Source organism: Sphingomonas folli (assembly GCF_019429525.1).
Classification (GTDB): domain Bacteria; phylum Pseudomonadota; class Alphaproteobacteria; order Sphingomonadales; family Sphingomonadaceae; genus Sphingomonas; species Sphingomonas folii.
Genome location: NZ_JAHXZL010000004.1, coordinates 229137 through 285864 on the forward strand (window position 1 = coordinate 229137; position 56728 = coordinate 285864).

The 56728-nt window shown below is 70.9% G+C and carries 50 protein-coding genes, 1 tRNA gene, 1 pseudogene and 1 other annotated feature (2 of these 53 only partly in view); of the genes and pseudogenes, 29 read left to right on the forward strand and 23 right to left on the reverse strand.

Annotation, left to right across the window (positions count from 1 at the left end; all coding sequences use genetic code 11):
• Nucleotides 1-692: the 3' portion of a capsule polysaccharide biogenesis protein gene (locus KZ813_RS08035; RefSeq protein ID WP_219754450.1), read on the forward strand. Its footprint begins 661 nt before the window's first position; only the last 692 of its 1353 coding nucleotides appear in the window; the start codon falls outside the window, past its left edge; the stop codon is at nucleotides 690-692.
• Nucleotides 693-914: 222 nt separating this feature from the next.
• Here the strand turns inward: KZ813_RS08035 and KZ813_RS08040 are convergent.
• A tRNA-Thr gene (locus KZ813_RS08040) sits at nucleotides 915-990 on the reverse strand.
• Nucleotides 991-1146: 156 nt separating this feature from the next.
• On the opposite strand from KZ813_RS08040, the gene KZ813_RS08045 reads away from it, so the two are divergent.
• Together KZ813_RS08045 and KZ813_RS08050 are read left to right on the forward strand one after the other, a co-directional pair.
• Entirely contained in the window at nucleotides 1147-2394 is a 1248-nt protein-coding gene (locus KZ813_RS08045) for a PAS domain-containing protein (protein ID WP_219754451.1), read from the forward strand.
• Nucleotides 2395-2673: 279 nt separating this feature from the next.
• Entirely contained in the window at nucleotides 2674-7302 is a 4629-nt protein-coding gene (locus tag KZ813_RS08050) for an NAD-glutamate dehydrogenase (protein ID WP_219754452.1), read from the forward strand.
• Between the two features lie 216 nt (nucleotides 7303-7518).
• Here KZ813_RS08050 and KZ813_RS08055 read toward each other — a convergent pair whose 3' ends face one another.
• Nucleotides 7519-9009, reverse strand: coding sequence for a SulP family inorganic anion transporter (locus KZ813_RS08055; protein WP_219754453.1), 1491 nt, complete (start codon nucleotides 9007-9009; stop codon nucleotides 7519-7521).
• Between the two features lie 59 nt (nucleotides 9010-9068).
• Nucleotides 9069-9124: a sequence feature (sul1 is cis-regulatory element that is thought to sense ions involved in sulfur or methionine metabolism; They are found in Alphaproteobacteria), on the reverse strand.
• 101 nt (nucleotides 9125-9225) lie between these two features.
• Between KZ813_RS08055 and KZ813_RS08060 the strand changes: the two genes are divergently transcribed.
• Complete coding sequence (locus KZ813_RS08060; protein ID WP_219754454.1) at nucleotides 9226-9645, forward strand: GNAT family acetyltransferase; 420 nt, start codon at nucleotides 9226-9228, stop codon at nucleotides 9643-9645.
• Between the two features lie 20 nt (nucleotides 9646-9665).
• Here the strand turns inward: KZ813_RS08060 and KZ813_RS08065 are convergent, their stop codons facing one another.
• From KZ813_RS08065 to KZ813_RS08090, 6 genes are read right to left on the reverse strand one after another with little or no spacing between them, the layout of a single operon-like run.
• Nucleotides 9666-9926 (reverse strand): ribbon-helix-helix domain-containing protein, encoded by a 261-nt coding sequence (locus KZ813_RS08065; protein WP_219754455.1) that lies wholly within the window; start codon nucleotides 9924-9926, stop codon nucleotides 9666-9668.
• Nucleotides 9923-11749 carry a cobaltochelatase subunit CobT gene (gene cobT / locus KZ813_RS08070; protein ID WP_219754456.1) on the reverse strand — a complete coding sequence of 609 codons (1827 nt, stop codon included), beginning with the start codon at nucleotides 11747-11749 and terminating at the stop codon, nucleotides 9923-9925. The genes KZ813_RS08065 and cobT overlap by 4 nt, the downstream gene beginning before the upstream one ends.
• On the reverse strand, nucleotides 11749-12090 hold the full coding sequence (locus KZ813_RS08075) for a HepT-like ribonuclease domain-containing protein (RefSeq protein WP_219754457.1): 342 nt from the start codon (nucleotides 12088-12090) through the stop codon (nucleotides 11749-11751). Before KZ813_RS08075 ends, cobT begins: the two co-directional genes overlap by 1 nt.
• On the reverse strand, nucleotides 12080-12382 hold the full coding sequence (locus KZ813_RS08080; RefSeq protein WP_219754458.1) for a nucleotidyltransferase family protein: 303 nt from the start codon (nucleotides 12380-12382) through the stop codon (nucleotides 12080-12082). The genes KZ813_RS08075 and KZ813_RS08080 overlap by 11 nt, the downstream gene beginning before the upstream one ends.
• A gap of 1 nt (nucleotide 12383) precedes the next feature.
• Nucleotides 12384-13388: a cobaltochelatase subunit CobS gene (gene cobS, locus KZ813_RS08085; RefSeq protein WP_219754459.1), complete on the reverse strand. Its 1005-nt coding sequence runs from the start codon at nucleotides 13386-13388 to the stop codon at nucleotides 12384-12386.
• A 58-nt stretch (nucleotides 13389-13446) separates the two neighbouring features.
• Nucleotides 13447-14142 carry a winged helix-turn-helix transcriptional regulator gene (locus tag KZ813_RS08090; protein ID WP_258046540.1) on the reverse strand — a complete coding sequence of 232 codons (696 nt, stop codon included), beginning with the start codon at nucleotides 14140-14142 and terminating at the stop codon, nucleotides 13447-13449.
• A 60-nt stretch (nucleotides 14143-14202) separates the two neighbouring features.
• Between KZ813_RS08090 and KZ813_RS08095 the strand changes: the two genes are divergently transcribed.
• The 17 genes and pseudogenes from KZ813_RS08095 to KZ813_RS08170 all read left to right on the forward strand — a co-directional run bounded on the left by KZ813_RS08095 (nucleotide 14203) and on the right by KZ813_RS08170 (nucleotide 29052).
• Nucleotides 14203-14634 (forward strand): VOC family protein, encoded by a 432-nt coding sequence (locus tag KZ813_RS08095; protein ID WP_219754460.1) that lies wholly within the window; start codon nucleotides 14203-14205, stop codon nucleotides 14632-14634.
• The gene (locus KZ813_RS20085) at nucleotides 14612-14740 is read left to right on the forward strand and encodes a hypothetical protein (RefSeq protein WP_258046541.1); all 129 of its coding nucleotides are present in this window, start codon (nucleotides 14612-14614) and stop codon (nucleotides 14738-14740) included. The genes KZ813_RS08095 and KZ813_RS20085 overlap by 23 nt, the downstream gene beginning before the upstream one ends.
• A 117-nt stretch (nucleotides 14741-14857) precedes the next feature.
• Nucleotides 14858-15559 carry a glutathione S-transferase family protein gene (locus KZ813_RS08100; protein ID WP_219754461.1) on the forward strand — a complete coding sequence of 234 codons (702 nt, stop codon included), beginning with the start codon at nucleotides 14858-14860 and terminating at the stop codon, nucleotides 15557-15559.
• Nucleotides 15556-16272, forward strand: coding sequence for a DUF1428 domain-containing protein (locus tag KZ813_RS08105; protein WP_219754462.1), 717 nt, complete (start codon nucleotides 15556-15558; stop codon nucleotides 16270-16272). Before KZ813_RS08100 ends, KZ813_RS08105 begins: the two co-directional genes overlap by 4 nt.
• Nucleotides 16273-16283: 11 nt before the next feature.
• Nucleotides 16284-17060 (forward strand): VOC family protein, encoded by a 777-nt coding sequence (locus tag KZ813_RS08110; protein ID WP_219754463.1) that lies wholly within the window; start codon nucleotides 16284-16286, stop codon nucleotides 17058-17060.
• Nucleotides 17060-17530, forward strand: a complete 471-nt coding sequence (locus tag KZ813_RS08115; RefSeq protein ID WP_219754464.1) for a VOC family protein — start codon at nucleotides 17060-17062, stop codon at nucleotides 17528-17530. Before KZ813_RS08110 ends, KZ813_RS08115 begins: the two co-directional genes overlap by 1 nt.
• Before the next feature lie 131 nt (nucleotides 17531-17661).
• The gene (locus KZ813_RS08120; RefSeq protein ID WP_308461823.1) at nucleotides 17662-18444 is read left to right on the forward strand and encodes a succinate dehydrogenase iron-sulfur subunit; all 783 of its coding nucleotides are present in this window, start codon (nucleotides 17662-17664) and stop codon (nucleotides 18442-18444) included.
• 327 nt (nucleotides 18445-18771) lie between these two features.
• Nucleotides 18772-19866 carry a cell division protein ZapE gene (zapE, locus tag KZ813_RS08125; RefSeq protein WP_219754465.1) on the forward strand — a complete coding sequence of 365 codons (1095 nt, stop codon included), beginning with the start codon at nucleotides 18772-18774 and terminating at the stop codon, nucleotides 19864-19866.
• A 126-nt stretch (nucleotides 19867-19992) separates the two neighbouring features.
• A complete protein-coding gene (mdh, locus tag KZ813_RS08130) occupies nucleotides 19993-20958 on the forward strand; it encodes a malate dehydrogenase (protein ID WP_219754466.1) in 966 nt (321 codons plus the stop codon).
• A gap of 63 nt (nucleotides 20959-21021) precedes the next feature.
• A complete protein-coding gene (locus tag KZ813_RS08135; protein WP_219754467.1) occupies nucleotides 21022-21315 on the forward strand; it encodes a GIY-YIG nuclease family protein in 294 nt (97 codons plus the stop codon).
• Between the two features lie 54 nt (nucleotides 21316-21369).
• A complete protein-coding gene (gene sucD, locus KZ813_RS08140) occupies nucleotides 21370-22260 on the forward strand; it encodes a succinate--CoA ligase subunit alpha (RefSeq protein WP_219754468.1) in 891 nt (296 codons plus the stop codon).
• Nucleotides 22261-22345: 85 nt separating this feature from the next.
• Nucleotides 22346-25318, forward strand: coding sequence for a 2-oxoglutarate dehydrogenase E1 component (locus KZ813_RS08145; protein WP_219754469.1), 2973 nt, complete (start codon nucleotides 22346-22348; stop codon nucleotides 25316-25318).
• Nucleotides 25319-25395: 77 nt separating this feature from the next.
• Complete coding sequence (gene odhB, locus KZ813_RS08150) at nucleotides 25396-26652, forward strand: 2-oxoglutarate dehydrogenase complex dihydrolipoyllysine-residue succinyltransferase (protein ID WP_219754470.1); 1257 nt, start codon at nucleotides 25396-25398, stop codon at nucleotides 26650-26652.
• Between the two features lie 124 nt (nucleotides 26653-26776).
• A pseudogene (locus tag KZ813_RS08155) lies at nucleotides 26777-27032 on the forward strand (GIY-YIG nuclease family protein).
• Nucleotides 27033-27128: 96 nt separating this feature from the next.
• Nucleotides 27129-28529 (forward strand): dihydrolipoyl dehydrogenase, encoded by a 1401-nt coding sequence (lpdA, locus tag KZ813_RS08160; RefSeq protein ID WP_219754471.1) that lies wholly within the window; start codon nucleotides 27129-27131, stop codon nucleotides 28527-28529.
• A gap of 12 nt (nucleotides 28530-28541) precedes the next feature.
• A complete protein-coding gene (locus tag KZ813_RS08165) occupies nucleotides 28542-28748 on the forward strand; it encodes a TOBE domain-containing protein (RefSeq protein WP_219754472.1) in 207 nt (68 codons plus the stop codon).
• Nucleotides 28749-28758: 10 nt separating this feature from the next.
• Entirely contained in the window at nucleotides 28759-29052 is a 294-nt protein-coding gene (locus tag KZ813_RS08170) for a GCN5-related N-acetyltransferase (RefSeq protein ID WP_308461824.1), read from the forward strand.
• Between the two features lie 333 nt (nucleotides 29053-29385).
• On the opposite strand, the gene KZ813_RS08175 is transcribed toward KZ813_RS08170, so the two are convergent.
• Both KZ813_RS08175 and KZ813_RS08180 read right to left on the reverse strand, forming a co-directional pair.
• Nucleotides 29386-29664 carry a hypothetical protein gene (locus KZ813_RS08175; RefSeq protein ID WP_219754473.1) on the reverse strand — a complete coding sequence of 93 codons (279 nt, stop codon included), beginning with the start codon at nucleotides 29662-29664 and terminating at the stop codon, nucleotides 29386-29388.
• Entirely contained in the window at nucleotides 29664-30629 is a 966-nt protein-coding gene (locus tag KZ813_RS08180) for a glycerophosphodiester phosphodiesterase (RefSeq protein ID WP_258046582.1), read from the reverse strand. The genes KZ813_RS08175 and KZ813_RS08180 overlap by 1 nt, the downstream gene beginning before the upstream one ends.
• A gap of 121 nt (nucleotides 30630-30750) precedes the next feature.
• On the opposite strand from KZ813_RS08180, the gene KZ813_RS08185 reads away from it, so the two are divergent.
• From KZ813_RS08185 to KZ813_RS08210, 6 genes are all read left to right on the forward strand, one after another.
• Complete coding sequence (locus KZ813_RS08185; RefSeq protein ID WP_219754474.1) at nucleotides 30751-31260, forward strand: 2Fe-2S iron-sulfur cluster-binding protein; 510 nt, start codon at nucleotides 30751-30753, stop codon at nucleotides 31258-31260.
• The gene (locus tag KZ813_RS08190; RefSeq protein WP_219754475.1) at nucleotides 31257-32222 is read left to right on the forward strand and encodes an FAD binding domain-containing protein; all 966 of its coding nucleotides are present in this window, start codon (nucleotides 31257-31259) and stop codon (nucleotides 32220-32222) included. The genes KZ813_RS08185 and KZ813_RS08190 overlap by 4 nt, the downstream gene beginning before the upstream one ends.
• A complete protein-coding gene (locus KZ813_RS08195) occupies nucleotides 32219-34462 on the forward strand; it encodes a xanthine dehydrogenase family protein molybdopterin-binding subunit (RefSeq protein WP_219754476.1) in 2244 nt (747 codons plus the stop codon). Before KZ813_RS08190 ends, KZ813_RS08195 begins: the two co-directional genes overlap by 4 nt.
• Before the next feature lie 30 nt (nucleotides 34463-34492).
• On the forward strand, nucleotides 34493-36697 hold the full coding sequence (locus KZ813_RS08200; protein WP_219754477.1) for a xanthine dehydrogenase family protein molybdopterin-binding subunit: 2205 nt from the start codon (nucleotides 34493-34495) through the stop codon (nucleotides 36695-36697).
• A gap of 105 nt (nucleotides 36698-36802) precedes the next feature.
• Entirely contained in the window at nucleotides 36803-37726 is a 924-nt protein-coding gene (locus KZ813_RS08205) for an XdhC family protein (protein ID WP_219754478.1), read from the forward strand.
• Complete coding sequence (locus KZ813_RS08210) at nucleotides 37713-38387, forward strand: nucleotidyltransferase family protein (RefSeq protein ID WP_219754479.1); 675 nt, start codon at nucleotides 37713-37715, stop codon at nucleotides 38385-38387. The genes KZ813_RS08205 and KZ813_RS08210 overlap by 14 nt, the downstream gene beginning before the upstream one ends.
• Before the next feature lie 61 nt (nucleotides 38388-38448).
• Here the strand turns inward: KZ813_RS08210 and KZ813_RS08215 are convergent, their stop codons facing one another.
• The 12 genes from KZ813_RS08215 to KZ813_RS08270 all read right to left on the reverse strand — a co-directional run bounded on the left by KZ813_RS08215 (nucleotide 38449) and on the right by KZ813_RS08270 (nucleotide 52305).
• Nucleotides 38449-39657, reverse strand: a complete 1209-nt coding sequence (locus KZ813_RS08215; protein WP_219754480.1) for an ABC transporter permease — start codon at nucleotides 39655-39657, stop codon at nucleotides 38449-38451.
• The gene (locus KZ813_RS08220) at nucleotides 39657-40391 is read right to left on the reverse strand and encodes an ABC transporter ATP-binding protein (RefSeq protein WP_219754481.1); all 735 of its coding nucleotides are present in this window, start codon (nucleotides 40389-40391) and stop codon (nucleotides 39657-39659) included. The genes KZ813_RS08215 and KZ813_RS08220 overlap by 1 nt, the downstream gene beginning before the upstream one ends.
• Nucleotides 40381-41775 (reverse strand): efflux RND transporter periplasmic adaptor subunit, encoded by a 1395-nt coding sequence (locus KZ813_RS08225; protein ID WP_219754482.1) that lies wholly within the window; start codon nucleotides 41773-41775, stop codon nucleotides 40381-40383. The genes KZ813_RS08220 and KZ813_RS08225 overlap by 11 nt, the downstream gene beginning before the upstream one ends.
• The gene (locus tag KZ813_RS08230) at nucleotides 41775-43292 is read right to left on the reverse strand and encodes an efflux transporter outer membrane subunit (RefSeq protein WP_219754483.1); all 1518 of its coding nucleotides are present in this window, start codon (nucleotides 43290-43292) and stop codon (nucleotides 41775-41777) included. Before KZ813_RS08230 ends, KZ813_RS08225 begins: the two co-directional genes overlap by 1 nt.
• 151 nt (nucleotides 43293-43443) lie before the next feature.
• On the reverse strand, nucleotides 43444-45564 hold the full coding sequence (locus KZ813_RS08235) for an acetyl-CoA carboxylase biotin carboxylase subunit (protein WP_219754484.1): 2121 nt from the start codon (nucleotides 45562-45564) through the stop codon (nucleotides 43444-43446).
• A 55-nt stretch (nucleotides 45565-45619) separates the two neighbouring features.
• Nucleotides 45620-46627 (reverse strand): biotin synthase BioB, encoded by a 1008-nt coding sequence (bioB, locus tag KZ813_RS08240; protein WP_219754485.1) that lies wholly within the window; start codon nucleotides 46625-46627, stop codon nucleotides 45620-45622.
• Nucleotides 46615-47031, reverse strand: a complete 417-nt coding sequence (locus KZ813_RS08245) for a lysozyme inhibitor LprI family protein (RefSeq protein ID WP_219754486.1) — start codon at nucleotides 47029-47031, stop codon at nucleotides 46615-46617. The genes bioB and KZ813_RS08245 overlap by 13 nt, the downstream gene beginning before the upstream one ends.
• Nucleotides 47031-49268 carry a methylmalonyl-CoA mutase gene (gene scpA / locus KZ813_RS08250; protein WP_258046542.1) on the reverse strand — a complete coding sequence of 746 codons (2238 nt, stop codon included), beginning with the start codon at nucleotides 49266-49268 and terminating at the stop codon, nucleotides 47031-47033. Before scpA ends, KZ813_RS08245 begins: the two co-directional genes overlap by 1 nt.
• A gap of 1 nt (nucleotide 49269) precedes the next feature.
• The gene (locus KZ813_RS08255) at nucleotides 49270-50055 is read right to left on the reverse strand and encodes an enoyl-CoA hydratase-related protein (protein ID WP_258046543.1); all 786 of its coding nucleotides are present in this window, start codon (nucleotides 50053-50055) and stop codon (nucleotides 49270-49272) included.
• Nucleotides 50048-50485, reverse strand: coding sequence for a methylmalonyl-CoA epimerase (mce, locus tag KZ813_RS08260; protein ID WP_219754487.1), 438 nt, complete (start codon nucleotides 50483-50485; stop codon nucleotides 50048-50050). The genes KZ813_RS08255 and mce overlap by 8 nt, the downstream gene beginning before the upstream one ends.
• Nucleotides 50482-50733 carry a hypothetical protein gene (locus KZ813_RS08265; protein WP_219754488.1) on the reverse strand — a complete coding sequence of 84 codons (252 nt, stop codon included), beginning with the start codon at nucleotides 50731-50733 and terminating at the stop codon, nucleotides 50482-50484. The genes mce and KZ813_RS08265 overlap by 4 nt, the downstream gene beginning before the upstream one ends.
• Nucleotides 50734-50778: 45 nt before the next feature.
• Nucleotides 50779-52305 (reverse strand): acyl-CoA carboxylase subunit beta, encoded by a 1527-nt coding sequence (locus KZ813_RS08270; RefSeq protein ID WP_219754489.1) that lies wholly within the window; start codon nucleotides 52303-52305, stop codon nucleotides 50779-50781.
• A 106-nt stretch (nucleotides 52306-52411) separates the two neighbouring features.
• On the opposite strand from KZ813_RS08270, the gene KZ813_RS08275 reads away from it, so the two are divergent.
• Entirely contained in the window at nucleotides 52412-53788 is a 1377-nt protein-coding gene (locus KZ813_RS08275) for a helix-turn-helix domain-containing protein (RefSeq protein WP_219754490.1), read from the forward strand.
• A gap of 141 nt (nucleotides 53789-53929) precedes the next feature.
• Here the strand turns inward: KZ813_RS08275 and KZ813_RS08280 are convergent, their stop codons facing one another.
• Nucleotides 53930-55918: an ATP-binding protein gene (locus KZ813_RS08280; protein WP_219754491.1), complete on the reverse strand. Its 1989-nt coding sequence runs from the start codon at nucleotides 55916-55918 to the stop codon at nucleotides 53930-53932.
• A gap of 173 nt (nucleotides 55919-56091) precedes the next feature.
• Here KZ813_RS08280 and KZ813_RS08285 point away from each other — a divergent pair, with 173 nt between their 5' ends.
• On the forward strand, nucleotides 56092-56728 hold the start of the coding sequence (locus KZ813_RS08285) for a penicillin acylase family protein (RefSeq protein WP_308461825.1). Its footprint extends 1568 nt past the window's final position; 637 of the gene's 2205 nt are visible here — the first part of the coding sequence; the start codon lies at nucleotides 56092-56094; its stop codon lies beyond the right edge, outside the window.

Here is a 56728-nt window from a genome sequence, read left to right on the forward strand (position 1 = left end):
GCCAGGCGGCGGAACGGTCGCGGCAGTTGGTCGAGCGACTGCTCGACCGCGGGGATCCCTATGTGCTGTTCCCGCTCCAGCTCGACTCAGATGCGCAGATCCGCCTCCACTCGGGCTTCGCCGGCATCTCGGACGCGCTGCGGCTCGTGATCGAGTCGTTCGCGCGCCACGCCCCCGCGGAGCTGCGCCTCGTCATCAAGGAGCACCCGCTCGACAACGGCGTGCGCGACTGGCGCGGCGAGGCGGCGGCGCTGGCGGTACGCCACGGCGTGGCCGACCGCGTCGACTATTTGGAGAGTGGCGACATCGTGCCGGTGGCGCATGGCGCGCGCGGGATGGTGACGATCAACAGCACCAGCGGCACGCTCGCGCTCGCCGTCGGCGTGCCCGTGATCGCACTCGGCCAGGCAGTCTACGACATCGACGGGATCACGTTCCAGCGCGGCCTCGACGCGTTCTGGCGCGAGCCCATAGCCCCCGATCCCGCGGTGTTCGCCGCTTTCCGCCGGGTGCTGATCGACCGCTGCCTGGTGCCGGGCGGTTTCTTCTCCGACGCCGCGCTCGACGCGGTGACCCAGGGCGTGGTCGCGCGGCTCGAGGCGGCGAGCCCGCTGCGGCTGAGCGAGCCCGCGGCGAGCGACGCGCCGCTGTCGCGCGCGACGCGGCGAACGGGACGGGCCGCCGCGCGCTAGGCGCCGGCGCCTCGACCTGACTCGCCGGGCGAGCGGGTCGAAATGCGCGCGGTTGAGGCGGTCTGGCGGACAGCGCGCGCGGCGGCGCCGTGCCCGCCCGACCGCATCGAGCAGCCGCGGCAGCCCCGTGCCACCGATTACTTCCTCTGGTGCGACGGTAAGGTGTGTGAGAAACGGCCGCATCGCGCATTTCGACGGCACGTCGCCATGGTCCATCGAAAATGGTGCCGCTTACAGGACTCGAACCTGTGACCCCATCATTACGAATGATGTGCTCTACCAACTGAGCTAAAGCGGCCCGATCGCGCCACCAGGGGCGCCGCATCGTGGAGCGCGCGCTTAGCAGCGGCTCCCGGGCGTGGCAAGCGCTTCCGGGCTTTACGCGGAGTTTACCATCCGTGGTGCAGATCGGGCGTGACAGGCCGACTCCGAGGGCCTCACTGGGACGATGAGCATGGACACGCCGCGCGGCTACGACGACCTCCGCCACGATCTCGACCCGACAGAGGGCGGCGTGGGCGAGGCGGTGCTCGCGATCGGCGGTGACGAGCGGCGCATGCACGTGCGCGCCTACAACCACTGGGTCTCGCTGCTCGGCGATCGCCCCTATCCCGCCATCGCCGACCTCGAACCCGCCAGCATCGCCGACTTCGGCGCGAACAGCGTGCTGCTCGATTTCTCCGCCGGAGTCGCGGACCCGTCGGTCCAGTTCATCGGTCGCGCGTTGCGCGAGGAATGCGGCGTCGACCAAGCGATCGAGCGGATCAGCGGCGTGCCCGCGCGGTCGCTGCTCTCGCGGCTGACCGACCATTATCTCCAGATCATCGCCAACCAGGCACCGATCGGCTTCGAGGCCGAGTTCGTCGGCACGCGCGGGCATGCCACGCTGTATCGCGGCATCCTGATGCCCTTCTCGTCGAACGGCGCGACGATCGACTTCATCTACGGGGTGATCAACTGGAAGGAGCTGGTCACCGCCGATCACCAGGCCGCGCTGGACCGCGAGCTGGCGGTGAGCGCGCGGGCCCCGCGCCACGATCCCGTCCCCGCCGCGGCCTGGGCGGACGGCCCGCACGCCGAGGCCGAGGTCGACGCGCTGCCCTGGCCAGACGCCCCGCCCGCCGCGACGCTCGACGATCGGCTCGCCGCAGCGCGCGCGAGCGCGGCCTCGGCGCGCACCGCCGCGACGCGCAGCCACGCCGCGCTCTATCGCGCGCTGGGCCGCGCGCACGATTTCGCGCTCGCCGCCGCGGACGCGCCCGAGCGGCTCGCCGCGATCCTCGACGAGGCGGCCGTCAAGGTGCAGGCGCGCGCGCCGATGACCGCGATCGCCAAGCTGATCTTCGGCACCGACCACGACAAGACGCGTCTGACCGAGGTGGCCACGGTGCTCGCCTGGGCGGCGCGCACCGGCGTCGCGGAGGGCGAGCTGGCCGGCGTGCTCGACTCGATCGAGGGCGGGATCAAGCGCCTCGTCGCGGACGAGCGCGCGGCGCGCCGGCCGGTGACGCGTGTCGCACCGCCGCTGGCGCCAGCGATCGCCTCGCGCGCGCCGCTGGCCGAGCTCGCGCTCGACAGCGGCCTGGCCGAGGGCGAGCCGGTGGTGCTGCTCGGACGCGCGGTCGCGGGCGGCATCGTGGTGATCGGTACGGTGCGCGACGATGCCAGGCTGGCGAAGCAGGTGCTGCGGCGGCTCGGCTGACGCCGGCGGCCCTTCACCTGCATCGTCGCCGCGTGGGAAGCTGCGCGGCGCGGTCGACGCGCGACGTCGCTGCCTCACTACACGCCGCCGTCCCGAACCCGTCTCATCATCCACCGTGCCGCGCGCCCGCGGGCGGCGAGCCTGCGGACCGGTGGATCCTGAAGCACGTGCGGGATGACGCCGGCAGTTCGTGGCTGCGATCATCTCGCACCCCATCGGCTGTCCCTCACGCCCCCGCGCGGGGTTGAGCCGCGCCGCCGCCCGGCGCATAGCGCGGGCATGGTCGAGAAGTCTCTGCAGAAACTGTCTGCCGCGCTCGCGGCGCGGCTCACCCATCGCGCGCTACCCGGGGAGATCGCCGGCTTCGGCGAGGACAAGCAGGCCGAGGCCGCCGCCTTCCTGGCCGAGACCGCGGCGCAGCGCGCGCCGGGCACCGCCGCGCTCGCGCTGGAACAGCTCCCCGGTGACGGCGCGCGGCGCCGCATGCGGCTCGCCATCGTCAACGACGACATGCCCTTCCTGGTCGACTCGGTCGCCGCCGCGATCGGCGACCGCGACATCGCGGTCGACCGCGTGATCCATCCCGTGATCCGCGTCGCGCGCGACGCCGACGGCACGCTCACCGCGATCGAGGAGGCCGGCGGCAGCGCCGAGTCGATGATCTACGTCGAGCTCGAGCGGGTCGACGCCAAGGACCGCCGCGCGCTGACCGACGAGATCGAGCGGCTGCTCCGCGACGTGCGGCTCGCGGTGAGCGACTGGCGCGCGATGCAGGCCGCGCTCGCCGCCGACGCGGGGATGCTCGACGACACCGGGCACGATCCCGAGGGCGCCAACCTGCTGCGCTGGTTCCTCGACCGCCACTTCACGCTGCTCGGTCACGAGCGCTGGCACGCCGACGGCCACGCCGACGCCGCCGCCCCGCTCGGCATCGCGCGCAACGATCATGACGTGCCGCTGCTCGCCGAGCGCTCGCGCCTGCTCGCGGTGGAATATTTCACCGCGGGCAACGCCGCGCCGCTGCTGCTCAAATCGAGCCTGATCTCGCCGGTCCACCGCCGCGTCCCGCTCGACCTGCTGGTGGTGCCGCTCGCCACCGCCGGTAAGGTCACCGGCCTCTCGATCCACGCCGGCCTGTGGACCTCGGCCGCGCTCAACGCGCCGCCGCGCAGCGTGCCCGTGCTGCGCCAGCGGCTCGCCGCGAGCGAGGCCAAGTTCGGCTTCGACCCCGCCGGCCATACCGGCAAGGCGCTGACCCACGCGATCGCGACGCTGCCGCACGACCTGATGATCGCGGTCGACGCCGCGGGCATGGAGGAGTTGGCGCTCACCGCGATGAGCCTCGCCGACCGGCCGCGCCCCAAGCTGGTGCTGGCCCCCTCCCCGCTCGGCCGCCACCTCTACGCCTTCGTCTGGCTGCCGCGCGACGAGATGACCACCGCGCGCCGCGTCGCCATCGGCGACATGCTGGCGGAGGAGGCCAACGGGCAGATCCTCAACTGGACCACCAGCGTCGAGGACAGCCGCACCGCGCTGCTGCGCTACACGATCGACCTGCGCGGCGCCGGCCGCCTGCCCGACGCGTCGCTGCTCGACGCGCGGCTGGAGAAAATGGTGCGCGGCTGGGCGCCCTCGATCGAGTCGGCGCTCGCCGACGAGGTCGGTCCGGCGCGCGCGGCGCGGCTGGCGCTGCGCCATGCCGCCGCCTTCCCACCGCGCTATCGCACCGGCGCCACGCCCGACGAGGCCGCGCGCGACATCGTCGCGATCGCCAACCTGGTCGACGACGCCGACCGCGAGGTGCGGTTCACCGCGGGCGGCGACGGCATGCTCCACCTCAAGGTGTACCGCCAGGGCGGACCGCTCGCGCTGTCCGACGCGGTGCCCGCGCTGGAGCATTTCGGCTTCCGCGTGATCGAGGAGATGCCGACCGGGCTGACCGACGAGGAACGCTCGTCGATCCACGACTTCACGCTCGAGACCGCGGCCGACGTGCCCGCGGTGCTCGCCGCGGCGGACACGCTGCAGGAAGCGCTCGCCCAGGTGCTCGAGGGCCGCGCCGAGGACGACGTCTTCAACCGCCTGATGTTGGAAGCCGGGCTGTCGCCCTCGGCGGTGGTACTGTTCCGCGCCTGGTTCCGCTACCTGCGCCAGGCGGGGATGAGCTACGGCATGGCCACGGTGGTGGAGACGCTGACCCGCGCGCATCACGTCACCAAGGCGCTGGTCGACCTGTTCGCCGCGCGCCACGATCCCGCCCGCCCCGGCGACGCGGAGGCCGCCGCCGCCGCGATCGACGCCGGGCTCGACGCGGTCACCGGCATCGACGACGACCGCATCCTGCGCGCCTTCCGCGCGGTGATCGACGCGACGCTGCGCACCAACGCTTATACGGAGGCGGCGAAGGAAGCGCTGGCGTTCAAGCTCGACAGCAGCCGCATTCCCGGCCTGCCCGCGCCGCTGCCGTGGCGCGAGGTGTGGGTCTATTCGCCGCGGGTCGAGGGCATCCACCTGCGCGCCGGCCCGGTCGCGCGCGGCGGCCTGCGCTGGTCCGACCGGCGCGACGACTTCCGCACCGAGATCCTGGGCCTGATGAAGGCGCAGCGAGTCAAGAACGCGGTGATCGTGCCGACCGGCGCCAAGGGTGGATTCTACGCCAAGCAGCTGCCCTCCCCGGCCAACCGCGACGCCTGGCTGGCGGAGGGCACCGAGGCCTATCGCATCTTCATCCGCACGCTGCTGTCGATCACCGACAATATCGTCGGCGGCACGGTGGTGCATCCCGACGGCGTCGTCGTCCATGACGGCGAGGACCCCTATTTCGTCGTCGCCGCCGACAAGGGCACCGCGACCTTCAGCGACGTCGCCAACGCGATCGCGCTGGAGCGCGGCTTCTGGCTCGGCGACGCCTTCGCGAGCGGCGGCAGCCAGGGTTACGACCACAAAGCGATGGGCATCACCGCCAAGGGCGCCTGGGTCTCGGTGCAGCGCCACTTCGCCGAGCGCGGCGTCGACGTGCAGACGCAGCCGATCCGCGTCGTCGGCTGCGGCGACATGTCGGGCGACGTGTTCGGCAACGGCATGCTGCTGTCCAAGGCGATCAGGCTGGTCGCCGCCTTCGACCACCGCCACATCTTCCTCGACCCCGATCCCGACGCGGCGGCGAGCTGGGCCGAGCGCGACCGGCTGTTCGCGCTGCCGCGCTCCAGCTGGGCGGACTATGACACGTCGCTCATCTCGCCGGGCGGCGGCGTGTTCGCGCGCGACATGAAGTCGATCCCGCTCTCGCCCGAGGTGCGCGCCGCGCTGGGCGTGGCGGCGGAACGGCTGGAGCCGACCGCGCTGATCTCCGCGATCCTCAAGAGCCCGGTCGACCTGATCTGGTTCGGCGGGATCGGCACCTATGTGAAGGCCGCGGCCGAGAACAACGCCACCGTCGGCGACCCCGCCAACGACCGCCTGCGCGTCGACGCCGAGGACCTGCGCGCCACCGCGATCGGCGAGGGCGCGAACCTGGGCGTCACCCAGGCGGCGCGCATCGCCTTCGCGACGCGGGGCGGGCGGATCAACACCGACTTCATCGACAATTCGGCGGGCGTCGACTGCTCCGACAATGAGGTCAACATCAAGATCGCGCTCAACCGCGAGATGATCGAGGGGCGACTCGCGTTCGACGACCGCAACGCGCTGCTCGGCGCGATGACCGACGATGTCGCGCGGCTGGTGCTGGAGGACAACCGCCTCCAGACGCTGGCGCTGTCGATCGCCGAGGGCGGCGGGGTGCAGGCGTTGCCCAGCTACGTCCGGATGATCGAGGTGTTCGAGGAGGGCGGTCGGCTCGACCGCCGCGTCGAGGGGCTCGGCAGCAACGTCGACCTGCTCCGCCGCGGCAGCGACGCGCGCGGGCTCACCCGGCCCGAGCTGGCGGTGCTGCTCGCCACCGCCAAGCTGGCGCTGCAGGACGCGATCGAGCGTTCGGCACTCGGCGACGACCCCGCGCTGGCCGAGGATCTCCACGCCGCCTTCCCGCCGGCGATGCGCGAGCGCTTCGCCGCCGCGATCGAGTCCCACCGGCTGCGGCCGCAGATCGTCGCGACCAAGCTGGCCAACCGCATCATCAACCGGATCGGCATCCTCCACCCCTTCGAGCTCGCCGAGGAGGAGGGCGCGACGCTCGCCGACATCGCCGCGATGTTCGTGGTGGTGGAGCGCCAGTTCGGCCTCACCGCGCTGTGGCACGCGATCGAGAGCGCCGCGATGCCGGAGAGCGGGCGGATCGCGCTGTTCGACGAGACCGCGGTGGCGGTGCGCTCGCAGATCGCCGACCTGCTGCGCATCACCGGCCCGGCGACGCCCCCATCGACGGTGCTGGCGCGCCTGTCGGCCGGGATCGAGCGACTCGACGCCGCGACCGGCGAGCTGCTGCTCGACGAGGCGCGCGCGCACTCGCGCCGGATCGCCGACACGCTGGAGCAGGCGGGCGCGCCGCATGGCCTCGCGACCCAGGTGGTGCGCCTGTTCGAGCTGGACGGCGCGGTCGGCCTCGCCGACCTGGGCGAGCGCGCCGGGATCGAGGAGACACGGCTGGCGCGCGCCTTCACGCGGCTGGGCCAGGCGCTGGGGCTCGACTGGGCACAGTCGACCGCGACCCGGATCTCGCCGAGCGACCCGTGGGAGCGGCTGCTGATCGCGGGGCTCGCGCGCGACTTCCAGCAGCTGCGGCTCGACTTCCTCGGCCGCGGCGGCACGGGCGACCCGGAGGCGCTGGTGGCCGATTGGATCGCGCGCAACGGCACGCGCGTGGCGCAGTTCCGCGCGGTGATCGATCGCGCCCGCAACGCGCAGGCACCCAACGCGGCGATGCTGGCGCAGATCGCCAGCCAGGCGCGTGTGCTGCTGGGGCGGTAGGGAGCGAGGCGGTGTACCTTCCTCTCCTGGAAGGATCGATCTGCCAAACTCCCGAACGCTCCTGCCCTTCCGTCATCCCGGACTCGTTCCGGGATCCACTCCTCCGCGAATGCGACGCTATAGGAGGGTGCGGCACGGTAAATCCCGGACACAAGTCCGGGATGACGGCAAGGTCTGGCAGAGGGATCCTCGCAGGGAAGGATGAGCCGCAGCCCCTCAGTGCGGCGCGACGCCCAGCTCCACCCCGGTCTTGTCATGCAGCGCGAACCGGTCGACGAGATCGGCGCTCGCCCGATTATAGCCGGTGACCTCGACGACGCGCCCGTCGCGCCGTAGCCGCGCCACCACCTTGTCGAGCGCGGCGACCCCCGAGATGTCCCAGAAGTGCGCGCCGCCCACGTCGATAGTGACCCGTCGCGCATGGTCCTCGGCCTTGAAGGCGCGCGTGAAGCGGTCGACGGAGGCGAAGAAGATCTCCCCGGTCACGCGATAGACCGCCGCGTCGCTCGCGACCTCGCGCTCCACCGCGAACAGCCGCTGCACCTTGCCCGCGAAGAAGATGCCCGACAGCAGCACGCCCGCGAGCACGCCGAGCGAGAGGTCGCGCGTCGCCACCACCACCACGACGGTCACCAGCATCACCACCGACGAGGTCGGCGGGTGGCGGCGCAGGTTCGGGATCGAGTTCCAGCTGAACGTGCCGATCGACACCATGATCATCACGGCGACCAGCGCGGGCATCGGCACGCGCCCCACCCAGGGCCCGAGTACCGCGAGCAGGAACAGCAGGAAGGCGCCCGCGACGAAGGTCGACAATCGCCCGCGACCACCCGACGTGACGTTGATCACCGACTGGCCGATCATCGCGCATCCCCCCATGCCGCCGAACAGCGCCGCTAGGATGTTGGCGCCGCCCTGCCCCGCGCACTCGCGGCGCTTGTCGCTGTCGGTATCGGTCATGTCGTCGACGATCTGCGCGGTGAGCAGCGACTCGAGCAGGCCGACCGCCGCCATCGTCAGCGCATAGGGCAGGATGATCCGCAGCGTCTCGAGCGTGAGCGGCACCCGCGGCAGCGCGAGGCTGGGCAGCCCCTCGGGCAGCCGGCCCATGGCGCCGACGGTGTTGACGTGCAGCCCGAACGCCACGCTGATCGCGCTGAGCACCAGGATCGCCGCGAGCGGCGACGGCACCGCGCGTGTCAGCCGCGGCAGGCCGTAGATGATCGCCAGGCCGCCCGCGACCAGCGCGTAGCTCGTCCAACCGACGCCGGTGAGCTGCGGCAGCTGCGCGAGGAAGATGAGGATGGCCAGCGCGTTGACGAAGCCGGTGATGACCGAGCGCGAGACGAACTGCATGACGAGGTCGAGCCGCAGCAGACCCGCGGCGACCTGGATCAGCCCCATCAGGACGGTCGCGGCGAACAGATAGTCCACGCCGTGCGCGCGGACGAGCGGCCCGACCACGACCGCCACCGCGGCGGTGGCGGCGGAGACCATGCCCGGGCGGCCGCCGAGCAGCGCGATCGTCATCGCGATCACGACCGAGGCGTAGAGGCCGACGCGCGGGTCGACGCCCGCGATGATCGAGAAGCCGATCGCCTCGGGGATCAGCGCGAGCGCGACGACGATGCCGGCGAGCACGTCGCGGCGGGCGGCGGCGCCGTCAGTGAACCACTGGCGGCGGTAGGCAGAGAGAGCATGAGACATCGAGAAGTCCACAACAGGGCACGCGGCGCCAGCTCGGGCGCGTGAGACACGGTGCGTTGTGTTGTCCGGCGGATCGGCGGCCGGAAGAGCCACCCGGGTTCTCACCGGGTCCTTGCGAATGCGCGCGGCTTAGGCGGTGTCGGCGGCGCTGGCAAGCCGGGGCGCGGTGCATCGTCGTCGCTTGGGTCACGGGCGTCGCTCGGCTAGACCGGCGCGATGCCACTCGACATCCGCGACGCCACGGCCGACGACGAGCAGCAGGTCATCGCACTCTGGCGCGCCTGCGGGCTGGCCGCAGCCCACAACGATCCCGCCGCCGACTTCCGCTTCGCCGTCGAAGGAGCGGCCTCCACGATACTGGTCGCGCTGCTGGACGACCATGTCGTCGCCAGCGCGATGGTCGGCCATGACGGTCATCGCGGGTGGCTCTATTATGTCGCCTGCGCGCCCGAGCACCGCCACAAGCGGCTGGGCAGCAGGATCGTCGAGGCCGGGGAGGCGTGGCTTCGCGCACGGCGGGTCGCGAAGGTGCAGCTGATGGTGCGCGAGACCAACGCGGCGGTCGTGCCCTTCTACGCGCAGCTCGGCTACGAGGACATGCCGCGCGTGCTGATGAGCAAGTGGCTGCGCACCTGAGGCATCACACCGTCACGCGCTCACTCGTTTGGCGCGCCGCCCCCCGCCTCGACCATCAGCCACGTCCGCAGCGCGCTCGCGAGGTTCGCCGGCGCCGACTCGCGCACCCGCAGCGCGTCGACCTGCGCCACCAGCGCCGACAGCGGCAGCGTCCGCGCCGCGGCGGCGCGCTCGAGCGCCTGCCAGAACACCGGCTCCAGGCTGATCGAGGTCTGGTGCCCGGCGATCGTCACCGAGCGCTTCACCGGGCCGACGAAGCCGCCCGGTGGCGCCGCGATCATTCCGCGTCGAACAGCGCGGCGAGCTGCTCGATGATCGTGCCGCCGAGCTGCTCCGCGTCCATGATCGTCACCGCGCGACTGTAATAGCGCGTGACGTCGTGGCCGATGCCGATCGCGACCAGCTCGACGGACGACTTCTTCTCGATCCAGCCGATCACCTGGCGCAGATGGCGTTCCAGGTAGGAGCCGGTGTTGACGCTGAGCGTGGAATCGTCGACCGGCGCGCCGTCCGAGATCACCATCAGGATGCGCCGCTCCTCGGGCCGCGCGACCATCCGCGCGTGCGCCCAGAGCAGCGCCTCGCCGTCGATATTCTCCTTGAGCAGCCCCTCGCGCATCATCAGCCCGAGCGCGTTGCGCGCGCGCCGCCACGGCTCGTCGGCCTTCTTGTAGACGATGTGGCGCACGTCGTTGAGCCGGCCGGGCTGCGGCGGGCGGCCCGCGGCCAGCCAGGTCTCGCGGCTCTGCCCGCCCTTCCAGGCGCGCGTGGTGAAGCCGAGGATCTCGGTCTTGACCCCGCAGCGCTCGAGCGTGCGGGCCAGGATGTCCGCACTGATCGCCGCGATCGAGATCGGGCGGCCGCGCATCGAGCCCGAATTATCGATCAGCAGCGTCACCACGGTATCGCGGAACTCGGTGTCGCGCTCCACCTTGTAGCTCAGCGACTGGGTCGGGTTGACCACGACGCGCGCGAGCCGCGCCGCGTCGAGCAGCCCCTCGTCCTGATCGAAGTCCCAGGAGCGCGACTGCTGCGCCATCAGCCGGCGCTGCAGGCGATTGGCCAGCCGCGACACCGCCGACTGGAGGTGGACGAGCTGCTGGTCGAGATAGCCGCGCAGTCGCGCCAGCTCGTCGCCGTCGCACAGCTCGGTCGCGGCGACCACCTCGTCGAACTGGCCGGTCCAGACTCGATAGTCGAAGTCGGGGCCGAGATCGGCGCTCGGCCGGTTGGGGCGGACGGGCTGCATCCCCTCCTCGCCGTCGTCGCCGGGTTCGCCCTCGGCGTCGTCGTCGAGATCGTCGCCCTCGAGCTGCTCGCTCTCGCCCTCGCTCGACTCGTCGTCGCGCTGCTGGCCGCGCGCTTCCACCTCGGACTCGCCCTCGCTGCCCTCGGCGTCGCCCTCGTCGGGCTGGTCAGTGTCCTCGCCCCGCTCGCCCTCTTCCTCCTCACCCCCCTCGTCGCTCTCCTCGGGCGTGCGGTCGCCCTCGACGAGTTCCAGATCCTCGAGCAGCTTGCGCGCGAGCCCCTGGAAGGCGCGCTGGTCGTCGAGCGCGAGCGCGAGGGTCGCCAGATCGGCGCGCTCCTCGACCCACTCGCGCACGAGCGCCAGGCCCGGCTCCGTCACGGCGGGCGGGCGCTCGCCGGTGAGCGCCTCGCGCACCATCAAGCCGAGCGCGGTGGCGAGCGGCACCTCGCTGCGGTTGCGCGCGCGCAGGATCGGGTCGGCGCGCAGTCGCGCGTCGAGCGCGGTGGCGAGATTGGCGGTGATCCCCTGGTACCCGCGGCTACCGAGCGCCTCGACCCGCGCGTCCTCGATCGCGTCATAGACGCCGCGCGCGGTGGCGTCGTCGGGCGCGCCGCGCGCGTGGAGCGCCAGGTCGTGGTGGCGCAGCCGCAGCGCGAAGGAGTCCGCGAACCCGCGCGCCTCCGCCACCTGGTCGGCGGGCAGGGTGCGCGCGGGCATCGGCACGCGCAGGTGCTTGCCCGACTGGGCGGGCGCGTCGGCGGTGAAGGCGAGCTCCACCTCGGCCTCGTCGGACAGCGCGCGCGCGGTGCCGCCGAGCACGGACTTGAAGCGGTCGAGCGGGGTATCGGTGGCCATCAGCCCTCCAACGCGCGGAGCGCCGCCTGGCGCAACGCGGGCACTTCATTGCGGACCAGCCCGAACAGGATGGTCAGGTCGATGTCATCATAGGCGTGGCGCAGCACGTTGCCGAGCCCACGCACGCGCTCGAACGGCACGTCGGGAGCGACTACCGCGAACCGCTCGGGACCGAGCTTCACGACCGCCTCGGCGATACGCTCTAGGCAGCGCTCGCATGCATCGATGGTCTTGCTGTCCGCAACGAAGGCCGCCAGCTCAAGCCCCGTGACGTAAGCGCTGATGCGGTCAGCATTGTCGACGACGTCACGTAAGCGCCGCGCCGCGTCACTAGTAGACACGGACACGGTCCCGGTCGATCTCGTCCTGAAGCGCAGGCTTGCGCGCTGGTTCGGTGACGAGATCCACGGGCCGCCCGACCATCCCGGCGATCGCGTCGCTTAGCCCGAAGAAGGCGAACGGACCCGCGGTAAGCAACGTGTCATAGTCGAGCGCGGCCGCGAGATCGATGTCCGACTCCTCGCGCGCCTCATCGCGCGCGGTCGACCCGAAGAGCGAGAGCGCGCAGATGCCGAGTGCGCGCAGCTCCGGCTCGCGCGCACGCAGCAGATCGATCGCTTCGCTACGCCTCACCTCACGCCTTCGCCACCACGCTCTCGGGCAGGTCCTTGCCGAAAACGCGTTGGTAATATTCCGCGACGAGCGCACGCTCGGCCTCGTCGCACTTGTTGAGGAACGACAAGCGGAAGGCGAAGCCGACGTCGCCGAAGATCAGCGCGTTCTGCGCCCAGCTGATCACCGTGCGCGGGCTCATCACGGTGGAGATATCGCCGTTGACGAAGCCGCGCCGCGTCAGGTCGGCCACGCGCACCATGTTCTCGACCAGCTTCTTGCCCTCGGGCTTGTCATACTCGCCCGACTTGGCGAGCACGATATTGGCCTCGGTGGCCGCCGGCAGATAGTTCAGCGTGACGACGACGTTCCAGCGGTCCATCTGGCCCTGGTTGATCTGCTGCGTGCCGTGGTACAGCCCGCTGGTGTCGCCCAGCCCGACCGTGTTGGCGGTGGCGAACAGGCGGAACCAGGGGTTGGGCCGGATCACACGGTTCTGGTCGAGCAGCGTCAGCTTGCCCTCGGTCTCCAGCACGCGCTGGATCACGAACATCACGTCGGGGCGGCCGGCATCATATTCGTCGAACACCAGCGCGGTCGGCGTCTGCAGCGCCCAGGGCAGCAGGCCCTCGCGGAACTCGGTGACCTGCTGGCCGTCGCGCAGCACGATCGCGTCGCGCCCGACCAGGTCGATGCGGCTGATATGCGCGTCGAGGTTGATGCGGATACACGGCCATTTCAGCCGCGCCGCCACCTGCTCGATATGGCTCGACTTGCCGGTGCCGTGATAGCCCTGCACCATCACGCGGCGGTTGTGCGCGAAGCCGGCCGCGATCGCCAGCGTCGTGTCCGGGTCGAACACATAGGCGGGATCGAGGTCGGGCACGCGCTCGTCCGACTCGCTGAACGCCGGCACCTGCATGTCGCTGTCGATCCCGAACAGCTCGCGCACGCTGGCCATCTTGTCGGGCGCGTCGAGGATCGTCGTGTCGCGGCTGTCGGGCTGGGTGTTGGGCAGATCGGTCATTCGCGGGCACGCCGTTCGCTGGAGGATGCCGTTCCAGTGGGAACGGAACGCGTCCGCGTCAACCCGCGGCGGCGGCGCGGGTTGCCTTGGCCGGCAGGTGGAAGAGGTCGATGAAGGCCTCCGCCGCGGCGCGATCGCCGCCGAAGCGCAGGCTGCCCGCCGCCTCCGCCGCGGCGACCGGCAGCTTGCCGTAAACGATCGCAGCCATGGTCCGGGGGTCGGTGTCGAACACCGCGTCGCCGAAGGCGGGCGCGCGCGCGATCGCCAGCGCGCCGTCGGCGAGCCGCGCCACGAACGAGTCGCGGTCGAAGAGAAAACCGATCGTGATCGGCCCCGGCACGCGCGCGGGGTCGGCCATCGTGCGCAGCGACATCATCATCGAGGCCGCCGACAGCGGCAGCGCCGGGTCGTGGTCGGGCGAGCGCGCCGCCCAGCGTCCCAGCGACATGATCGCGGGCTCGGCCTCGTAGCCCCAGTCCGTCAGCGCGTAGCCGCTGACGCCGCCCGGCATCTCGACCTTCTGTACCACTGCCGTGGCGGCGAGCCGCTCCAGCCGCTGCGTCAGCACGTTGGCGCTGATCCCCGGCAGGCCGCCGCGCAACTCGGTGAAGCGGCGCGGACCGAACATCAGCTCGCGCACGATCAACAGCGCCCAGCGTTCGCCGAGCAGCTCCATCGCCAAAGCGGTGCCGCAGGCGTCGTCGTACCAGCGCTCACGCGGCGTCGACCTTTTTGTTACATTTTCTAACTTCATGGTTGCTTAAGATAACTACGCGGTCCATCGTTCCACAAGAGCAGCGAGGGAGATCGCACCGTGGAGAGGACGATTTTTGTCAATCTGCCGGTGGCCGACGTGGCCGCCTCTACCCGCTTCTACGAGGCGCTCGGCTTCGTGCGAAACGCGGATTTCTCGAACGACCAGGCGTCCGGAATGGTGTGGTCGGACTCGATCTGGGTGATGCTGCTGGGGCACGATTTCTACCGCACCTTCACCCCCAAGACGATCGCCGACACGCGAACGAGCAGCGCCGCCCTGCTATGCCTGTCGTGCACCTCGCGCGACGAGGTCGACCAGCTCGGCGCGGCGGCGCTGGCGGCGGGCGGGCGCGAGCTGCACGGCGCCAATGACCTGGGCTTCATGTACGGCCGTGCCTTCGACGACCTCGACGGTCACGGCTGGGAGGTGATGCACATGGACCCCGGCGCCAAGCCGGCCGAGCAGCATGACGCCGCCGTGTCGGCCTGAGCGCGGCGGCGCACGGCGCGCGCTCGATCGCCCGCTGCCGCTCGGGCTCGCCGCCTTCGTGATGACCGCGGCGCTGCTGTGGCAGGCGGCCGCGCCATCTCTTTAGGCGACGCGCGGCGGCGCCCGAACATCGCTCGGCCACGCCGGCTTTCCCAGGGAAGGCGGGAGCCCGGGCTTGGTATCGCCACCGCTTCGTGAGAGAAAGAAACGAGGAGAGGATCACATGCTACCCGTGATCACCGCGTTCGACTGGGTGCCCGATTTCGCGCGCGGCCAGGTGCGCGACCTGCGCGTGCGCTGGGCGCTGGAGGAGGTCGGCCAGCCCTATCGCGTGCGCTATCTCGCGCAGGGCGAGCAGAAGGCCCCGTCGCACCGTGCGCGCCAGCCGTTCGGGCAAGTGCCGACCTATGAGGAGGGCGAGCTCGTCCTCTACGAATCGGGTGCGATCGTGCTGCATCTCGCCGACAGCCGTGACGGGCTGCTGCCCGACGACCGGATCGGCCGCGCGCGCGCCACCGAATGGGCCTTCGCCGCGCTCAACACGGTCGAGCCGCCGATCATGGACCATGCCGTCGCCACGCTCTTCGAGGCCGACCAGCCCTGGTCGAAGCCGCGTCTGCCCGCGGTGGAGGCGCGCATCGCCGAGCGGCTCGACGAGGCGGCGGCGCGGCTCGGCGAGCGCGAATGGTATGACGGCGGCTTCTCCGCCGGCGACCTGCTGATGGTGGCGGTGCTGCGGATCCTGCGCGACCATCCTCTGCTCGCCGCGCGGCCGACGCTGGTCGCCTATGTCGCGCGCGGCGAGGCGCGCCCCGCTTTCCGCCGCGCGCTCGCCGACCAGCTCGCCGGCTTCACCGGCAGCCCGCCGCCGGGGTTCGCCGAGTGGATGGAGAAGCGCTCCGCGCGCGCAGAGCAGCTCGCATGAGCTACGTCGACGGCTTCATCACCCCGGTCGCCAGCGCGGCCCGCGAGCGTTTCGCCGAGCATGCGCGCATCGCCGCGGCGATCGTGCGCGAGCACGGCGCCACGCGCGTCGTCGACACCTGGGGCGAGGACGTGCCCGCCGGCCAGCGCAACGACATCGTCGGCGCGGTGCGGCTCGGCGCCGACGAGACGCCCAGCTTCGGCTGGATCGAGTTCGCCGACCGCGCCGCGCGCGACTCCTTCGGCCAGGCGATCGTCGCCGACGAGCGGCTCGCCGCGCTCGGCCTGCCGCCGTTCGACTTCTCGCGCATGATCCTCGGCGGGTTCGAGGTGATCGTCGACACCGGACGCGGTGCCAGACCGGGCTTCGTCGACGGTTACGTGCTCCCGGTGCCGCTGGCGCGCCGCGCGGACTATGTGGCGCTGGCGGAGGCGGCGTCGCCGGTGTTCCTCGATCACGGCGCGACCCGCCACGTCGAGGCCTGGGGCGACGACCTGCGAGAGGGGGAGACCGTCGACTTCCGCCGCGCCGCGCTGGCCGAGGAGGACGAGACGGTGGTCTTCTCCTGGGTCGAGTGGCCCGACCGCGCCGCGCGCGACCGCGCGACCCCGCTGGTGATGGCGGACGAGCGGATGGCGAACCTGCCGACGCCGCTGCCGTTCGACGGCAAGCGCATGATCTACGGCGGCTTCGCCATGCTCAACGAGAGGTGAGGAGGAAGAGGATGACCGACCGAGAGGGACTGCCGATCTGGTACGAGCTGCTCGCGCGCGACCCCGACGCGGCCGAGCGCTTCTACACCCACGTGCTCGGCTGGTCGGCGGAGCGGCCGCAACTCGCCGCCGCGCCCGACTATCGCGTGCTCGCCGCACCCGACGGCGATGGCGTCGCGGGGCTGATGGCGGTGCCGCCGGGCGCGCCGATGCCGCCGGGCTGGCTGTTCTACCTGGCCACCGACGACGTCGACGCGACGGTGGCGCGGGTCACCGCGGCGGCCGGATCGGTGGCGATGCCCGCGACCGACATCCCCGAGGTCGGCCGGATCGCGCTGGTGGCGGACCCGGACGGCACGCTCTTCTACGTCATGCGCGGCGAGGGCGAGGAGTCGCGCGCCTTCCGCACCGCCGACGGCGCCACCGCGGGCCATGCGGTATGGAACGAGCTGACCGCGCCCGACCAGGACGCCGCGCTCGGCTTCTACGCCCGGCTGTTCGGCTGGCGGCACGAGGGCGCGATGCCGATGGGGCCGCTGGGCGAGTATAAATTCGTCCACTCGGGCACCACCTGCCTGGGTGCGTCGATGAACAGCTTCGCGGGCAAGGGACCGGGCTGGCAATTCTACTTCATGGTCGACGACGTCGACGCCGCGGTGGAGCGGCTGACCGGGGCGGGCGGGCGCGTGGTGCAGGGGCCCGACGAGATCCCCGGGGGCAGCTTCTCGGTGGTCGCGGCCGATCCGGAGGGCGCGGCCTTCGGCTTCGTCGGCGAGCGGCGGGCGTGATGGACAAGGTGTCGGTATGGCTGTGGTGCGACGGCACCGCCGAGGAGCAGGCAACCTTCTACACCGGGCTGATCCCCGGCAGCGCGATCACCTCGGTGGCGCGCGCGCCGGCGGACTATCCCGCGGGCAAGGCGGGCGACGTGCTCACCGTCACGTTCACGCTCGCGGGCCGCTCGTTCGCGATGCTCAACGGCGGTGCCGGCCCGGCGCACAGCGAGGCGATGTCGCTCCAGGTCGACTGCGTCGACCAGGCCGAGGTCGACCGCTGCTGGGGCGCGATCCTGGCGAACGGCGGGACCGAGGTGCAATGCGGCTGGATCAAGGACCGCTGGGGCGTCGCGTGGCAGATCGTCCCGCGACGCCTCACCGAGCTGATGCAGGACCCGGTGCATGGGCCCAAGGCGATGCGGGCGATGATGTCGATGGTGCGGATCGACGTCGCCGCGCTGGAGCGCGCGATCGCCTCTTGAGCGCGCGGCCATAATCTCTAGGTAGGCGGCATTGGTCACGTTTGCGGCCAGCCCCGCGATCGTGTACCCGCCCCACGAACGGCGCCGGTGCGCCTCCTGCGCGCCGACGGCCCAACGAAGTAGAGACGCGCATGGCCGAGTTCACGCTCCCGAAGAACAGCAAGATCAAGGGCGGCCGCAAGCTCCCCTCGCCGCAGCCGGGCGGGACGATGCGCAACTTCAAGGTCTATCGCTACGACCCCGATTCGGGTGAGAACCCGCGCTACGACACGTTCGAGGTGAACCTCGACGAGTGTGGCCCGATGGTCCTCGACGCGCTGATCAAGATCAAGTCGGAGCAGGACAGCTCGCTTACCTTCCGTCGCTCGTGCCGCGAGGGCATCTGCGGCTCGTGCTCGATGAATATCGACGGGCGCAACGGCCTGGCCTGCACCACCGCGATCGAGGACGTGAAGGGTGAGATCAAGATCACGCCGCTGCCCGCGATGGAGGTGATCAAGGACCTGGTCCCCGACTTCACGCACTTCTACGCGCAATACGCCTCGATCACGCCGTGGCTGCAGACCGTGACGCCGCCGCCCGCGGGCAAGGAGCGGCTGCAGTCGCCTGAGGAGCGCGCCAAGCTCGACGGGCTGTACGAGTGCATCCTGTGCGCCTGCTGCTCGACCTCCTGCCCGAGCTACTGGTGGAACTCGGACAAGTTCCTCGGGCCGGCGATCCTGCTCCAGGCCTATCGCTGGCTCGCCGACAGCCGCGACGAGATGACCGGCGAGCGGCTCGACGCGCTGGAGGACCCGTTCCGCCTGTACCGCTGCCACACGATCATGAACTGCGCCAACGTCTGCCCCAAGGGGCTCTCGCCGGCCAAGGCGATCGCCGAGATCAAGAAGATGGAGGTCGAGCGGATCGTGTGAGCGGCGAGCGGCGTGGGCGCGCCGAGTTCGTGAAGTCGGCTCCCCGGGCCTTGGACGCGCCCTCCTCCCCCTTCACGAGCACCCCGGCGAACGCCCGGGTCTAGTTTGGGGACGTTGCTCGAGGCCACGACGGCGTTCCCACCTGGACCCCGGCGTCTGCCGGGGTGGTCGGATGGTGAGAAAGCCGTCATCGGCGCTTCATCCCCGCCATGGGTTACCGCTGGCCAAGCTCCCGCCACATAACGTCACCGTCGCGAGGCTTGATCCCCTCGCCTCCTGTCCCCACAGACGTCACCATGCTGCGGTGCAGCGTCGCGAAGGGTGACGATGGGTAAAGTAAGTGAGGCATACCGGCGCCTGATCGCCGACGACGAGCTCCGCCCCGATCCGGAGCAGGAAACCGCCGCGCTTCGTCTCGACGCGCTCGCGCAGGAGCTGGAGAAACCGCGCACGATCGGCCTATTCCGCCGTCGTCGCGTACCGCCCAGGGGCGTCTATCTCTGGGGCGACGTGGGCCGCGGCAAGTCGATGCTGATGGACCTGTTCTTCGCCCATGTCGCGGTGGCGAGGAAGCGCCGCGTCCACTTCGCCGAGTTCATGCTCGAGGTCCACGCGCGGATCGCGGTGGAGCGCCGCAAGGAGGAAGGCGACCCGATCCTCCCCGTCGCCGAGGCGCTCGCCGACGAGGCGCAGCTGCTCGCCTTCGACGAGATGATGGTGACCAACTCGCCCGACGCGATGATCCTCTCGCGGCTGTTCACCGCGCTGATCGAGGCGGGGGTGACCATCGTCACCACCTCCAACCGCGCCCCCACTGACCTCTACAAGAACGGCCTCAACCGCGAGCATTTCCTCGGCTTCATCGCGCTGGTGGAGGAGCGGCTCGACGTGCTCGCGCTCAACGGCCCGGTCGATTATCGCCGCGACCGGCTCGGCGCGCACAAGACCTGGCTCGTGCCCAACGGCGAGCAGGCCACCGCCGAGCTCTCCGCCGCTTTCTACCGCCTCACCGACTATCCTCCCGAGGACCGCGACCATGTCCCCAGCGAGGAGCTGGTGGTGCAGGGCCGCACCCTCCGCGTGCCCAAGACGCTCAAGGGCGTGGCGGTGTTCGCGTTCAAGAAGCTGTGCGGAGAGGCGCGCGGCGCCGCCGATTATCTTGCGATCGCGCGGCGCTATCACACCGTCATCCTCGTCGGCATCCCGGTCCTGGGCCCGGACAACCGCAACGAGGCCGCGCGCTTCGTCGCGCTGGTCGACGCACTCTACGAGCACAAGGTGAAGCTGCTCGCCGCCGCGGACGCCGAACCCGACCAGCTCTACCCGCGCGGCGACGGCGCCTTCGAGTTCCGGCGCACCGCGAGCCGCCTGGAAGAGATGCGCTCCGAGAGCTACTTGAGCGAGGGACACGGGACCGGCTGAGCATTATTGCTCCTGCGAACGATTTGCAAGATAACTTCGGTCAGCGCGGTTTTAGCGGGTTGCCGGATGCGCCTGAAGGGCGTAGGCGGCTGTTCCATTCACGGCTCGGCATCAGAGAGGGATGGGATGGCCCGGAAGAAGATCGCGCTGATCGGCGCCGGTAATATCGGCGGCACGCTCGCGCACCTCGCGGCACTCAAGGGTCTGGGCGACATCGTCCTGTTCGACGTGGTCGATGGCGTGCCCCAGGGCAAGGCGCTCGACCTCAGCCAGTGCGGCCCGGTCGAGGGCTTCGACGCGTCGATCAAGGGCTCGAACGACTATGCCGACATCGCCGGCGCCGACGTGATCATCGTCACCGCCGGCGTCGCGCGCAAGCCCGGCATGAGCCGCGACGACCTGCTCGGCATCAACCTGAAGGTGATGAAGGCGGTCGGCGAGGGCATCCGCGACAACGCGCCCGACGCCTTCGTGATCTGCATCACCAACCCGCTCGACGCGATGGTCTGGGCGCTGCGCGAGTTCTCCGGCCTGCCGCACCAGAAGGTGGTCGGCATGGCGGGTGTGCTCGACTCCGCGCGCTTCAGCCACTTCCTCGCCGAGGAGTTCGGCGTGTCGGTGAAGGACGTGAACACCTTCGTGCTCGGTGGCCACGGCGATACGATGGTGCCGGTGCTCGAATATTCGACCGTCAGCGGCATCCCGGTCAGCGACCTGATCGCGATGGGCTTCTCCACCCGCGAGAAGGTCGACGAGATCATCAAGCGCACGCGCGGCGGCGGCGGCGAGATCGTCGCGCTGCTCAAGACCGGCTCGGCCTATTACGCGCCCGCCACCAGCGGCATCGCGATGGCAGAGGCCTATCTCTACGACCAGAAGCGCATCCTCCCCGCGGCGGCGCATCTCTCCGGCCAGTACGGCATCGACGACCTGTACGTCGGCGTGCCGGTGGTGATCGGCGCCGGCGGCGTCGAGAAGGTGGTCGAGGTGCCGCTGTCGGACGAGGCCAAGGCCAACCTCCAGGTCTCGGTCGACGCGGTCAAGGAGCTGCTCGTGGCGTGCAGGGGCATCGACGGCTCGCTGGGGGCATAACGAGGCACCACAGGAACACACCACCCCGGCGAACGCCGGGGTCCAGTTGGGAAAGCCCCGGCGATGGGCGCGGCCTTCGTCTACATGATGGCCAACCGCCGCAACGGGACGATCTACCTGGGCTCGACGACCGATCTGGTGCGACGCGCGTGGGAGCATCGCGAGGGTGTCGTCGAGGGGTTCACGAGGACGTACCGTTGTCATCTGCTCGTCTGGTACGAAGTGCATGACAGCTGGGAAGCGGCACGGCAGCGCGAGCTGCAGATGAAGGAGTGGAGGCGGAGCTGGAAGCTGCAGGAGATCGAAGGGCTCAATCCCGCATGGGACGACCTGTACGATCGGATCGCGCTACCATGACCGCCTTCCCAACTGGACCCCGGCGTTCGCCGGGGCGGTAAGGACGGAACGCGAATGAGCATCCTCGTCGACAAGAACACCAAGGTCATCACCCAGGGGATGACCGGCAAGACCGGCACCTTCCACACCAGGGCGGCGCTGGACTATGGCACCCAGATGGTCGGCGGCGTGACGCCCGGCAAGGGCGGCACCACGCACGAGGAGCTCGGCCTGCCGAACTTCGACACGGTCGCGGAGGCGGTGGCCCAGACCGGCGCCACCGCGTCGGTGATCTACGTGCCGCCGCCCTTCGCCGCGGACTCGATCCTCGAGGCGATCGACGCCGAGGTGCCGCTGATCGTCGCGATCACCGAGGGCATCCCGGTGCTCGACATGGTCCGCGTCAAGCGCGCGCTGTCGGGCAGCAAGTCGCGGCTGATCGGCCCGAACTGCCCCGGCGTGCTGACCCCGGGCGAGTGCAAGATCGGCATCATGCCGGGCAACATCTTCAAGAAGGGCTCGGTCGGCGTCGTGTCGCGCTCGGGCACGCTGACCTATGAGGCGGTGTTCCAGACCTCGAACGCCGGCCTCGGCCAGACCACCGCGGTGGGCATCGGCGGCGATCCCGTCAACGGTACCAACTTCATCGACGTGCTCGAGCTGTTCCTCGCAGACGAGGCGACCCAGTCGATCATCATGATCGGCGAGATCGGCGGCTCGGCCGAGGAGGAGGCGGCGCAGTTCCTCCAGGACGAGGCCAAGCGCGGCCGCAGCAAGCCGATGGCGGGCTTCATCGCCGGGCGCACCGCGCCCCCCGGGCGCCGCATGGGCCACGCCGGCGCGATCGTCTCCGGCGGCCAGGGCGGCGCCGAGGACAAGATCGCGGCGATGGAGGCGGCCGGCATCAAGGTCGCGGCGAGCCCCAGCGAGCTGGGCTCGACGCTGCTGAGCGTGCTGAACAAGTAAGCGACCCGGCCGTTGCCTCGGTGAGCACCGGGGCGGCGCGCCGCATGATCCCGGCGCGGGCCGGAGCGACGAAGGTAGGAGCGTCATGGGCTACGAAGGCCAGGATTTCAGCGACATCGCCGGGAACGTCAGCCCGGCGTTCATCGACGCGCTCTACGCCCGCTTCAAGGAATCGCCCGACTCGGTCGAGACCGGCTGGCGCGGCTTCTTCGAGGGGCTGGAGGGATCGATGAACGCGCCCTCGTGGCAGAGCAAGCGCTGGCCGCTCACCACCACCGACGACCTCACCGCCGGGCTCGACCCGACGCAGATGGAGCCGGCGCCCAAGCCCGCCAAGGGTGGCAAGCCTGCCCCCGCCGCGGCGGCGGCCCCTGCCCCGTCGCAGGACGCGATCGTCAAGGCGGCGGCGGACTCGATCCGCGCGCAGCTGCTGATCCGCACCTATCGCGTGCGCGGCCATCTCGCCGCCAACCTCGACCCGCTCGGCCTGTCCTCGGCGCGCGAGCTGCCCGCCGACCTCAAGACCGATTATCACGGCTTCTCCGACGCCGACATCGACCGCCCGGTCTATCTCGGCGGCTCGCTCGGGCTGCAATGGGCGTCGATCCGCGAGGTGGTCGACACGCTGCGCGCCAATTACTGCGGCAGCGTCGGCCTCGAGTATATGCACATCGCCGACGTCGAGGAGCGCAAGTTCCTCCAGGAGCGGATGGAGGGCAAGGACAAGCAGGTCGAGTTCACCACCGCCGGCAAGAAGGCGATCCTCGCCAAGGTGATCGAGGCGGAGCAGTGGGAGAAGTTCCTCGGCCGCAAATATGTCGGCACGAAGCGCTTCGGGCTCGACGGCGGCGAGAGCATGATCCCCGCGCTCGAGAGCGTGATCAAGTACGGCGGCGCCGCGGGCGTCAACGAGATCGTGTTCGGGATGGCGCACCGCGGGCGGCTCAACGTGCTCGCCAACGTGATGGCCAAGCCGCTGCGCGTGATCTTCCACGAGTTCGCGGGCGGCTCGGCGCACCCCGACGACATCGGCGGCTCGGGTGACGTCAAATATCACCTCGGCACCTCGACCGACCGCGAGTTCGACGGGCACCACGTCCATATGTCGCTGGTCGCCAACCCGTCGCACCTCGAGGCGGCGGACCCGGTGGTGCTCGGCAAGATCCGCGCGATCCAGACGATCGCCAAGGACCTCGACACGCACGCGCGCTCGCTGCCCGTGCTGATCCACGGCGACGCCGCCTTCGCGGGCCAGGGCATCGTGTGGGAGTGTTTCGGCTTCTCGGGCATCCGCGGCTACAACACCGGCGGCTGCGTCCATTTCGTCATCAACAACCAGATCGGCTTCACGACGAGCCCGCAGTTCGCGCGCTCGTCGCCCTATCCGTCGGACGTCGCCAAGGGCGTCCAGGCGCCGATCTTCCATGTCAACGGCGACGATCCCGAGGCGGTCACCTTCGCGACCAAGATCGCGATGGAATATCGCCAGAAATTCCACCGCGACGTCGTGATCGACATGTGGTGCTACCGCCGCTTCGGTCACAACGAGGGCGACGAGCCCGGCTTCACCCAGCCGCTGATGTACAAGGCGATCCGCAGCCACCCGCCGGTCAGCGAGATCTACGGCAAGCGGCTGATCGCGGAGGGCGTGGTCGACCAGGCGTTCATCGACGACAATGTCGGCCAGTTCACCGCCCTGCTCGAGGGTGAGTTCGAGGCGGGCGCGGCCTACAAGCCCAATAAGGCGGACTGGTTCGCGGGCCGCTGGTCGGGGCTGCACGCGCCCGCCGACGCGGAGAGTTCGCGCCGCAGCGTCGACACCGGGATCGAGCAGAAACTGTTCGACTCGATCGGCCGCACGCTGACGACCGTCCCCGACAGTATCGCGATCCACAAGACGCTCGCGCGCGTGCTCGATGCCAAGCGCCAGATGTTCACCACCGGCGAGAATTTCGACTGGGCGACGGGCGAGGCGCTGGCGTTCGGCTCGCTGCTCCACGAGGGCTATGGCGTCCGCCTGTCGGGCCAGGACTCGGGTCGCGGCACCTTCTCGCAGCGCCACGCGGTGTGGGTCGACCAGAACGACGAGCATAAATACGTGCCGCTGTGGACGGTGCCCCACGGCAGCTTCGAGGTGCTCGACAGCCCGCTCTCTGAGTACGGTGTGCTCGGCTTCGAATACGGCTACGCGCTCGCCGATCCCAAGACCTTGGTGCTGTGGGAGGCGCAGTTCGGCGACTTCGTCAACGGCGCGCAGATCATGATCGACCAGTTCATCGCCGCGGGCGAGGCCAAGTGGCTGCGCGCCAACGGCCTGGTGATGCTGCTGCCGCACGGCTACGAGGGCCAGGGCCCCGAGCACAGCTCGGCGCGCCCCGAGCGCTTCCTCCAGCTGTGCGCGGGCGACAACATCCAGGTCGCCAACTGCACCACGCCGGCGAACTATTACCACCTGCTGCGCCGGCAGATGCACCGCAACTTCCGCAAGCCGCTGATCGTGTTCACGCCCAAGTCGCTGCTGCGGCACAAGCTGGCGGTCAGCAGCGCGGCGGACTTCGTCGGCGACACGCACTTCCGCCGCATCCTGTCGGACACCAACGGCGCCCCCGACGCCGGGACCAAGCGGCTCGTGCTGTGCACCGGCAAGCTGGCCTACGACCTGATCGAGGCGCGCGACGCGGCGGGTGACACCGAGACGCAGATCGTCCGCATCGAGCAGCTCTACCCCTTCCCTTCCGACGCGCTGGCCGAGCGGCTGTCGCGCCTGACCGCGCTGGAGGAAGTGATCTGGGCGCAGGAGGAGCCGCGCAACAACGGCTATTGGTTCTTCGTCGAGCCGCTGATCGAGGAGGCGCTCGGCATGGCCCAGTCGCGCGTGGCGCGCCCGCGCTACGCCGGCCGCGCCGCCGCGGCCTCGCCCGCGACCGGTCTGATGAAGCGCCACCAGGCCGAGCAGGGCGCGCTGATCGCCGACGCGCTCGGGCACAACGTCCGCGACGAGATCCGCCGCACGCGCGAGCTCGACACCAGCAAGAAGGCGACACAGCCCTCTTCCTGATCCGATCCCGCGTCCCGGCGCCGCGCCGGGACGCCTGTTTGATGCTAGACCCCGCGCTCGGGATGACGAGGTACAAGATGGCAACCGAAGTTCTGGTCCCCACGCTGGGCGAGTCGATCACCGAGGCCACCGTCGGCGAGTGGCTGAAGCAGCCGGGCGAGCCGGTCGCCGCCGACGAGCCGATCGCCAGCCTCGAGACCGACAAGGTCTCGGTCGAGGTCCCCTCCCCCGTCGCGGGCGTGATGGGCCAGCATGCGGTGAAGGTGGGTGACACGGTCGAGGTGGGCGCGCTGATCGCGACGATCGAGAGCGGCGACGGCGCCGCCGCGACGCCCAAGGCCGAGGCGGCGCCCGCTGCCGCCGCCTCGCCCAGCACGCCACAGGCGGCCGCGCCGGTCGCGGGCGGTTACGGCAACCACGGCGAGGCGCCGGTGACCAGCGACTCGCCCGCCGCGCTGTCGCCCTCGGTCCGCCGCGCGGTGCTGGAACACGGGGTCGACCCGTCGACCGTCAAGGGTACGGGCAAGGACGGCCGCCTCACCAAGGAGGACGTCGCCGCCGCGGCCTCGACCAAGCCCGCCGGCGCACCGGCGCAGGAGGCGCCGGCCACCCCGTCGGTCGCCGCCTCGACCGGCCGCAAGGAAGAGCGCGTCAAGATGACGCGCCTGCGCCAGACCATCGCCAAGCGCCTCAAGGAGGCGCAGAACACCGCGGCGATGCTGACGACGTTCAACGACGTCGACATGACCGCGGTGATCGAGGCGCGTGCCAAGTACAAGGACCTGTTCGAGAAGAAGCACGGCGTCCGGCTCGGCTTCATGGGCTTCTTCGTGAAGGCCGCGACGATGGCGCTGAAGGACATCCCGTCGGTCAACGCCTCGATCGAGGGCGAGGAGATCGTCTACCACGATTACGCCGACATCTCGGTCGCGGTCTCGGCGCCCAACGGGTTGGTCGTGCCGGTGATCCGCGACGCCCAGGCGCTGTCGGTGGCGGGGATCGAGAAGACCATCGGCGACTTCGGCAAGCGCGCCAAGGACGGCACGCTCAAGATGGACGAGATGCGCGGGGGTACCTTCACCATCTCGAACGGCGGCGTGTTCGGCTCGCTGATGTCGACCCCGATCATCAACCCGCCGCAGTCCGCGGTGCTCGGCCTGCACCGCATCGAGGAGCGCCCCGTGGTCCGCGACGGCCAGGTGGTGGTGCGCCCGATGATGTATCTCGCGCTGAGCTACGACCACCGCCTGATCGACGGCCGCGAGGCGGTGACCTTCCTGGTCGCGCTCAAGAACGCGATCGAGGACCCGACGCGCATCCTGATCGACCTGTGAGGTCGCTGGGTTCCTGCGTGCGCAGGAGCCCAGGGTCGCGAACGCAACGGTCGCGGCGCTGGGATCCTGCTTTCGCAGGAGCACGATCTACGAAGGGAGGGTGAAGCCCGGTCACGTCTACCTCATCGCAGGTCGTCGGAACGGCACCTTGTACCTGGGGGTGACGAGCAACCCGAGTATACCAACACCGCACCGGGCTTATCGACGGCTTCTCCGAACGATGTGGCTGCGCAGTGCTTGTCTGGTACGAGGCGCGCGACGACATACAGGATGCGCGCCAGCGTGAGCTGCGGCTGAAGAAGTGGAAACGAGCCTGGAAGCTCGACCTGATCGAGCGGTTCAATCCAGGCTGGAAGGATCTATACGAGACGCTGTTCTGATCGTGTTCCTGCGCACGCAGGAACCCAGAGCCACAGAGGGCGCCTCGCGATAACCCCTAGGCTCCTGCGTTCGCAGGAGCACGATGGAGCAGAGTGATGGCTGACGAACAGCAGTACGACTATGACGTCCTCGTGATCGGTGCCGGGCCGGGTGGCTATGTCGCCGCGATCCGCGCCGCGCAGCTCGGCCTCCGCACCGCCTGTGCCGAGAGCCGCGAGACGCTGGGCGGCACCTGCCTCAACGTCGGCTGCATCCCCTCCAAGGCGATGCTCCACGCCTCCGAGCTGTACGACCATGCCGCCAACGGCGCGATGGCCAAGCTGGGCATCAGGACCCAGGTCGAGCTCGACCTGGAGACCATGCACGCGCAGCGCCGCGACGCGGTGAAGCAACTCACCGGCGGGATCGAGTTCCTGTTCAAGAAGAACAAGGTGACCTGGCTCAAGGGCCGCGCCGCCTTCCAGGACGCGCACAGCGTGACCGTCGGCGACCAGCGCGTCACCGCGAAGAACATCGTGATCGCGACCGGCTCCTCGGTCACCGCGCTGCCTGGCGTGACGATCGACCAGCAGGTGGTGGTCGACTCGACCGGCGCGCTCGAGCTGCCGCGCGTGCCCGAGCATATGGTGGTGATCGGCGGCGGCGTGATCGGACTCGAGCTCGGCTCGGTGTGGCGCCGCCTCGGCGCCAAGGTGACCTGCGTCGAGTTCCTCGACCAGATCCTGCCCGGGTTCGACGGCGACATCCGCAAGGAGTCGAACAAGATCTTCAAGAAGCAGGGGATCGAGTTCAAGCTCTCGACGAAGGTGACGAACGTCGCGGTCGAGGGTGGCAGGGCGGTGCTGACGCTCGAGCCCGCGCAGGGCGGCGAGGCGACGACGCTCGAGGCCGACTGCGTGCTGGTGTCGATCGGGCGCCGCGCCAACACCGAGGGGCTCAACCTCGAGGCCGCCGGGCTCGCCACCAACCAGCGCGGCCAGGTCGAGATCGATCACGACTTCCGCACCAAGATGGACGGGATCTGGGCGATCGGCGACGTCGTGCCCGGCCCGATGCTCGCGCACAAGGCCGAGGACGAGGGCATCGCGGTGGCGGAGAACATCGCCGGGCGGCACGGCATCGTGAACCACGACGTGATCCCCTCGGTGGTCTACACCTGGCCCGAGATCGCGGGCGTCGGCCTCACCGAGGAGGCCGCGCGCGAGCGGGGCGAGGTGAAGGTCGGCAAGTTCCCGATGCTCGCCAACAGCCGCGCCAAGACCAACCATGAGCCGGACGGCTTCGTGAAGGTGATCGCCGACGCCACGACCGACCGCGTGCTCGGCGTGTGGTGCATCGCCAGCGTCGGCGGCACGATGATCGCGCAGGCGGCGCAGGCGATGGAGTTCGGCGCCACCAGCGAGGACATCGCCTACACCTGCCACGCCCACCCGACCCACTCGGAGGCGATCAAGGAGGCCGCGATGGCGGTCACCGGCAAGCCGATCCACGCCTGAGGAGAGCGAGTGATGAAGCTGAGCGCGCGCAACCAGATCAGCGGCACGATCGCCGCGATCACGCCCGGTGCGGTCAACGGCACGGTCAAGGTCGACATCGGCGGCGGCAATCTGGTCACCTCCTCGATCACCGAGGAAGCGATCGCCGAGCTCGCACTGGCGGTCGGCGACCGCGTCACCGTCGTGGTGAAGGCGAGCGACGTCCTGATCGGCAAGTGACCGCCGCGGCGTGACCCGGGACGAGCGCGAGCGCCGCTGGCTCGCGCTCACCCGCGAGGTGATGCCGGGCCTGGCGCGCGAGCGCGGCTGGCCGGTGCGGGCGGACCATTGCTTCCAGCGCATCCTGCTCGACCACGCCTGCGATGGGCGATGGTATGACGCGATCTCGGCGCGGCCGGCCTACCGCCACGCGACCGACGCGCAGCTGGACGCCGCCGTCGCGCTGGGCGAGGCGGTCGTGGCGGGCGAGGCGGACCTGACGGCGCTGAACCGCCAGTCGCTGGCGTGGCGCGGTAAGTTGTAGCGTTCGCATAGGCGGCCGCGGACCTCTACCCGCGATGGGATGATCGCTTCACGTTCCGCCACAACCAGCCGTCATCCCGGCGAAGGCCGGGGGCCAGGTGCGGAGCCGGCGGTGAGTCTCAGATCTGCCTTCCCGACTGTGCCCCGGCCGTCGCCGCGGCGACACGAGATGCTGATCCATCTGGTGTGAACCAGCGGGGTGCTCCCGCGCATGCAGGAGCCCCGAGCCACGAGCGTCACCCCTTCGGCCCTGGGCGCCGGCGTTCGCCGGAGCACGGATCAAAGGAGGTGGATCAGACCCTAGCTAAACCTCAACCCGCGTCGATCGACCGCCTCAGCGCCCCGCCCCGGCATACCCCGGCTCCGCCTCGCACCGGTCCGGGTGCTTGCGGCACGCCTTCTCACGCTCGCGGCGCGCCTTCTCATCGCGTTCGGCCTGCTTGCGCTGCTGGCGGACGTATTTCTCGTCGCGCTCCTTTGCGCTGGTCGTCATCATGTCGGCGCCTTTGCCTACCGCCTTGACCGGCAGCGTCGCGACGTTCCACGCCGTCCGCACGCACCCGCCCGTCACCACCAGCGGCACCGCCGCCAACATCACCAGAACCCGACGCATCACTTCGTCTCCCGACCCCGTGCCTCCGCCCCGATAGCAGGAAAATCGGTGAAGAACCCGTCGATGCCCTGCCCCAGCGCGGCGCGGATCTCGCCGACCAGGTCGCCGTGGGCCTCGGGCCGATCGCCGCGGCGGAAGCGCGGGTCGAGGAAGACGTTCTCGGCGCGATAGGTCCAGGGATGCACCTTCAGCCCCGCGGCGTGCGAGTCGCGTACCAGCGGCGTCGCGGTCGCGCCCGACCACAGCATCGCCTTCTCCGGCCCGAGGCCGTAGGCGTAGCGCGCCACCGCGCGTAGCCCCTCGGGCGTCACCATCGCGGCGTAGCTCGGCGCGGCGCCGTCCGCGGGCGCGCCCTTCGACGCGACGAGCTGGATCAGCCGGATCTTGGTCATCGTCGCCAGGCGCCTGAGATTGTCGACCTCGAACGACTGGATGAAGACCGGCGCCGCGCGCGAGTCCCAGCCCGCGGCGCGCAGCTGCGCGACCAGCAGCGCGTCGGTCGGGTGGCCGATCGAGCGGAAATAGGTCGGGTGCTTGGTCTCGGGATAGATGCCGACGTGATGCTTCTTCGCCAGCGCGATCACCTCGGCGAAGGTCGGGATCGCCTCCTTGCCGTCCCAGGCCGTGTTGGCGGGGCGCAGCTGTGGCAGCCGCTCCCTGGCGCGCAGCGTCTTCAGCTCGGCCAGCGTGAAATCCTCGACGAACCAGCCGGTCAGCGCCTGACCGTCGATCGTCTTGGTGGTGCGGCGGTCGGCGAACTCGGGATGCTGCGCGACGTCGGTCGTCTCGGAGATCTCGTTCTCGTGACGCGCGACCAGCACGTCGTCCCTGGTGGGCACGAGATCGGGCTCGATGACGTCGGCGCCCTGCTCGATGGCGCGCGTGTAGCTCGCGATGGTGTGCTCGGGGCGCTCGCCGCTGGCGCCGCGGTGCGCGATGATCAGCGGGCGAGTCGGCGCGGTCATGCGCGCCTTCTGCGCCGTCGCCGCGCCGGGCGCCAGCAGCAGCGCCAGCCCCATGAGAGTCGTTCGCACGGACCCGCCGAGCGGCCGCGACGTTTCGCACATGTTAGTCAGGGGCCGGTCCATGCACTTCACCATCAATGGAAAATCCTACGAAGCCGAGGTCGATGTCCGCACCTCGCTGCTCGACCTGTGCCGCGAGCATCTCGGGCTCACCGGCAGCAAGAAAGGCTGCGACCACGGCCAGTGCGGCGCGTGCACCATGTTGGTGAACGGTCGCCGCATCAACGCCTGCCTCACGCTCGCGGTGATGCACCAGGATGACGAGATCATGACGATCGAGGGCCTGGGCACGGTCGAGAACCTCCACCCGCTCCAGGCCGCGTTCGTGAAGCATGACGGTTATCAGTGCGGCTATTGCACGCCCGGGCAGATCTGCTCCGCGGTGGGCATGCTCGACGAGGTGAAGAAGGGCTGGGCCAGCCACGTCTCCGCCGACCTCACCGATCCCGCGTTCGACGAGAGCGAGATCAGCGAGCGGATGAGCGGCAACATCTGTCGCTGCGCCGCCTACCCCAACATCGTCGAGGCGATCCGTGAGGTCGCCGCCGAGCAGCGCGAGGTGGCCGCATGAAGACCTTCGACTATGCGCGCCCCGGCAGTGTCGCGGAGGCGGTGCAGGCCGGCGGTCGCTTCATCGCGGGGGGCACCAACCTGCTCGACCTGATGAAGCTCCAGGTCGAGACGCCCGAGAAGCTGGTCGACATCAGCCGCCTCGACCTCGACCAGATCGAGGAGCGCGACGACGGCGGCCTCACCATCGGCGCCTTGGTGCCCAACAGCGACCTCGCCGCCGACCCGCGCGTGATCGACAAGTACGAGGTGCTGAGCCGCGCGCTGCTCGCCGGTGCGAGCGGCCAGCTGCGCAACAAGGCGACGACCGGGGGCAATCTGCTCCAGCGCACGCGCTGCTATTATTTCTACGACACCGCCGCCGGCTGCAACAAGCGCGAGCCCGGCAGCGGCTGCGAGGCGATCGGCGGCTTCAACCGCATCCACGCCATCCTCGGCACCAGCGACCAGTGCATCGCCACCCACCCCGGCGACATGCCGGTGGCGATGCGCGCGCTCGACGCCGTGATCGTCACCCAGCGCGGCGACGGCGACAAGCGCCGCATCCCGATCGCGGACTTCTACCGCCTGCCGGGCGACACGCCGCACATCGAGAACGTGCTCGCGCCGGGTGAGCTGATCACTCATGTCGAGTTACCCGCCCCGCCGAAGGGGAAGCAGACGTACCGCAAGGTGCGCGACCGCGCCTCCTACGCCTTCGCGCTCGTCTCGGTCGCCGCGGTGATCGCGGTCGAGGACGGAACGATCGCGTCCGCCGCGCTGGCGTTCGGGGGGCTGGCGCACATGCCGTGGCGCAACCCCGCGGTCGAGGCCGCCCTGGTCGGCCAGGCGCCGGGCACCGCCGCGTTCGAGGCCGCCGCGGACGCCCTGCTCGAGGGGGCCAGAGGCTTCGGCACCAACGACTTCAAGCTGCCGCTCGCGCGGCGCGTCCTCATCGCCACGCTCCGGGATCTCACGCAATGACCCTGCTCGACACCGTCCTGGGCCGCGACGAGCACCGCTCGCTCCGCATGGACAAGCCCGTCCCCGACAGCCTGCTCGACCGCGGCGCGCAGGGGGTCATCGGCCAGCCGATCGACCGCGTCGAGGGACCGCTCAAGGTCTCCGGCCGCGCCACCTATGCGGCGGAATATCCGGCCGAGCGGCTGAGCTACGGCGTCCTCGTCCGCGCCCCGTTCGGCTCGGGCAAGATCACCGACGTCGTGGCGGACGAGGCCAAGGCGCTGCCGGGCGTGATCGACGTCATCACCGATTATCCCAGCTTCATCCGCAACCCGCAGCAGGGCGGCGAGAAGAAGGCGCCGACCCAGGGCGTCGAGAAGGTCGACTATCACGGCGAGATCGTCGCGATCGTCGTCGCCGAGACGTTCGAGGCGGCGCGGGACGCCGCGGCGCGGGTCAAGGTCGACTATGAACCGGCGGAAGGCGCCTTCGTCTTCGCGGACCACCGCGACACGGCCGACCGCCCCCCCGCCGACCAGATCCCGGCCCAGTCGAGCCAGGGCGACGTCGACGCGGCAATGGCGTCCGCCACCTATACCGTCGACCAGACCTATACCACGCCGAGCCAGAACTCCGCCGCGATGGAGCCGCACGCCTCGATCGCCGAGTGGAAAGACGGCAAGCTGACGCTCCACGGCTCGTACCAGATGGTCGCGTCGGACCAGATGCAGCTCGCCCAGGCGCTCGGCGTCGGCAACGATCAGGTGCGGATCATCTCGCGCTACGTCGGCGGCGGGTTCGGCTCGAAGCTCGGCATCGCGCCCGAGAGCGTCGCCGCCGCGATCGCGGCGAAGCGGCTCGATCGGCCCGTCAAGGTGGCGATGGCACGCCAGCAGGTGTTCGACGCCACGGTGCGACGGTCGAACACCGAGCAGCGCATCCGCCTCGCCGCCGACCACGACGGCAAGCTCACCGCGATCGCGCACGAGACGCTGGCGAGCAACCTGCCGGGCGAGGATTATTTCGAGCCCGCCGCGATCGGCACGCATTTCGCGTATGCGGCCGAGAACCGGCTGACCGACCACAAGCTGGTGCGGCTCAACTGGCTGCTCGCGGGCTCGATGCGCGCGCCCGGCGAGGCGGTCGGGATGCTCGCGCTCGAGGCGGCGATGGACGAGCTGGCGGAGGTGATCGGGATCGACCCGATCGAACTGCGCCGCCGCAACGAGCCCGAGCAGGACCCCGAGAAGAAGGTGCCCTTCTCCAGCCGCCAGATGGTCCAGTGTCTCGACCGGGGCGCCGAGGCGTTCGGCTGGTCGGCGCGGAAGAAGACCGCGGGCGACCGGCGCGGCGAGTGGCTCCACGGCCTGGGCGTGGCCGCCGCGGTGCGCTCGAACATGCTGCAGAAGTCTTCCGCCTCGGTCGAGCTGACCAAGGACGGTCGCGCGATCGTGTCGACCGACATGACCGACATCGGCACCGGCACCTACACGATCCTCGCGCAGATCGCCGCCGAGACGCTCGGCCTGCCGCTCGACCGCGTGATCGTCCACCTCGGCGACGGCGAGGCGCCGCCCGCGGCGGGCTCGGGCGGCTCGTGGGGCGCGGGGTCGTCGGGCTCGTCGGTCTATGTCGCGTGCGAGGGGCTGCGCGAGAAGCTGGCCAAGGCGATGGGCGTCGACGCGGACGAGCTGACGCTCAAGGACGGCCGCGCCATCGCCGAGAACCGCGCGGTGGAGATCACCGAGCTGGTCGGCGACGGCATGAAGGTGGTCGGCACGATCCAGCCCGGGCATCAGGAAAAGGCGGTCCGTCAGGCCAGCTACGGCGCGCATTTCGCCGAGGTGAAGGTGAACGCGGTGACCGGCGAGGTGCGAGTGGTGCGGATGCTCGGCGTGTTCGAGGCGGGACGCATCCTCAATCGCAAGACCGCGCGGTCGCAGTGCCTGGGTGGCATGACCTTCGGCATCGGCGCCGCGCTGAGCGAGGAGCTGGTGCACGACGCGCGCAACGGCAAGGTGGTGAACCGCGACCTCGCCGAATATCACGTGCCGGTCAACGCCGACATCCCGCAGCTGGAGGTCGAGTTCCTCGACGGGCGCGACCATCACGCCAATCCGATCCACGCCAAGGGGATCGGCGAGCTCGGCATCTCGGGCGCGGGCGCGGCGATCGCGAACGCGATCTACAACGCCACCGGCGTGCGCGTGCGCGACTATCCGATCACGCTCGACAAACTGCTCCCCGGGCTGCCAGACTGAGCCCAGCGCAGGACAATCCGGACGGGCAGGATGATCGAGCAGGCGATCGACGCGGCGGAGCGGCCGGGCGGGCTGGCGCGCGCGGTGCAGGGCGTGCTCGGCGCAGCGGTGCCGCGCGTCGAGGGACCGCTCAAGGTCACCGGTTTCGCCCCCTACGCCTATGAGCGCGCGCCGGACGGCGTCGTCTACGCGGCGGTGGTCGGCGCGTCCGTCGGTGCCGGCCGGGTCACCCGCGTCGACGCCGCGGCGGCACGCGCGCTGCCCGGCGTGCTGGCGGTGATCGACGACGACCCGCGCCTCCCCGCCGGCGGCGCGAACTCGCGCGCCATGCCGCACCAAGGCACCGATCGCGTCTTCCACTATGGTCAGCCGGTCGCCGTCGTGGTCGCTGAGACGCAGGCGGTCGCGCGCGAGGCGGCCGCGTTGGTGCGCGTCGAGGCAGAGCCCGCGCTTGGCCGCTACGACGCCGCCGACCTGCCGATCGAGCGCGCGCCCAAGGCCGCCTTCCTCGCCCCCGTCGACACCGGCGACCTCGACGCCGCGCTGCGCGACGCCGCGGTGGTGCTCGACCGCACCTACACGACACCCGCGCACTTCCCCGCCGCGCTCGAGCCGCACGCCTCGACGATCTGGTGGGAGGGCGACGTGCTCACCGTGCGCTCGAGCAACCAGATCGTCGGCGCCGCGCGCACCACGATCGCCACCGCGCTCGGCATGGCGCCCGACAAAGTCCGCGTGCTCGCGCCCTATGTGGGCGGCGGCTTCGGCGGCAAGACCGGGGTCGGCCCCGAGGTGATCCTCGCCGCCATCGCCGCCGAGCGGCTGCGCCGCCCCGTCAAGGTCGCGCTGCCGCGGCGCGACACCGCCTATCTGGTCCACCATCGCAGCCCGACCACCCAGCGGGTCCGCATCGCCTGCGACCGCGACGGCCATATCGCCGCGATCGCGCACGAGAGCGTGGCGCAGCAGAACGACGACGCCGGCTTCGTCGAGCCGGTGCCGTTCGGGACGATCCCGCTCTACGCCGGCGCCGCGCGGCGGATGACGACCGACCTCGTCCGCGTCGACCTGCCGCCGACCGGCGCGGTGCGGGCCCCCGGAGAGGCGATCGGCACCTTCGCGACCGAGTGCGCGATGGACGAGCTCGCCGAGGAACTCGGGCTCGACCCGATCGAGCTGCGTCGTCGCAACGAGCCCGCCTATGATCCCTCGACCTCGCGCCCCTTCTCCACGCGCCGGCTGCTCGACTGCTACGACGAGGGCGCACGACGGTTCGGATGGCCCGAGCGGGTGCCCGACCCCGGCAGCGCGCTCGACGGCGAGTGGCTGATCGGCATCGGCATGGCGACCGCGCTGCGCGGCAACTTCACCGTCACCGCCGAGGCCGAGGTGCGGCTCGATGCGGGCGGCGCGGCGACCGTCTCGTGCGACATGACCGACATCGGCACCGGCACCTACACGATCCTGGCGCAGACCGTCGCCGAGATCCTCGGCCTCGCGCCCGCCGCGGTGACGGTGCGGCTCGGCGACACCGACCTGCCGCCCACCGCGGGCTCGGGCGGCTCGTTCGGCGCGGGCAGCGCCACCTCCGCCGCGGCGCTGGCGTGCGAGGAGGTGCTCGCCGAGCTCGCGCGCCGGATGAACGCCGCGCCCGAGGAGCTGGTGCTCCGCGACGGTCAGGTCAGCGCCGGCGCGCGATCAGTGCCGCTCGCCGACCTCGTCCGCGATGATCCCATCGTCGCGCGCGGACGCAGCACGCCGGGACAGCAGGCCAAGCGCACCAGCCAGGCGAGCCACGGCGCGCATTTCGCCGAGGTGGCGGTCAATGCCGTCACCGGCGAGGTGCGGGTGCGGCGGATGGTGGGCGTGTTCGACGTCGGCCGCGTGCTCAACCGCGCCACCGCGACCAACCAGCTGGTCGGCGGCATGATCTGGGGGATCAGCTACGCGCTCGGCGAGGCCGCCGTGGTCGACCCGCGCTCGGGCCGCTTCGTGAACCCCGATTTCGGCGAGTATCACGTCGCGGTGAACGCCGACGTGCCGCGGATCGAGTGCCATTTCGTCGAGGAGATCGACGACGCGGCCAACCAGACCGGCGCGAAAGCGGTGGGCGAGCTCGGCATCTCCGGCGCGGGCGCGGCGGTGATCAACGCGATCCACAACGCCACCGGCGTGCGAGTCCGCGACGTGCCCGCGACGCTCGACACGCTGCTGCCCGCGCTGCCGCCGGTGTGAGTGGGAGACGTGATGCCTCGCGCGATCGCCGTGCCTCGGGCGTCGCGGTGCTTCGAGACGGCACTTCGACGCCGAGCCGATCCGCTGATTAGGACAAACTGACCCATGGCCGACAACGACTCCGTCCTCGCCGCGGCGCAGAGCTGGAAAGGTGCCCCCCTCGCGCTCGCCACGGTGGTCTCTACCTGGGGCTCGGCGCCGCGGCCGCGCGGCAGCCACATGCTGGTCCACGCCGACGGGCGGTTCGAGGGCTCGGTCTCGGGCGGCTGCGTCGAGGGCGACATCCTCGACACCGCGGCGCAGGTGATCGCGGGCGCCCCGTTCCAGCTCAAGCGCTACGGGGTCGCCGACGACAGCGCCTGGGAGGTCGGCCTGCCCTGCGGCGGCGAGATCAGCGTGATGGTCCAGCCCGTGTCGGCGGAGGGCTTCGATCCCGAGCTGTTCGATCGCATCGCCGAGGCACGCGCCGACGGCCGCTCGCTGACCGTCACCACCGATCTCGCCACCGGCCACGCCGACCTGCGCCCGCTCGAGACCGGCGAGGTCTTCGCCAACCGCTACGACCCGCCGCGGCGGCTGCTGATCGTCGGCGCGGTGCAGATCGCGCAGAGTCTCGCCGCGCTGGCGCAGCCGCTGGGGATCGAGACGGTCGTGATCGACCCGCGCGGTCGCTTCCTCACCGAGGAGCGCTTCCCGGGCGTGACGCTCGACGACCGCTGGCCCGACGAGGCGGTCGCGGCGTGGCGGCCCGGCCCCGCCACCGCGGTGGTGACGCTGAGCCACGACACCAAGATCGACGACCCCGCGCTGCTCGCCGCGCTCGCCGCCGACACCGGCTATGTCGGCGCGCTCGGCAGCCGGCGCAGCCACGCGGCGCGGCGGGAGCGGCTCGCCGCCTCGGGCGTTGACACTGATCAACTCGACCGGATCGACGGTCCCGTCGGGATCGACATCGGCGCGATCGGCCCGTCCGAGATCGCGCTGTCGATCGCGGCGGCGATGGTGGGAGCCTTCAATGATCGCCGTTGAGGACACCGTACTCGTGCTGCTCGCCGCGGGCCGCTCGCGGCGGTTCGGCGACATCGGCAGCAAGCTCGATCAGCCTTTCCTGGCGCGCCCGCTCGGGCTGCATGTCGCGGTGGCGTTGGAGGACATGCCGTTCCGCCGCCGCGTCGCGGTAGTGGACGGGTGCAAGATCGACTTCGCCCAGTTCGGCTTCCACGTCGTCCACAACGACGATCCCGAGCGGGACATGGCGTCCTCGGTGCGGATCGGGGTGGACTGCGCGCGCGCGCATGATGCCAGGGCGGTGCTGATCGCGCTCGCCGACATGCCGCGGGTCACCGTCGCGCATATCCATCGCCTCTTCGACGCGAGCGAGATGGGCGAGCGGGCGGTGGTGGCGTCGAGCGACGGGCACTCACCCAAGCCGCCCGCGCTGTTCGGCCGCGCTCGCTTCGACGAGCTGCTCGCGATCAGCGGCGACCAGGGCGCGCGCGACCTGATCCAGTCGGGGCGCCACGTCGTCACCAACGGCGCGGAGCTGATCGACGTCGACACGCCCGAGGAACTGGAGGCGCTGCGCGAGCTGGTCCACGCGCCCGAGGCATTGTCGCGGCCCGACTCGCACGTGCTGCGCGGCGGCGACGCCGAGGCGCTGGCGGCCCTGCGGGCGGAGCTGAGAGAGTAAGCGCCGTCTAAAGCTGCCACCCCGGCGCACGCCGGGGTGGTCGGCGATCGAAAGGCCGCTCTTACTCGTGCCGCAGCGCGTCGATCGGGTTGAGCGCCGCCGCCCGCCGCGCCGGGAAATAACCGAACACCACCCCGATCACCGCCGAGATGGCGAAGGCGATCACGTTGATGCGCGGGTCGAATGTCCAGGGCACCTGGAGCAGCGGCGTCAGTCCCGCGATCACCGCCTGGGCCAGCACCAGCCCGATCAGCCCGCCGAGACACGACAGCGCTACCGCCTCGACCAGGAACTGCAGCAGCACCTCGCGCGCCACCGCGCCGATTGCGAGCCGGATGCCGATCTCGCGCGTGCGCTCCGTCACCGACACCAGCATGATGTTCATGATGCCGATCCCGCCGACGACCAGGCTGATCGCCGCCACCGCCGCGACGATGCGGGTCAGCGCGGTGGTGGTGCCGGTCAGCGTGTCGCTGATCTGCTTGGTGTCGAAGATGTTGAAATCGTCCTCGCGACCGTCGGTGATGTTGCGCCGCTCGCGCAGCAGCTGGGTGATCGACGCCTGGACGGTGCTGGTCGCATAGGCCTGGTCGACCCCTACGAGCATCAGCCGCACGTCGCGGTTGCCCGTGAAGCGGCGCTGCACCGTCTTGATCGGCATGATGACGACGTCGTCCTGGTCGCCGCCGAAGCCTGCCTGCCCCCTGGTCGAGAGCAGCCCGATCACGTCGCAGCTGACGTCGCCCAGCCGAAACCGCTCGCCCACCGCCTCGCCGCCGCGGAAGAGGTTCTGCCGCACCGTGTTGCCGATGATGCACACCGCCTTGCCCGCCTGCTCCTCCTGCGGCGTCCACTGGCGCCCGTTGACCAGCGGCCAGGGCTGCACCTGGAAGTAGGCGGCGGTGGTGCCGTTGATCGTGGTGGACCAGTTGGCGCCCTCGTAGATCGCGGTGGCGCTCGCCTGCGCCTGGGGGGCGACCGCGGTGACGCCCGCGATCTGCGACGCGATGGCCGCGACGTCCTCGGGCTTGAAGTCGGGCGGGCGCGGCCCGCCGCCGCCGCGGCCGAAGCCCTGGCCGGGGCGGATCTGGAGGATGTTCGTCCCCAGTGCCGCGATCTGCGACTGCACCGCGGCGGTGGTCGCCTTGCCCAGCGTCACCATCGTCACCACCGCGCCGACGCCGATGACGATGCCCAGGATCGTCAGGAACGAACGCAGGATGTGCCGCCGGATCGAGCGAAGCGCGAGCAGGAAGGTGGTGCCCAGCATCAGTTCGCCTCGACCCGCTCGGGCGTCTCGCCGGGGCGATGGTGCGCCTCGATCCGCTCCACGAGCCCGTCCTTGAAGTGGATCACGGTGCGCGCGAAGGCGGCCATGTCGGGTTCGTGCGTCACCATCAGCACGGTAATATTGCTGTCGCGATTGAGCCCGGTGAGCAGCTCCATGATCTCGATCGAGCGCTCCGAATCGAGGTTGCCGGTGGGCTCGTCGGCGAGCAGCACGTCGGGCGACGTGACGATCGCGCGCGCGATCGCGACGCGCTGCTGCTGCCCCCCCGACAGCTCGGCGGGAGTATGGTCCCACCATTGGTCGAGCCCGACCTTCTCCAGCGCCGCCATCGCCGCCTGGCGCCGCGCGCGCTTCTCGTCGCCGCGGTAGAGTAACGGGAGTTCGACATTCTCCAGCGCGGTGGTGCGGCTGAGCAGGTTGAAGCCCTGGAACACGAAGCCGAGGTGGCGCCGCCGCAGCAGCGCGCGCTGGTCGCGATCGAGCGTCTCGACGTGATGGCCCTGGAACAGGAAGGTGCCGGCGCTCGGCACGTCGAGGCAGCCCAGGATGTTCATCGTCGTCGACTTGCCCGATCCCGAGGGCCCCATCACGGCAACGAAATCACCCGCGGCGATGTCGAGGTCGACGCCCTTGAGCGCCTGGAACTGCGTCGCGCCCTCGCCATAGACCTTGGTGACGCCGCGCAGGCTGATCAGGGGCGCGCTATTGGCCACCCGCCGCGCCCCCTCCCCCACTGCGACGCCCGCGCCCGCTCGCGCTGGCGGCCCCGGCCTGATCGGTGCCCGCCGCGAGCTGGCCCGTGATCACCTCCATGCCTGGCTTGAGCCCGCCCGACAGGACCTCGGTCTGCGTGCCGTCGGTGTCGCCGGTGGTGACCTGGATCGGCTGCGGCGTGCCGTCGTCGCCCTTGACGTAGAGCGTCTGCGCCGCGCCGCGACCGACCGTGGCGCTGCGCTCGCCGCGCGCGCGCCGCGGCGGCCCCATCAGGATCGTGCCGGTGATCCCGCCACGCCCGCCGCTCTGCGCGCTCGGCTTGAAGCGGAAGGCGGCGTTGGGGACGAGCAGCACGTTGCGCTTGTCCGCGGTGACGATGTCCGCGGTCGCGGTCATGCCGGGGCGCAGCTGCAGCGTCGGGTTCTGCACGGTGAGGTCGGCGGCGTAGGAGACCACCTGCCCGCTGGTACTGGTCGTGGAGCTGGTCGACGAGGAGGACGAGGCGGTCGCGCTGCTGACCGTCAGGTTCGATCCCAGGTCGACGCGCGTGATCTTGGCGGGGAAGCTGCGCCCCGGGAAGGCGTCGACGGTGAAGGTCGCGTTCTGATTGATCTGCACCTCGCCCACGTCGGCCTCGTCGATCGCCACCTCCAGCTTCATCTGCGAGAGGTCCTCCGCGATCACGAACAGTGTGGGGGTGTTGAACGAGGCGGCGACGGTCTGGCCGGGATCGACCTGGCGCGCCAGCACCACGCCGTTGACGGGCGAGCGAATGATCGCGCGCGCGCGCTGCGTCTGCGACTGCGACAGGGTCGCGCGCGCGGCGGCGACGTTCGCCTCGGCGACGCGCAGTGCCGCGGTGGCGCGCTGCGCGTCGGCCTGGCCGGTCTGCAGCTCGGTGCGCGACGGCACGCGACCCTTGGAGAGCTTGAACACCTCGTTGAGCCGCGCCAGCTGCGCCTGCGATTCCGCCACGGTGGCGCGTGCCTGCGCGACCTGCGCCTCGTTCGCGGCCAGCTGTGCCTGGCTGGCGCGGATCTGGTCGTCGATCTGCTCGGGATCGATCAGCGCGAGCGGCTGGCCCGCGGTGACGCGGTCGTTGACGTCGACCACCACCTTGGTGACCAGGCCGGAGAGCTGCGAGCCGACCGTCACCTGGTTGGTCGGCGCGAGCTTGCCCGTGGCCGAGACGGTGACGGTGAGGTCGCCGCGCTTGGCGGTGGCGGTGGCGTAGCGCACCGGCTCGTTGCCGCCGAAGACGCAGCGCGACAGCAGCAGCAGCACCACGATCAGTCCGGCGAGCACCAGCACCCACTTGGCCCAGCGCCGCCACGCGGGCTGCGGCTGGACGCCCAGGAAGTCGTCGAGCTGTGTCTCGGGCATCAGGGCTGTCCGTCGCTGGGCGTGGTGTCGGGAGCGGGGCTGGGGGCGGGCTGCGCGAGCGTCGGCGCCGCGGCCTCGCGCGGGGTCGCCTCGGGCACGCTGGCGCTATCCCACCCGCCGCCGAGCGCGCCGAAGAGCTGCACCAGCGCGGTCGCGGCGTCGGCCTGGGCCTGCGCGGCGCTGTTGCGCGTGCTCAGCAGCGTCGCCTCCTGCTGGCTGAGCGTGGTGAAGTCGGTCAGCCCGGTGCGATACTGGCTGCGCGACAGGATCGCGGCGTTGTTCGCCGCCTCATAGGCGATCGTCAGCTGCTCCTCGCGGCGCCTTGCGGTGTCGAGCGCGACCGCGGCATTCTCGACGTCCTCCAGCGCGGTCAGCACGGTGGACTTGTACGCGGCGAGCGCGGCGTCGGCCGCCGCTTCCTGCCCGCGCACCTGGCTGTTGAGCCGGCCGCCGTTGAAGATCGCCTGGGTGATGCCCGCGAACAGACCGCCGGTGACGGTGTCGAGCAGGCTGCCGACGCCGGAGGCGCGCGTGTTGATGTTCCCGGTGATCGCGAGATTGGGGTAGAGCGCCGCCTTGGCCACGCCGATCTGCGCGGTCGCGGCGGCGAGCGAGCGCTCGGCCGCGCGCACGTCGGGGCGCTGGCGCAGTACGTCGGCGGGGATGCCGATGCCCGAGGGCGCGGCGCCGACCGGGATCGGCCGCGCCGCCGCCAGCCGCGGCTTCAGCGCGCCCGGCGCCTGCGCGGTGAGCACGCCGATGCGCGACACGGCGGCGTTATACTGCTGCTCGAGCGAGGGGATCGTCGCCGCGGTCTGCGCGCGCTGCTGACGCGCCTGCTCCTGGTCGAGCGACGAGACCAGCCCGGCCTGGACGCGGAAGCCAGCGATCTCGAGATTGTCGTCCTGCAGCGCCAGGCTGGCGCGCGCGTTGGCGAGCTGCGCCTGGTAGAGCCGCGCGAGCACGTAGTTGCGCGCCACCTCCTGCTGGACCGACAATAGCGTCGTCGCATAGTCGAAGCCCGACGCCTGATATTGCGCGCGGCTCGCCTCGATCGTGCGGCGCACCTCGCCGAACAGGCCGAGCTGGTAGGAGGCGCTCAGCCCGATCGAGTAATTGTCCGCGCCGCCGCCGCCGACATTCTGCACCGTGCCGTCGGGAAGCGTGATCGTCTGTCCGCCGCCGCGCAACGTCTCGGAACGGCTGTAACCGGTGTTGCCGCTGAGCGAGGGCAGCAGGTCGGAGCGGCTCTGCACCAGCGCCTCGCGTGACTGGCGAAGCCGCGCGATCGCCTGCGCGACGTCCAGGTTGGCGCTCGCTGCCTGGTCGACCAGCTCGCCGAGCACGGGATCGTCGAACCGCTGCCACCAGCGCGTGAGATCCTCACGCGTCGGTGCGGCGGGGACCGAATAGCCGACCGGCACGCCCAGCTCGCTCGGCGAGCGCGGCTGGTAATCGGGGCCGACGGTGCAGCCCGCCAGCGCGAGCAGGGTCGTCGCAAGGGTCGCACGCCTCATGCTGCGATGCATGAACATGCCCGCCGAGCACGTCCAGCGTTAATATGTCGCAAGATGTCTTCGCGGGCCGGTGTGTCGGTCGGTCCAGGGTGAAGAGAAGCCCTCCTGTCAGCGACGGCGCTCGCGTGAGCGCGCGCCGCCGCCCGCGCCCTTACTCCAGCTCCAGGATCACCTGGTCCACCGCGAGGCTGTCGCCCGTCGCGGCGTTGACCGCCTTGACCGTCGCGCTCTTCTCGGCGCGCAGGATGTTCTCCATCTTCATCGCCTCGACCACCGCGAGCGGCTGGCCGGCCTCGACCTTGTCGCCGATCGCGACGTCGAGCCGGACGAGCAGCCCCGGCATCGGCGCGATCAGGAACTTGGAGAGATCGGGCGGCACTTTCTCGAGCAGGTGCCGCGCGTAAGGGGCGACGCGCGCGGGCAGCACGCGGGCGACATGGCTCGCGCCGCGCGTCGTCAGCCTGAAGCCGGTGCGCGTCGGCGCGATCCGCACCGACAGTCGCGCCTCGTCCGCCAGCTCCGCCTCGATCAGGCGATCGCCCGGGGTATATTCGATGCCGATCTCCATCGGCTCGCCGTCGACGCTGATCCCGTCAGTCGATACCGCCACGGCGTGATCGGTGCCGCCGATCCGCACCACCCAGTCGGCGGGCGGTCGGAGTCGATGGCCGAGCTGCCCATCGATCCGCCGGGCGCGATCCGCCTGCGCGGTCGCGGCGAAGGCGGCGATCGCGGCGAGCCCGCGGTACAGGTCGGGCGCGGCGGGTGCGCCGCGGAAGCCGTCGGGATATTCCTCGGCGATGAAGCCGGTCGTCAGCCGCCCCTCGCGGAAGCGCGGGTGCTGCATCAGCGCCGACAGGAAGTCGATGTTGGTGCCCGGCCCCTCGATCTCGAAGGCGTCCAGCGCGGCGACCTGCGCGTCGATCGCGGCCTCGCGCGTCGGCGCCCAGGTGATCAGCTTGGCGATCATCGGGTCGTAGAACATGCTGACCTCGCCGCCCTCGGAGACGCCGTCGTCGACGCGGACGATGGCCTTGGTGTCGCCCTCTCCCCCTTCGTCATTCCCGCGCAAGCGGGAATCCAGAGACGCAGCGTCCGCGGCTCCATCGACGGCATGGGTCATGGATCTCCGCCTGCGCGGGGATGACGGGTGTTGGTCTGCGACGTCGCTCGTCGCCGGCGGATTGTAGCGCACCAATCGCCCGATGCTCGGCAGGAAGCCGCGATATGGGTCCTCGGCATAGACACGGTTCTCGATCGACCAGCCGTTGATGCCGACGTCGCCCTGGCCGAACGCCAGCGGCTCGCCCGCCGCCACGCGGATCATCTGCTCGACCAAATCGAGCCCCGTGATCTCCTCGGTCACCGGGTGCTCCACCTGGAGCCGCGTGTTCATCTCGAGGAAGTAGAAGCCGTCGCCCGACGTGTCGGCGCCCGACACGATCAGCTCCACCGTCCCGGCGCTATAGTAGCCCACCGCGCGCGCCAGCGCGACCGCCTGCTCCCCCATCGCCGCGCGCATCGTCGGTGTGACGAAGGGCGAGGGCGCCTCCTCGACCACCTTCTGGTGGCGGCGCTGCACCGAGCATTCGCGTTCGTTGAGATAGACGATATTGCCGTGCTGGTCGCCGAGCACCTGAATCTCGATGTGGCGCGGACTCTCGATGAACTTCTCGATGAAGACGCGGTCGTCGCCGAACGACGCGAGCCCCTCGCGCTTGGTGGCCTCGAAGCCCTCGCGCACGTCCTGCTCGCTATAGGCGAGGCGCATGCCTTTGCCGCCGCCGCCCGCGGAGGCCTTCATCATCACCGGATAGCCGATGTCCGAGGCGATCCGCACCGCCTCCTCGGTGTCGGCGATCTCGCCGAGATAGCCGGGCACGACGTTGACCCCGGCCTGCTTGGCCAGCTTCTTCGACTCGATCTTGTCGCCCATCGCCGCGATGGCGCCCGGCGGCGGCCCGACGAAGGCGATCCCCGCCTCGGCGCAGGCGCGCGCGAAGCTCTCGCGCTCGGAGAGGAAACCGTAGCCGGGATGAATACAGTCCGCGCCCGTCTCCCGCGCGGCGAGCAGGATCAGCTCGGCCTTGAGATAGCTCTCCGCCGCCGGCGCCGGCCCCAGCCGGACCGCCTCGTCCGCCATCAGCACGTGCGGCGCGCGCGCGTCGGCATCCGAATAGACCGCGACGGTCTTGATCCCCATCCGCTCGGCGGTGCGGAATACGCGACAGGCGATCTCGCCGCGATTGGCGACCAGGATCTTCTTGAACACTTGCCTCTCCTGCTGTCCTCGTCGCCGCAGCAGAGCCGGGCGATGGGCGCTCGTCCTATTCCGCCGCCTCGGAAAGCCGGCACTCCGCCGCCATCGGCGTCACGCCCAGCTTGGCGAACAGCGCGGCGTCCTTGTCGTCGCCGGCGTTGCCCGCGGTCAGCAACTTGTCGCCCGTGAAGATCGAGTTGGCGCCCGCCATGAAACACAGCGCCTGGGTGGCCTCGCCCATGCTCTCGCGCCCGGCCGACAGCCGCACCATGCTCGCCGGCATCGTGATCCGCGCGACGGCGACGGTGCGGACGAACTCGATGTCGTCGATCTTGGCGAGCGGCGTGTCGGCGAGCATGTCGCCGAGCACCGTGCCCTTCACCGGCACCAACGCGTTGACCGGCACGCTGCCGGGATGCTCGGGCAGCGTCGCCAGCGCGTGGACGAAGCCGACGCGGTCGTCGCGCGTCTCACCCATGCCGACGATGCCACCGCAGCAGACGTTGATCCCGGCGCTCCGCACCGCGTCGAGCGTGTCGAGCCGCTCCTGGAACGTCCGCGTCGTGATCACGTCGGCGTAACGCTCGGGCGAGGTGTCGATATTGTGGTTGTAATAGTCGAGCCCCGCGGCCGCGAGCCGATCGGCCTGGTGCGGCTCGAGCATGCCGAGCGTCATGCACGTCTCCATGCCCATCGCGCGCACGCCCTCCACCATCGCGACGATCGCGTCCATGTCGCGGTCCTTGGGGTTGCGCCACGCCGCGCCCATGCAGAAGCGGGTCGAGCCGTTGTCCTTGGCCTGCGCCGCCTTCTGGAGAACCGCGCGCACGTCCATCAGCTTGGTCGCCTTGACGCCGCTGTCGGCGCTGACCGACTGCGAGCAATAGCCGCAATCCTCGGGGCAGCCGCCGGTCTTGATCGACAGGAGCGTCGAGAGCTGCACCTGCCCCGGCGCGTGATGCGCGCGATGGACGGTCTGCGCGCGCCACATCAGCTCGTCGAACGGCAGGTCGAACAGCGCCGCGATCTCCTCGCGCGTCCAGTCGTTGCGTACCGCGCCCGTCACTTCGTCCACTGTATTCCCTTCAACTGCTGCGTCCGCGCGCGCGTCACCTTGGCGAGACACTGGAGCTGCGCCATGTGCTGTAGCGAGCCGCCCGCGAACTCGCCGCTCTCTAGCACGCATTGCCGGTCGCGGAACGGCAGCCAGGCGCGCTGGCTGGCGAGCGCCGCGGCGGCATAGCCGAAGCCCCCGCCGCGCGAGGTGTCGGCGGCGTCACGCTTCTTCATCTCGGCGTAGAACGCACGCCAGGCCTGGGTCATCTGCGCGTCGGCCCTCTGGTAGGCGGCACCGGCCTGCTGGTTCATCTGCGCCTGGGTCTGCGCCGCGGCGGGGGTCGCGAGGAGGGCGAGCAGCGCCCCTCCCGCGGCTGCGGTGAGGCGGCGTGCCGGGTCGCCATGGGGATGGAGAGGGAACATCACGCGGCCTCCTCGTCTGGTGGCATGTTGTGGCCGAGCAGGCGGAGCACTTCCTCCGCCGCCTGGATCAGGTTGGTGCCGGGGCCGAAGATCGCCTGTACCCCGGCCTCGCGCAGCACCTCATAGTCCTGGGCGGGGATCACCCCCCCGGCGATCACTTTGATATCGGCGCGGCCGGCGTCGCGCAGGTGGCCGATCAGCTCCGGGATCAGCGTCTTGTGCCCTGCGGCGAGGCTGGACGCGCCGACCACGTCGACGTCCTTCTCCAGCGCGAGCGCGCTCGTCTCTCGCGGCGTCTGGAACAGCGGGCCGGGCACCACCTCGAAGCCGAGGTCACCGAACATGCTGCTGACGAGGTTGGCGCCGCGGTCATGCCCGTCCTGGCCCATCTTGGCCACGAGCAGGCGCGGGCGACGGCCGAGGCGGCGCTCGGTCGCCGCGACGCCGCGTACCAGCCGCGCCCAGCGCTCGTCATCGGTATAGGCACCGCCGTAGACGCCCTTGACCGGCCTGGGATGCGTGCCGAAGCGGCCGAACACGTCCTCCATCGCGGCGGAGATCTCGCCGAGCGTGGCGCGCGCGCGCGCTGCCTCGACGGCGAGCGCGAGGAGGTTGGTCTGCTGCGATCCTCCCTGCTCGCGGGGAGGATCGCGTCGTGCCCCCTCGCGCAGCGCGTCGAGCGCGCGCTGGCACGCCGCCTCGTCGCGCGCCGCCTTCACCGCGGCGATGCGGCGCACCTGCGCCTCGCGTACGGCGACATTGTCGACGTCGAGGATGTCGATCGGCGCCTCATCCGCCAGCCGGTATCTGTTGACGCCGACGATCACGTCCTCGGCCCGATCGACCCGCGCTGCCCGCGCCGCGGCAGCCTCCTCGATCATCGCCTTGGGCCAGCCGGCGGCGACCGCCTTGGCCATGCCGCCCTCCGCCTCGATCCGCTCGATCAGCGCCCAGGCGCCGTCCACCAGCGACTGGGTGAGGCTCTCGACGTAATAGCTGCCGCCGAGCGGGTCGACGACCTTGGTCATCCCCGTCTCTTCCTGGATCACGATCTGCGTGTTGCGCGCGATCCGGGCGGAGAAGTCGGTGGGCAGCGCGATCGCCTCGTCGAGCGCGTTGGTGTGCAGCGACTGGGTACCGCCCAGCATCGCCGCCATCGCCTCGATCGTGGTGCGCATGACGTTGTTGTACGGGTCCTGCTCGGTCAGCGACACGCCGCTGGTCTGGCAGTGGGTGCGCAGCATCTTGGAGCGCTCGTCCCTCGCGCCCAGGCGCGTCATCGCGCGATGCCACAGCACCCGCGCGGCGCGCAGCTTCGCCACCTCCATGAAGAAGTTCATACCGATCGCGAAGAAGAAGCTGAGCCGCCCGGCGAACTTGTCGATATCGAGACCCGAGGCGACCCCATATTTCACATAGTCCATCCCGTCGGCGATGGTGAAGGCGAGCTCGTGGAGCTGTGTCGCCCCCGCCTCCTGCATGTGATAGCCGCTGATCGAGATGCTGTTGAACTTGGGCATCTCGCGGCTGGTGTAGGCAAAAATGTCCGAGATGATCCGCATGCTCGGCTCAGGCGGGTAGATGTACGTGTTGCGGACCATGAACTCCTTGAGGATGTCGTTCTGGATGGTCCCGTCGAGCAGCCTGCGATCGACGCCCTGTTCCTCGCCGGCGACGATGAAGAAGGCCAGGATCGGGATCACCGCGCCGTTCATCGTCATGCTGACCGACATCTGATCGAGCGGGATGCCGTCGAACAAGATCTTCATGTCCTCGACGCTGTCGATCGCGACGCCGGCCTTGCCGACGTCACCGGTGACGCGCGGGTGGTCGCTGTCATACCCGCGGTGGGTGGCGAGATCGAAGGCGACCGACAGCCCCTTCTGCCCCGCGGCGAGGTTGCGACGGTAGAAAGCGTTGGACTCCTCCGCGGTGGAGAAGCCGGCATATTGGCGGATCGTCCACGGGCGCCCCGCGTACATCGATGCGCGCACGCCCCGCGTGAACGGCGCGAAGCCGGGGAGACCCGGGTCCCGCTCGGCGACGTCGGCGGCGGTGTAGAGAGGCTTGACGGCGATCCCCTCCGGCGTGTGCCAGGTGAGGTCCCTGCCCTTCGCCTCCCTCGCCGCGGCGGCCTGCCAGTCGGCGTGGCTCGGCCGAGCGGTCGGCTCCGGGGCCGTGACGGGATCGCGGGTGCTGCCGGCGTCCTCGCCCAGGTTGGTCTCGATCTCGGCCATGTCAGGCGCCCTTGAACGCGGGAGCGCGTTTCTGGAGGAAGGCCATGCCGCCCTCGATCGCGTCGGCGGTGCCGCGCGTCGCGCGCTGGTCGTCGGCCTCGCGCGCCAGCGCGGTGGCGAGGTCGCTCTCGAGCGCGGCGTGCAGCCCGCGGCGGATCGTGCCGAGCGCGACCGTCGGCCCGTCCGCCAGCCGCTCCGCGAGCGCGAGGGCGGCGGCGTCGAGGTCGACGTCGGCGACCATCCGGTGGATCATGCCCCAATCGAGCGCCTTGGCGGCGAGGACCCGCTCGCCCAGCAGCATCATCTCCGCCGCGCGCGCGCGCCCGATCAGCCGCGGCAGCAGCCAGCTCGCGCCGCCGTCGGGGACGAGCCCGATGTTGACGAAGGCCTGGAGAAAATAAGCGGTGTCGCTGGCGACGCACAGGTCCGCGGCGAGCGCGAGGCTGCACCCGATCCCCGCCGCCGGCCCGCGCACCGCGCTGACCACCGGCACGCGCGCCTCGGCGACGGCGAGGATCGCGGGGTTGTACGAGCCGGTCAGCGCCGCGTGCGTCGCCGCGCCGGGGTCGTCGCTGGTGAGCGCGCCGGCGCCGACGTCCGCGCCCGAGCAGAACGCTCGACCCGCGCCTCGGATCAGCACCGAGCGCGTGCCGTCGAGGTCGGCGAGCGCGGCGGTGATCGCCTCGAACATCGCGGGCGGCGCGGCGTTGAGCCGCTCGGGGCGGTTGAGCGTGAGCACCAGCACGTCGCCGCGCCGCTCGGTCAGGACCATCGCCGTCTCAGTCATGCGCATCTCCCCGGGGCGTTTCCATCAGCTCGACGAGCACGCCGCCCATGTCGCGCGGGTGGACGAACACGATCGGCGTGCCGTGCGCGCCGATCCGCGGCTCGCCCAGCACCGTCGCACCCCCTGCGGTCAGATGCGCCACCGCGGCGTGGAGGTCGGGCACCTCGAAGCAGACGTGGTGCTGTCCGCCCTGCGGGTTCTTGCGCAGGAAGCCCGCGATCGGCGAACCCTCGTCATAGGGCTGGATCAGCTCGACCTGCGTGTTGGGCGCGTCGATGAAGCAGACGCGCACGCCCTGCGCGGGCAGGTCGAACGGCGCCCCGATCATCGTCGCGCCGAGCAAGGTGCGATAGGTCTCGATCGAGCGCTCGATCGAGGGCGTCGCGACACCGACATGGTTGAGGCGGCCGAGCGGCGGACGCGCCGTCATTCCTCGATCCTGCGTCGGGCACTCGGCATCGCACCCTCGATGTCGGCGCGCATGCGCGGCACCGCCCCGTCCAGTTCACGTAGGAGCAGAGCGGCCTGCTCCTCATCCGTCATCTCTCGCTCGAGCAGGTAACGGCTGGTCGCCTCGCGCACGACATGGCCGACGGACATGCCTTTCGCGCGAGCGAAGGCGTCGAGCGCCGCCTTATGGTCGGGGGTGGTGAGGAAGGTCACACGTTCGGTCTGCATCGTCTCGCTCCTTGGCATCTCCTTATCATACCCGGGATGCCGTACTCAGAGCGGGATGTTGTCGTGCTTCTTCCAAGGGTTCTCGAGTGACTTGCCGCGCAGCTTGCGCAGCCCCAGCGCGATCCGCCGCCGCGTCGAGTGCGGCTGGATCACCTCGTCGACGAAGCCCTTGCTGGCCGCGACGAAGGGGTTGGCGAAGCGCGCCTCATATTCGGCGGTGCGCTCGGCGATCTCCCCGGGAGTCCGGCCGCGGAAGATGATCTCCACCGCGCCCTTCGCGCCCATCACCGCGATCTCGGCGGTGGGCCAGGCGTAATTGAGGTCGCCGCGCAGGTGCTTCGACGCCATCACGTCGTACGCGCCGCCATAGGCCTTGCGCGTGATCACGGTGATCTTCGGCACGGTCGCCTCGGCGTAGGCGAACAGCAGCTTGGCGCCGTGCTTGATGATGCCATTATGCTCCTGCGCGGTACCGGGCAGGAAGCCGGGGACGTCGACGAAGGTCAGGATCGGGATCTCGAACGCGTCGCAGAAGCGGACGAACCGCGCCGCCTTCTTCGAGCTGTTGATGTCGAGCACGCCGGCCAACACCATCGGCTGGTTGGCGACCACGCCGACGGTGCGACCCTCGATCCGGCCGAAGCCGCAGATGATGTTTGCCGCATGCGCCGGCTGCACCTCGAAGAAGTCGCCTTCGTCGACGGTCTTCCGGATCAGCTCGTGCATGTCGTAGGGCTGGTTGGCGTTGGCGGGCACGAGCGTGTCGAGGCTCGGCTCTAGCCGGTCCCAGGCGTCGGCGGTCGGGCGCGCCGGCGCCGCCTCACGGTTGGAGGCGGGCAGGAAGTCGACGAAGTCGCGCGCCGCGAGCAGCGTCTCGATGTCGTCCTCGAACGCGACGTCGGCGACCGAGGTCTTGGTGGTATGGGTGATCGCGCCGCCGAGCGCCTCCTGCGTCACCACCTCGTTGGTCACCGTCTTCACCACGTCGGGTCCGGTGACGAACATGTAGCTAGAATCCTTTACCATGAAGATGAAGTCGGTCATCGCCGGCGAGTAGACCGCCCCGCCCGCGCACGGCCCCATGATGAGGCTGAGCTGCGGCACCACGCCGCTGGCGAGCACGTTGCGCTGGAACACCTCGGCATAGCCGCCGAGGCTGGCGACCCCCTCCTGGATGCGCGCGCCGCCGCTGTCGTTGAGGCCGATCACTGGCGCGCCGACCTTCATCGCCATGTCCATGATCTTGCAGATCTTCTGCGCGTGCCGCTCGGACAGCGAGCCGCCGAAGACGGTGAAGTCCTGGCTGAACACGAACACCAGCCGGCCGTTGATCGTGCCCGATCCCGTGACCACGCCGTCACCCGGGATCACCTGCTCCGCCATGCCGAAGTCGACGCAATTGTGCTCGACGAACATGTCCACTTCCTCGAAGCTGCCCTCGTCGAGCAGCACGTCGAGCCGCTCGCGCGCGGTCAGCTTGCCCTTGGCGTGCTGCGCGGCCACGCGCCTCTCTCCCCCGCCGGCGCGCGCGGCGGCGCGGCGGCGTTCCAGCTCGGCGATGGTCGAGGACATGCGGCTCTCCCGTGACGTGCGGCGTCGTCCTGCCCGCCGCGACGCGCGCGCGCAAATGCGAAGTTGCGAACTTGCGAAGCAGCATCCTGCGAACTAGGCCAGCGACATGAGGCAGCGGCTCTACGCCGGCGCCGCGCTGCGCGAGCTGCGCCGCGCCGCCGGGCTCACCCAGCGCGCGATGGCGCAGCGGCTCGTCCTGTCGGTGAGCTATCTCTCGCAGCTGGAGAGCGACGAGCGCCCGCTCACCGGCGCGGTGCTCGCCGCGCTGGCGCGCCATTTTCCCGCGGCGCTGGCGCAGATCGAGGGCGAGGTGCCCGCGCGTCGGCTCGCCGCGCTGGCGCAGGCGCTGACCGACCCCGCGGTCGCGCCGATGCCGCCCGACGAGATGGCGCGGCTGGCCGAGCAGAGCCCCGACCTCGCCGACCGGCTGATCGCGCTCCACGCCGCCAAGCGCGCTGCCGACGCGCGCGCGGCGCTCGCCGAGGAGGCGATGACGGCGGGCGCGGGCGCGCGACTGCCGTGGGAGGCGGTACGCGACTGGTTCCACGAGGCGGGCAATTACGTCGACCCGCTCGACCGCGCCGCCGAGGACCTGGCCGACGGGCGTGTCGACGAGGGCGGGAGCGACTGGGTCGCGGCGGCGCTGCTCGCACGCGGCGTCACGATCGCGACCGACCAGCACGACGACGCCCCGCTGTCGCGCTTCGACGGCACGCGGCTGACGCTCGCCGCCGCGCTGCCCGCGGAGAGCCGCCGCTTCCTGATCGCCCATCGGCTCGCCGCGCTCGCCTTCGCCGCGCCGATCGCCGCGATCGTCGCCGCGGCGCCGCTGGCGCAGGAGGAAGCGCGGCGACTGCTCGCCACGGGGCTGGCCAATTACGCGGCGGGCGCGCTGCTGATGCCGTATCGCGCCTTCCGCGCCGAGGCGCGCCGCCTGCGCCACGACATCGACCGGCTGGCGCGCCGCTTCGCCACCAGCTTCGAGCAGACCTGCCACCGGCTCTCGACGCTCCAGCGCCCCGGCGAGGAGGGTATCCCCTTCTATTTCTGCCGCGTCGACATGGCGGGCAACATCACCAAGCGGCACTCCGCGACGCCGCTCCAGTTCGCGCGCTTCGGCGGCGCCTGCCCGCTGTGGCACGTCCACGAGGCCGCGGCGATCCCCGACCGGATCCTGGTCCAGCTCGCCGAAACCCCGGACGGCGCGCGCTACGTCTCGCTGGCGAAGGGACTGGTGAAGCCGTCGAGCCAGTTCGCGCGCAGCCCGCGGCGCTACGCGGTGCTGCTCGGCTGCGAGGCGCGCCATGCCGCCGACTTCGTCTACGCCGACGCGGTCGACCGCCGCGGCGCGGCGACGCCGATCGGGATCAGCTGTCGCCTGTGTCCGCGCGGGGATTGTGACCAACGCGCGTTCCCGCCGACCGATCGCGCCATCGCGGTCGATCCGACGGAGCGGCGCGCGGTGCCATATCGCGTGATGTGAGCGGGGCGATCGGCACCGGGGCGTGACACTGTCGGCGGTGGCATCCCGCATCTGTCGCGAGAGATGGGGTCTCGAGTTCCAACCGACGATGCGTCCCAGCGACGGCCGCGGTGTTGGCGTGACGGTGCGCCCGAGAGAAGCTCAGGATGACGCTCGTGTGGGGCGAGTCACGGTCGTACCGGCGCGCGCTCGCACTGCCTCCTCCACCGAGGCCAGCAACGTCGCGCCGCGATAGGGTTTGAGCAGCAGCTCGACCCCGTCGGGCAGCGCGCGCTCGTCTTCGACATGGCCGGTGATCATGAGCACCGCGACGTCCGGCCACTCGGCGCGCAGCCGATCGACCAGCTCGGCGCCCGAGCGGCCGGGCATGATGAAGTCGGTCACCACCAGGTCGACGGCGCCCTGCGCCGACAGCAGCGCCAGCGCGCGGTCCACGTCGGGCGCCTCGATCACCGCGTGGCCGGCCTCGGCGAGCGCCTCGGCGCTGGCCCGTCGCACGCGGGCGTCGTCGTCGACCAGCAGGATCGTCAGCGCGCGAGTCCCCGTCACCGCCGCGGCGACCGGTGCGGCGGCCGGCGCCACCGCGCTGCATGGCAGCAGGATACGCGCGCTGGTCCCTTCGCCGGGCTCGCTCTCCAGCACGAGCGCGCCGCCCGACTGCGAGGCGAAGCCATGGACCATCGACAGGCCCAGGCCGGTCCCCTTGCCCACCGGCTTGGTGGTGAAGAAGGGGTCGATCGCGCGCGCGACCGTCACCGCGTCCATGCCGCTGCCGGTGTCGGTCACGGTGATCGCGATATACTCACCCGCGGCGAGCCCTGCGGCCTCGCGCGCGTCGGCGCGCGCGACCGAGAGGCGCAGCTGGCCGCCATCGGGCATCGCGTCGCGCGCGTTGATGACGAGGTTGAGGATGGCGAGCTCGAGCTGCCCGCGGTCCGCCTCCGCCGTGCAGAGTCCCGGCGCGACCGCGACCGTCATCGTGATGGCCGGCGTCAGCGACTTGTCGATCAGGTCCATCAGCCCGTCGACCAGCGCGCCGAGCTCGACCGGCTCGGGCGATAACTGCTGCTGCCGCGAGAAGGCGAGCAGCCGGCTCACCAGCAGCCGCGCGCGCTCAGCACCGGCCATGGCGACGTCGACGTGCCGGATCACGGTGGTGTCGTCGGCACGGCGCCGCAGCTGCTCCAGGCTGATCATGATCGGCGTGAGCAGGTTGTTGAAGTCGTGCGCCACGCCGCCCGTCAGCCGGCCGAGCGTCTCCATCCGCTGGCGCTGCAACTCGGAGGCGTCGCGCCCGCGCTGTTGCCGCAGCTCGACCGCGAGCAGGCGCGCGAGCAGCCCGAGCAGCAGGATACACAGCGTCGCCGCGGCGAGCAGCAGCAGCGCGGCGCGACGGACGGGGACGAGGAATGCCTGCGCCGGGGCGGTGATACGGATCGACCAGCGCGCGCCGTTCACCGGCATCCACAGCTCGACCGGGCGCGGGTCGGTGTGGATCAGCCGCGCGCCGTCACGTGGCACCACCAGGGCGGGGCCGGCGGCAGTGATCACCGAGGCGGTCCAGCCCGGCGCGAGCGGCTCGACGCGGAGCAGCCGCTCCAGCCGCGCCGCGGGCACCAGCGCCGCCACGACGTAGCGCACGCGTCCCGCCGCGCTCACCGGCGCGGCGACGGGGAAGACGCGTACGTGGTCGGTACCCGCGACGAAGGTGCCGACCTGCGGCTCGCCGCGATCCCGCAGGCGCCGCAGCCCCGCGGCGCCGATCCCGGCGAGCGGCGTGGCTGCCTCGCCCGCGGGCAAGGTGCTGAACAACACCCGGCCTTCGGCGTCCGCCAGCGCGATCGCGTGCCAGTCGCGCTGGTTCGCCAGGATGCGCTGCGCCAGCGTCGCGAAGCGCGCCACGTCCGGCATGGGGCCGTCGAGCGCGGGCGATTGCGCCACCATCTCGACCGCCGCGACGTTGCTGCGCAATGTCTGCGACACCAGCGCCGCGGCGAGATTGGCGTCGGTGCGGCCGCGCGCGGCGATCGCCTCGCGCTCGTTGCGCAGCGTCAGCGCCCCGAAGGTGCCGCCCAGCGCCACGATCGGGATCACGCCCGCGAGCACGAGCAGGCCGAGCGAGCGCCTCATGCCTCGTCCCCCGTCACCCGCGCTCGGCCCCCTCGTCTCGCGCGGACCCGCCCATCGCGGCCGCTGCCCACATAGGCTACTGACTTGTCTGAAGAAGAGCCAGCGGCGATGGTCAGGGCCCGGGTCGTGCCCGCGGCGTTGCCTCCGCGCGCGGCGCGGCTATCCTCGCGAGCGTGAGCGCCTCCCTTCTCCTCCCCCGCCGCCCCTCGTCTCGCCGCCTCCTCGCGGGCGCCGCGCTGCTCGCGCTCGCCGCGCCCGCCGGCGCCGCCGAACCCGATGCCGCGCGCTGGCGCCGCCACGCCGACGCGGCGACGATCACGCGCGACGACTGGGGCATCCCGCACGTCCACGGCCGCAGCGATGCCGACGCGGTGTTCGCCTTGAGCTATGCCCAGGCCGAGGACGATCTCGCCCGCGTCGAGGCCAATTACCTCACCGCGCTCGGCCGCAGCGCCGAGGCTCTGGGCGAGGAGGCGCTCTGGGCCGATCTGCGCCAGCGGCTGTTCGTCGACGAGGCCGAGCTGCGCGCCGCTCACGCCGCCTGCCCGCCGTGGCTGCGCGCGCTGACCCAGGCCTGGGCCGACGGGCTCAACTTCTATCTCGCCACCCATCCCCGGGCGAGGCCGCGCGTGCTCACCCGCTACGAGCCGTGGATGGCGCTGAGCTTCACCGAGGGCAGCATCGGCGGCGACGTCGAGCGGATCCCGCTGAGCGCGTTGCGCAGCTTCTACGACCGGCCGACTCCGCCCACGCCGGAGGAGCGCGGCGTGGTGCCGCGCGAGCCGTCGGGCTCCAACGGTATCGCGATCG

Bases quoted from the DNA above. Each gene is read 5' to 3' on its own strand.
- KZ813_RS08265 (WP_219754488.1), bottom strand. From the start codon at position 50,733: ATGCAGACCGAACGTGTGACCTTCCTCACCACCCCCGACCATAAGGCG.
- KZ813_RS08105 (WP_219754462.1), top strand. From the start codon at position 15,556: ATGAGCTACGTCGACGGCTTCATCACCCCGGTCGCCAGCGCGGCCCGC.
- KZ813_RS08065 (WP_219754455.1), bottom strand. From the start codon at position 9,926: ATGATCGCGGCGCCACCGGGCGGCTTCGTCGGCCCGGTGAAGCGCTCG.
- KZ813_RS08050 (WP_219754452.1), top strand. From the start codon at position 2,674: ATGGTCGAGAAGTCTCTGCAGAAACTGTCTGCCGCGCTCGCGGCGCGG.
- KZ813_RS08135 (WP_219754467.1), top strand. From the start codon at position 21,022: ATGGGCGCGGCCTTCGTCTACATGATGGCCAACCGCCGCAACGGGACG.
- KZ813_RS08255 (WP_258046543.1), bottom strand. From the start codon at position 50,055: ATGACTGAGACGGCGATGGTCCTGACCGAGCGGCGCGGCGACGTGCTG.
- KZ813_RS08115 (WP_219754464.1), top strand. From the start codon at position 17,060: ATGGACAAGGTGTCGGTATGGCTGTGGTGCGACGGCACCGCCGAGGAG.
- KZ813_RS20085 (WP_258046541.1), top strand. From the start codon at position 14,612: ATGACGCCGCCGTGTCGGCCTGAGCGCGGCGGCGCACGGCGCGCGCTC.
- scpA (WP_258046542.1), bottom strand. From the start codon at position 49,268: ATGGCCGAGATCGAGACCAACCTGGGCGAGGACGCCGGCAGCACCCGC.
- cobT (WP_219754456.1), bottom strand. From the start codon at position 11,749: ATGGCCACCGATACCCCGCTCGACCGCTTCAAGTCCGTGCTCGGCGGC.
- cobS (WP_219754459.1), bottom strand. From the start codon at position 13,388: ATGACCGATCTGCCCAACACCCAGCCCGACAGCCGCGACACGACGATC.
- KZ813_RS08275 (WP_219754490.1), top strand. From the start codon at position 52,412: ATGAGGCAGCGGCTCTACGCCGGCGCCGCGCTGCGCGAGCTGCGCCGC.
- KZ813_RS08180 (WP_258046582.1), bottom strand. From the start codon at position 30,629: ATGACCGCGCCGACTCGCCCGCTGATCATCGCGCACCGCGGCGCCAGC.
- lpdA (WP_219754471.1), top strand. From the start codon at position 27,129: ATGGCTGACGAACAGCAGTACGACTATGACGTCCTCGTGATCGGTGCC.
- mce (WP_219754487.1), bottom strand. From the start codon at position 50,485: ATGACGGCGCGTCCGCCGCTCGGCCGCCTCAACCATGTCGGTGTCGCG.
- KZ813_RS08055 (WP_219754453.1), bottom strand. From the start codon at position 9,009: ATGTCTCATGCTCTCTCTGCCTACCGCCGCCAGTGGTTCACTGACGGC.
- KZ813_RS08145 (WP_219754469.1), top strand. From the start codon at position 22,346: ATGGGCTACGAAGGCCAGGATTTCAGCGACATCGCCGGGAACGTCAGC.
- KZ813_RS08270 (WP_219754489.1), bottom strand. From the start codon at position 52,305: ATGTCCTCGACCATCGCCGAGCTGGAACGCCGCCGCGCCGCCGCGCGC.
- KZ813_RS08205 (WP_219754478.1), top strand. From the start codon at position 36,803: ATGGCCGACAACGACTCCGTCCTCGCCGCGGCGCAGAGCTGGAAAGGT.
- KZ813_RS08045 (WP_219754451.1), top strand. From the start codon at position 1,147: ATGGACACGCCGCGCGGCTACGACGACCTCCGCCACGATCTCGACCCG.
- KZ813_RS08175 (WP_219754473.1), bottom strand. From the start codon at position 29,664: ATGCGTCGGGTTCTGGTGATGTTGGCGGCGGTGCCGCTGGTGGTGACG.
- zapE (WP_219754465.1), top strand. From the start codon at position 18,772: ATGGGTAAAGTAAGTGAGGCATACCGGCGCCTGATCGCCGACGACGAG.
- KZ813_RS08060 (WP_219754454.1), top strand. From the start codon at position 9,226: ATGCCACTCGACATCCGCGACGCCACGGCCGACGACGAGCAGCAGGTC.
- KZ813_RS08185 (WP_219754474.1), top strand. From the start codon at position 30,751: ATGCACTTCACCATCAATGGAAAATCCTACGAAGCCGAGGTCGATGTC.
- KZ813_RS08245 (WP_219754486.1), bottom strand. From the start codon at position 47,031: ATGTTCCCTCTCCATCCCCATGGCGACCCGGCACGCCGCCTCACCGCA.
- KZ813_RS08165 (WP_219754472.1), top strand. From the start codon at position 28,542: ATGAAGCTGAGCGCGCGCAACCAGATCAGCGGCACGATCGCCGCGATC.
- KZ813_RS08200 (WP_219754477.1), top strand. From the start codon at position 34,493: ATGATCGAGCAGGCGATCGACGCGGCGGAGCGGCCGGGCGGGCTGGCG.
- KZ813_RS08120 (WP_308461823.1), top strand. From the start codon at position 17,662: ATGGCCGAGTTCACGCTCCCGAAGAACAGCAAGATCAAGGGCGGCCGC.
- KZ813_RS08100 (WP_219754461.1), top strand. From the start codon at position 14,858: ATGCTACCCGTGATCACCGCGTTCGACTGGGTGCCCGATTTCGCGCGC.
- KZ813_RS08090 (WP_258046540.1), bottom strand. From the start codon at position 14,142: ATGAAGTTAGAAAATGTAACAAAAAGGTCGACGCCGCGTGAGCGCTGG.
- mdh (WP_219754466.1), top strand. From the start codon at position 19,993: ATGGCCCGGAAGAAGATCGCGCTGATCGGCGCCGGTAATATCGGCGGC.
- sucD (WP_219754468.1), top strand. From the start codon at position 21,370: ATGAGCATCCTCGTCGACAAGAACACCAAGGTCATCACCCAGGGGATG.
- KZ813_RS08215 (WP_219754480.1), bottom strand. From the start codon at position 39,657: ATGCTGGGCACCACCTTCCTGCTCGCGCTTCGCTCGATCCGGCGGCAC.
- odhB (WP_219754470.1), top strand. From the start codon at position 25,396: ATGGCAACCGAAGTTCTGGTCCCCACGCTGGGCGAGTCGATCACCGAG.
- KZ813_RS08195 (WP_219754476.1), top strand. From the start codon at position 32,219: ATGACCCTGCTCGACACCGTCCTGGGCCGCGACGAGCACCGCTCGCTC.
- KZ813_RS08225 (WP_219754482.1), bottom strand. From the start codon at position 41,775: ATGCCCGAGACACAGCTCGACGACTTCCTGGGCGTCCAGCCGCAGCCC.
- KZ813_RS08190 (WP_219754475.1), top strand. From the start codon at position 31,257: ATGAAGACCTTCGACTATGCGCGCCCCGGCAGTGTCGCGGAGGCGGTG.
- KZ813_RS08110 (WP_219754463.1), top strand. From the start codon at position 16,284: ATGACCGACCGAGAGGGACTGCCGATCTGGTACGAGCTGCTCGCGCGC.
- KZ813_RS08210 (WP_219754479.1), top strand. From the start codon at position 37,713: ATGATCGCCGTTGAGGACACCGTACTCGTGCTGCTCGCCGCGGGCCGC.
- KZ813_RS08280 (WP_219754491.1), bottom strand. From the start codon at position 55,918: ATGAGGCGCTCGCTCGGCCTGCTCGTGCTCGCGGGCGTGATCCCGATC.
- KZ813_RS08230 (WP_219754483.1), bottom strand. From the start codon at position 43,292: ATGAGGCGTGCGACCCTTGCGACGACCCTGCTCGCGCTGGCGGGCTGC.